The following is a 57671-nucleotide window of genomic DNA, read 5'->3' on the forward strand; positions in this document are numbered from 1 at the left end:
GCCGGTATCCGGAACCGGCACTGGTGGGAGGAGATCGGCGACTGGGTCTCCGACAACTGGGACACCATCGTCGCCGTCTGCAAGGTCGTCGTCGCCGTCGTCGGTGTCATCGCGATGATCATCGGCGGGCCGATCCTCGCCGCGATCGTCATCATCGCGGGCGCTATCGTCCTTGCCGACACCTTGAGCAAATACGCAAAAGGCCAGGCCAGCCTCATGGATGTCGCCTTCGCCGCCATGGACTGCATCCCCGGCGGCAAGGGCTTCACCAGCGTCGCCAGAGCGGCCAAGGGCATGAAGGCCGCCGCCCGAGGACTGCGCTCCGGGGGACTCCGCAAGGCGCTCGCGGGCGGCATGAAGAAGGTGGCGGGCAAGGCCAAGTCGGCCAAGGGGCGCTGCAAGAACGGCGATCCCATCGACATGATCTCCGGCGAGATGCTCATGGAGGGGACCGACATCGCCCTGCCGGGCCTGCTCCCGCTCGTCCTGCGGCGCACGCATCTGTCCACGTACCGCTGGGGCCACTGGTACGGCCACTCATGGGCCTCGACGCTGGACGAGCGGGTCGAGATCGACGACAAGGGCCTGGTCTACGTCACCGAGGACGGCCAGCTGCTGTCCTACCCCCACCCCGAACCCGGCGGTGCGCACGTGCTGCCCGCCCACGGCCCCCGCTGGCCGCTGTACACCGACGACACGGGCGCGGTCACGGTCACCGACCCGCACACCGGCCACGTCCGCCACTTCCCGGAGCCCGTGGCACGGGAGCACCCGTGTGCCGGGGAACGGCACGAAACCCTGGCACTGCGAGCCATCACCGACCGCAACGGCAACCGAGTCGACATCGACCGCGACCCCACCGGCGCGCCCACGGCGATACGCCACACCGGCGGCTACCACCTGAAGGTGGACACGGACGACCACCGCGTCACCGCGCTGCGGCTGCTCGGCACCGACGACGCCCCCGGCGGCACGCTGGTGGTCGCGTACGGCTATGACGAGGTCGGCAATCTGGCCGAGGTCCACAGCTCGGCCGGAGTCCGGCTGCGGCTGGACTACGACGACGACGCCCGCATCACGTCCTGGACCGACAGCAACCACACCTGGTACCGCTTCACCTACGACGGCGAGGACCGCTGCGTCCGCGGCGAGAGCACCGCGGGCCACCTGGCCTGCACCGTCGAGTACCGTCCCGACGCGCGGGAGACCCGCTACACCGACGCCCTTGGCCACACCACCGTCTACCGCTACAACGACCTCAGCCAGCTCCTGTCCGAGACGGACCCGCTGGGCGGCACCGTCCACACCGAGTGGGACGGCTGGAACAACCTGCTCGTCCGCACCGACGCGCTGGGGCGCCGCACCGAGAACACCTGGGACGAGCGCGGCAATCTGATCGCGACACGCGCTCCGGACGGCACGTGCGCCAGTGCGGAGTACAACGACCTCGACCTGCTGGTGGAGCTCGTCGGGCCGGACGGCGCCGTCCTGCGCCAGACCTGGGACGAGCGCGGCAACCTCACCGGCGTGACCGCACCCGACGGCATGACGCACACCTTCACCCACGACGCCACCGGAGCCGTCTCCACCATCACGGACCCCCTCGGCCACACCACCGAGCGGCGGTGCAACGCGGCGGGCCTGCCGCTGGAGGTCACCGACCCGCTGGGCGCGGTGACCCGCTACGGCCTCGACGCCTTCGGCCGCGTGCGCACGATCACGGACCCGACGGGCGCGACCACGCGGTTCGAGTGGACGGTGGAGGGCAAGCCGGCGCGGCGCACGGAGGCCGACGGCTCGTCGGAGTCGTGGACGTACGACGGCGAGGGCAACTGCGTTTCGCACACGGACGCGATGGGCGCGACCACGACGCACGAATACACGCACTTCGACCTGATCGCGGCCCGCACGGGCCCCGACGGCGTCCGCCACGAGTTCGAGCACGACACCCAGCTCCAGCTTCGCAGGGTCATCAACCCGCAGGGTCTGTCCTGGAGTTACGAGTACGACCCGGCGGGCCGTCTGGTGGCGGAGACGGACTTCGACGACCGCAAGCTGACGTACACCCACGACGCGACGGGCCAGTTGCTGACCCGTACGACGGCCGCGGGCGACGAGATCACCTTCGAGCGGGACGCTCTGGGCCGGACGGTCACGAAGAACGTGGCGGGTACCGCCGTCACGCGCTACGCGTACCACCCGACAGGCGGCCTCGCCGAGGCGGTGGGCCCCGACGCGACCCTGGTCCTGGAGCGGGACAGCGCGGGCCGCCTGCTCTCGGAGACGGTCAACGGCCGCACTCTGACCTGCACCTACGACGAACTGGGCCGCCGCACCGGCCGCACCACACCGTCCGGCGCGACGAGCACCTGGACGTACGACGCGGCAGGCAATCGCACGGGGCTGACCACGTCGGGCAGGAGGCTGGCGTTCACGTACGACGGGGCGGGCCGAGAACTCACGCGCACGGTCGGCGAGGCCCTGACGCTGACGAACGTGTACGACGTCGTGGGCCGCCTGTCGAAGCAGGAGCTGATGGGCCCGGCCCGCACACCTGTCCAGCAGCGTGTGTACGCCTACCGTGCGGACGACCATCTGATTCGCGTCGAGGACCAGCTGGGCGGCGCGCGGCGGTTCGACCTCGACGCGGCGGGCCGGGTCACGGCGGTCCACGCGGCGGGCTGGACGGAGACCTACGCCTACGACGACGCGGGCAATCAGACCGACGCCTCCTGGCCCGCGCCCATGCCGGGCCAAGAGGCGACGGGCCCCCGCGTGTACACCGGCACCCGTATCACCGCGGCGGGCAATGTCCGCTACGCGTACGACACGGCGGGCCGCACCATCCTGCGCCAGAAGACCCGCCTGTCCCGCAAGCCCGACACCTGGCACTACGAGTGGGACGCGGAGGACCGCCTCACGTCGGTGGTGACCCCCGACGGCACACGGTGGCGCTACCTCTACGACCCCCTGGGCCGCCGCATCGCCAAACAGCGCGTGACCGAACAGGGCGTGGCGGAGCAGACCGACTTCACCTGGGACGGCGTGACTCTCTGCGAACAGACGAGCCGCACCCCCGGCGCACCCGGATCAACGACCCTCACCTGGGACCACGACGGCCTGCTCCCCCTGGCCCAGACAGAGCGCAAACACCTCACCGACGAGGAAGTGGACGCCCGCTTCTACGCCATCGTCACCGATGTCGTCGGCACCCCGACCGAACTCCTCGACGAACAGGGCGAGATCGCCTGGCGCACCAGAACCACCCTCTGGGGCACCACAGTCTGGAACCGGAGCGCCACCGCCTACACGCCGCTGCGCTTCCCCGGCCAGTACTACGACCCCGAGACGGGGCTGCACTACAACTACTTCCGGCACTACGACCCCGAGACCGCCCGCTACCTCACACCGGACCCGATCGGTCTGGCCGGTGGCTTCGCGCCGCACGGTTATGCTCCCAACCCGTTCATGTGGGTCGACCCCTTCGGACTGTCCCTCCTCGATGTCAGCAAGAACGGCGTGCACATCGTCGTGCACGAGTACGACGTCGACAAGCCCGCGCACGCCCACGTAACGGGTGGCGGGGGCCGCGAGGTGAGGATCGGTCCGAACGGCAAGCCCCTCCACAATCAGCCGGAACTCTCGCGCAAGCAGCAGCAAGCGGTGGAGCACTTCAAGCCGCAGATCAGGACCGCCGTCAGGAAGCTCGGCAAGCGGAGTCAGGCGGAGGAGCGGGCCGCGAAGGAGCAGCGTGAGGCCGCCGAGGCCGCCAAGAAGATCTGCAAGTAGGGATGAGACGATGACATTGCGAGCCGATCTGGCCGAGTTGCTGGCGCAGGCCGGCATCGTCGACGTGGACGTCGACGATGCCGTCGCGGACGAGCACGCCCGGACCTCCGCGTACCTGCGCGTCGTCTCGGCGACCGCTTCCTCGCCGAGCCGCGACCGGGACCGGGACCGCGCGATCGTGGCCACGATCCTGCGCGACCCCAACGACATGGGGGCCAGGACGGCGGTCGTCGCCTTCGTGGACGAGATCGCGGAGAAGGCGACAGGGGCTGCCGAGTTCCGGCGGTGGTCGGACGAACTGCTGCCGGAGATCGACCGGTTCGAGGCGGAGGGCTCCCGCGAGTTCATCCGCCGCCGCATCCACGACTGGCTGCTCTACCTGTCCGTCAGGGACGGCCACGTGCCGACGCCGGACGAGCTGGCGGGGGTCACCGACTGGATGCAGCGCCACCTCGCCGAGTGGTCGAGGTCGCCGGAGGCGCTCGCGGTCGTCGCCGAGTCGGCCCGCACCAAGAAGACCCGCAACATCGCGAAGAACCGTGCCAACAGCCGTGAGCGCAAGGCGGAGTGAACGAGCTCAAGGCGGAGTGAACGGAAAAGCGGCACCCGGGGGAGGAAGGAACCCCCCGGGTGCCGCCGGTCGCGCGTCCCTACTTGACCGCGACGCCCGTCCAGGCCGCGCCCACGGCCTTGACCTCGGCCGAGTCCGCGCCGTACAGGTCCGTCGCCGCCTTCAGCGTGCCCTCACGGGCCGCCTTGTAGTCGGTCGTCGACGTGAAGTACGCCGTCAGGGCCTTGAACCAGATCTTCTCGGCCTTGTCGCGGCCGATGCCCTCGACCTTGGAGCCGTCGGCGGTCGGGGAGTCGTACTTGACGCCGTTGATCTCCTTCGCGCCGCTGCCCTCGGAGAGCAGGTAGAAGAAGTGGTTGGCGATGCCCGAGGAGTAGTGGACGTCGACGTTGCCTGCGTCGGCGCTCCAGCTGTCCAGGGAGCTGCCGTCCTTGCTCGGCTTGTCCATGTAGCGCAGCGGGGTGCCGTCGCCGTTGATGTCGATCTCTTCGCCGATGAGGTAGTCGCCGATGTCCTCGGGGCTCTTGGCGTTGAACTCGACGGAGGAGCCGAAGATGTCCGAGGTGGCCTCGTTGAGGCCGCCGGACTCGCCGCTGTACTCCATGTTGCCGGTCGCCGAGGTGACGCCGTGCGACATCTCGTGGGCGGCGACGTCGATCGAGGTGAGGGGGGCCTTGTTGCCCTCGCCGTCGCCGTACGTCATGCAGAAGCAGCTGTCGTCCCAGAAGGCGTTGACGTAGTTGTTGCCGTAGTGGACGCGGGAGGTCGCGCCCTTGCCGTCGCCCTTGATGCCCTCGCGGCCGTGCACGTCCTTGTAGTAGTCCCAGGTGACCTGGGCGCCGTACGCGGCGTCGACGGCGGCGGTCTGCGGGTCGTCGGCCTTGCCGGTGCCCCACGTGTCGTCGTCGTCCGTGAAGAGCTTGCCCTCGCCCTCGCCGTTCGCCAGGTTGACCGTGGAGTGGCCGCCGCGGGTGTCGTCGGTCAGCTCGAAGCCGCCCGTGCCCTTCTTGGAGCCGACCTCGACCTTGCCGCTGTACTGGCTGTTGCCGGTGCCGTTCTCGATGGCCTGGTGCTGGAAGAGCTTCTTGCCCGTCGCGGCGTCCGTGACGACGTGGAGTCTGCTGGGCGTGCCGTCCTTCTGCGTGCCGGTGACGACGGTCTCGTAGGCGAGGACCGGCTTGCCGGTGGCGGCCCAGATCACCTTGCGGGGCGACTGCGCGTCGGCCTTGGCGGTCCTGGCCTTGGCGGCTGCCGACTCGGCGGACTTGGCGACCGATGCCTTGCCGAGCTTCGCGTCGGTGGACGCGACCCGCACGCTCGCCTTGGTGGCCTTCGTGACGCTCTTCACCTTGCCGCTCTTCGCGGTGTGCACGACGAGGTCGCCGCCGAGGACGGGCAGACCGTCATAGGTGCGCTCGTAGCGGGTGTGCACCGTACCGTCGCGGTCCTTGACCACGTCGCGGACGACCAGCTTCTCCTTGGCGCCCAGGCCGATCTTCTCGGCGGTGGCGGCCTTGCCCGCGTCGGCGTCTTTGAGGAGGCCCGCCTTGGCGGAGGTGGAGAGGGCGGCGGGCGCGCCGGAGGGCGCGGCCGGCTCGGCCGAGGCACCGGTGGCCAGACCGGCGGTGAGCAGCGCGCCGGCCGCGACGGCGGTGGCTATGGCCAGGGTCGAACGCTTAATGGATATGTGGGGGGTCACGCAGGCTCCTTCTGTGGGGGGCCCGGGAGGCATGGGGGACTGCCCGGGCATGAAAGATGCGGTGCGGATGGTGCTTGTGTGGTGCGAGGGAAGAGTGTCATTCGAGCCAGGTACATGTCAGCCCTTGGCTGGATGTTGGCCGGAAATCGTCCGTTGAGCGATGGTCAACATACGTAATGCGAACACGGTGTGAACGGCGTGACGCCGTGAACGAGCGCGCCGCCCCGGGGAGTTGATCGACCCGGGGCGGCGGCGTTCGTTCTGCTCGGAGCTGCGTGAAGGGGGACCGTCGGGCGCGCGATGGCGTCCTCGGGCGTCTTCAGGCGGGTTTACGGGAAGGTGACCTTCCAGCTGTTGATGTAGCCGGTGTCCTGCGCGGCCTTGTCCTGAACCCGCAGCTTCCAGGCGCCGTTGGCCACCTCGGACGAGGCGTTGACCGTGTAGGTCTCCTTGACGTTGTCCGCGGAGTCCGAGGCGCTGGTCGGCTTCAGCGGGTAGACCGACCCGTCGGGTGCCACCAGGTCGACCTGGAGGTCACCGCGCCACGTGTGCACGATGTCGACGCCGACCTTCAGGGCGCTCGGCGCGTTGCCGGTGCGTCCGGTGACGTTGACCGTCGAGGTGACCGCGGGGCCGTTGTCCGGAATGCTGACGTCCGTGGTGTTCTCGAAGGACGTGCCGCCGCCGGGGTCGCCGCCGGGACGGCCGCCGACGTTCACGCCGGCCCAGGCGTTCGCCACGGCGTTGTACTCCGGGCTGGTGGTGCCGTACAGCTCACCGGCCGCCGCGAGCGTCCCGGTGCGGGCCGAGGCGTAGTTGGTGGTCGAGGTGAACTTCGTGGTGAGCGCCTTGAACCAGATCAGCGACGCCTTGTCACGGCCGATGCCGGTCACCGGCAGGCCGTCGGAGGTCGGCGAGTCGTACTGGACGCCGTTGATCTCCTTCTTGCCGCTGCCCTCGCTCAGCAGGTAGTAGAAGTGGTTGGCGACACCGGACGAGTAGTGCACGTCGACGTTGCCGATGCCCGAGTACCACGAGTCCTTGGACGCGCCGTCCTTGCTCGGCTTGTCCATGTAGCGCAGCGGGGTGCCGTCACCGTTGATGTCGATCTTCTCGCCGACGAGGTAGTCGCCCTTGTCCTGCGGGTTGTTGGCGTTGAACTCCACGGCCGCCGCGAAGATGTCAGACGTACCCTCGTTCAGGCCGCCGGACTCGCCGCTGTAGGTCATGTTGCCGGTCGCCGACGTGACGCCGTGCGTCATCTCGTGCGCGGCCACGTCGATGGACGTGAGCGGCTTGGAGTTGCCCGAGCCGTCGCCGTACGTCATGCAGAAGCAGCTGTCGTCCCAGAAGGCGTTGACGTAGTTGTTGCCGTAGTGCACCCGGGAGTACGCGCCGACGCCGTCACCGCGGATACCGCTGCGGCCGTGCACGTTCTTGTAGTAGTCCCAGGTGAGCTGGGCGCCGTAGGCGGCGTCCGCGCCCGCGGTCTCGGCGTTCGACGGGGAGCCGTTGCCCCAGACGTCGTCCGGGCCCGAGAAGAGGGTGCCGGTGCCGGACGTGCCGTGGTTCAGGTTGTACGTCTTGTGGTTGCCGCGCCCGGAGTCGGTGAGCGTGTAGTTCGACCCCGACTGGACGCTGCCCACGGTGACCTGGCCGCTGTACTGCGTGTTGCCGGTGCCGTTCTCGATGCCCTGCCACTGGAACAGCTTCTTGCCGGTGGTGGCGTCCGTGACGACGTGCAGCTGGTTCGGCGTGCCGTCGTGCTGGAGGCCGCCGACCACGGTCTCGTACGCGAGCACCGGCTTGCCGTTGGCCACCCACACGACCTTGCGGGGCGCCCGGTCGGCGTCGGTCTTCTTCGAGCCCTCGGCCTTCGCGGCGCCGAGCGCCTGCTTCTCGGCGGCCGACGCCTTGACGGCGGCGCTGGTGTCGACGCCCTTGAGCTGCGCCTTCGAGGCCTTGGTGACGCCCTCGGTCTTCCCGGACTTCGCCGTGTCGACCACCAGGTCGCCGCCGAGGACCGGCAGGCCCGCGTAGGTGCGCTCGTAGCGGGTGTGGACCGTGCCGTCGCGGTCCTTGGTGACGTCGCGGACGACGAGCTTCTCCTTGGCACCCAGCTTCAGGTGCTCGGCGGTGTCCGCCTTGGTGGCGTTGGCGTCGCGTATGAGCTCCGCGCGCTGGGCGGGGGAGAGCTTGACGGCCAGGGCGCCGGGGTCGACCTTCCCGAGCTTCTGGGCGGCGGGCGCGGCCTTGGCCGCGGGGTCGTCGGCCGAGGCGGGGCCCGCCTGAACGGCGACGGCGAGGAGTGCGGCGACTGCGGAGAGGGCGCCGACGGCGGTCGCACGGGTGCGGACCGAACGGCTGTGGGAGGTGGGTCTGTGGGAGGTGTTTCTCAACACGGACTCCTTCTGCGCGGCCGCGTGGGTGCGCGGCCAGAACTACCGGATGGCTGGGTCGCCCTCCGGGCAGAGCAAGGCGGAACGCAGAACTGGGCGGTGCACAAGCAGTACTGGCGTTGCGCGGAAAGAACCGGGCGATGCGCAACGGGTACTGCGTGAAAAGAAACCGTCGGCTTGTTGAAAGCCGTGCGACGGTCGAGGGGAAGAGTGGCACCAGAGGACCCCAGTTGTCAGGTGCGCATCAGTAGTTGGCCGGAATCAGTCCGTTGGCCGGTGGGGCACGTTCGGTATCCGGAGTTCGGTCGGGGAGCCTGAAGGGAGGGGGCGGGGGCGCTCGCGGGAGACGGGAGCGGGCCTCCGGCGGGGCCCTCCGGCGTGCTGGGCCGAGGCCCGCGTAGGCACTGAACGCCCGGTGGGCCGGATGCCGGGTGGGCCGGATGTCCGGCGAGGTCGCGCGCGGGTGGGGCCTGGGCTCCCCGGGCCGTGCCCTGCCCGGCTCAGCTGCTGGGCGTCGCCCGCGGCCCTCCCCCGTTGTCCCACGGCCCCGGCCGGGCGGCCGGGCCCCGCCCCGCTCGCCGGCGGCTCCGGCGCCTCTCCACGCGCGTACCCGCCACGCCACCTCAACGACACCGTGCGGCACACTGTTCGAAAGCGGAGCGCTGCCAGTGATCGGTGGCGCGTGGCTGTATTTCGCCGGTGGTCCATGCCTGTGACGCGATGGGTGAGGAGTCCCGGTCCGCCCCGCGTGTAGCGTCCGCGACTTCGTGCGCACCGGTTCCTGCGGAAACGCCGGAATCCGGGCTCGGTGCGCAGCGTGTGTGGCGGCTGTCGATGCGCAATTCCGAGGCAGTAGCTGCTTCTTCTGGTCACTGTGAGTTGATGTGGAGAAGGTTTGGACTGTGCGTCCGTGACACCTCCGTCCGGCCGCTTCACCCTCCAGGGGACGTGGCGCACCTCATGCAAGGATGGAGACCCTTCGCCCCGCATCGTTTGCCTACGGGCGCCCCGGGTGGTCAGTCCGCTCCAGTTCGTTGCAGGCGTCCAGTAGTGCGGTCAGCCGGGGGGACGGGGGACCTGGGCGTACGGCCAGGCAGGTCCGGACGGCCGGGGCGGGTTCGGCGAAGGGCCGGAAGGTGACGCGGGGAGCCGGCTGGATCCGGGCTTGGGCCTCGTAGTAGACCGTCCAGCTCGGCCTGCCGGAGGCGATGGCGGCCAGGGTGTCCTGGTCGGTGGTGAAGGCGGGGCCCATGATGGGTTCGAAACCGGCTGTCCGGCAGGCGCCGACGACGATATCGGCCAGGTGCGGGTTGGCTTCCCGGGGTGCGAGGCGCAGGGCCAGGTCGGCCAGGTCGGCGAGAGCGACTTTCTGTTGTGCTGCCAGGGGGTGCCGCGCGGGCAGGGCCGCCACCAGGACGTCGCGCCACAGGGGGAGGAACTCCAGGTCTGGGCTGTGCTCGACGCCCCGGATGAAGGCGGCGTCCAGTTCTCCTTCGCGGACCTGCTGGAGCCGGGTCGCCGGGGGCGCGCTGACCAGTTCGACCATGAGCTGGGGAGCCCGTTCGGCCAGTGCCGTCAACAAGGCGTCCAGGCGGGTGCCCAGCCCCACGTTGGTGCCGAGGCGCAGGATCGCTTCCTGGTCGGTGCGCAGAGCGGCCATCGTCTCGGTCGCCGCGCGCTCGGCCTGCAGGATGGCGCGGGCATGCGGCAGGAAGGCCCGGCCCGCCGCGGTCAGGGTCACAGTGCGGGTGGTGCGGTCGAACAGGTCCAGCCCGAACTCGCGCTCCAGCCGGCGGACCTGCTGGCTGACGGTCGGCTGCACGATGTGCAGCCGCTCGGCGGCGCGTCCGAAATGCAGTTCCTCGGCCACGCCCACGAAGTAACGCACCTGACGCAGTTCCACGGGCACCTCGCATTCATCACGGTTCTTGATCAGTCTAGGAGCGGATCTCTCCTTGGTCGTCACCGGCCGCTCCGCTGGAATTGCCTACGTCAGCGCAGCTCGGCGAGAGCGGCCCCGCAAGGCGGGACCGCTGGAGGAAGGACGAGAAGATGACCTACGCGACCGTCAACAGCACCCGGCTCTACTACGAGGACCACGGCGCCGGCCGCCCCCTGGTGTTCCTGCACGGCTGGGGCACCAGCGGCCGGGTGTGGGACGCCCAGGCCGCCGACCTGATGGCCGACCACCGCGTGATCACCGTCGACTGGCGGGGCTGCGGCCGCTCCGACCGGCCCGTCACCGGCTACACCATCGCCGAGGTCACCCACGACGTCCTGGAGTTCCTCGACGCTCTGGCACTGGACAAGCCAGTGCTGATCGGGTCGTCGATCGCGGGGGCGTTCACCATCGAGGCCGCCCTGGCCGCTCCGGACAAGATCGGTGCCATCGTTCCCGTCGACGCCGGCATCCACCATTTCTCGGGGATGCAGAACGCGATGGACAAGCTGCTGGCTGACCTGCGCGCCGACCGAGCGGGCACACTCGCCGACTTCGTCCCGCAGTGGTACCGCCCCGGCGTCAGTACCGCGATGATCGACTGGACGGTGCGGCAGCTCCTGGATTCGGCCTTCCTCATCGACCAACTCGTCGTCGACCAGGCCAACTACGATCCGCGCGGCCGCCTGGGCCGGGTGCGCGTGCCCACCACGTTCCTGCACGGCGAACTGGACACCGAGGTCCCGCTCGGCATTCCCCGTGAGTGCGCGAGCCTGATCCCCGACGCCCGGCTCACGGTCATCAAAGGCGCCGGCCACATGTCGCAGCAGGACCAAGCCGAGCGTTTCAACCAGGCGCTTCGCGAGGCCCTGCGCTAGACAGCCCGGCACGCCGCCCTCGACCGCTTCCACCTCGTGGGGCACGCGCTCGGCGCCGTCGTCGCCACAGCTGCCGCTGGTCTCCACCCCGACCTGGTCCACTCCTTGACGGCCCATGCCGGATGGGTCGAGCCCGACCCGCAGATGGTGTTCCAGTTCGAACTGTGGCAACAGCTGGTGCTCACCGACTCCGCCGCCATGACATGGGTGCTCCTGCCTACCGCCAGGGGCAAAGACACATTGCGCGCCTGGGACCGGACCGGTTTCACGCAGGCGGCAGTCGCCTTCACCGACCTGAGAACCCGGCTTTCCCGACCGCCAAAGTCACCGAACACCTCGACCACGTCGGATGGCCTCGCACCCGCAACAGCACACCACCACCCCCCAGACCACGACAGCGCCATCAGCGCCGACCTCACCTCGTGGACGGGACGGTCGCCGGCCAACCGCCGCTCTGCGACGCCCATCGGATCGCCGTCGCAGCCAGCCGACACGGCTGAGCGAAGATCTCGCGTAATGCCGGATCGAAGTCCGACAGCAGCAAACGGGCCGGCTCCACACGGCTCTCCCGTACCACGTGCTCGCCCGTCGTCGCCGAGACATAGCTGCCCGAGTAGCGCCTTCCCGTGCACCGACCGGACCCGCCGCCACGGCGGCCGACGCCAAAGAGTCCGCCACCCGCAGCCAATCAAAGGAGACTTGCCGTAGGGACTCATTCGAGAGATCAACATCAACAGCTACGGACCGCGACCATTGCGCACCGAACCCCGGATTTGCGCATCCAGTGCGCATCGGGCACCGACATTGCGCATCAGATCGCGGACCCTGCACCGCGCCAGGCCCGCCGCGGGGCGTCACCGCGCCCTCAGCTCACCACGCTCTCCCGCCACGCCCTGTGCAGGCCGGCGAACTCTCCCGTACCGGCGATCAGTTCGTCGGGGGCGCCGTCCTCCACGACTCGGCCGTGTGCCATCACCAGGACCCGGTCGGCGATCTCCACCGTGGAGAGCCGGTGGGCGATGACCACGGCCGTGCGGCCGCGCAGCACCGTGTGCATGGCGCGCTGTACGGCCCGTTCGCCCGGGATGTCCAGGGAGCTGGTCGCCTCGTCGAGGATCAGTACCGCCGGATCGGCGAGCAGCGCGCGGGCGAAGGCCACCAGTTGCCGCTGGCCCGCGGAGATCCGGCCGCCCCGCTTGCGTACGTCGGTGTCGTACCCGTCGGGGAGCGACATGATGAAGTCGTGGGCGCCGATGGCCTGTGCGGCGCGCTCGATCTCGTCGCGGGTGGCGTCGGGCCGGCCGATCGCGATGTTCTCCGCGACCGTCCCGGAGAACAGGAATGCCTCCTGGGTCACCATCACGACGCCGCGCCGCAGCTCAGCGCCCGCAAGTTCGCGCAGGTCGACGCCGTCCAGGAGGACGCGGCCCTCCGTCGGGTCGTAGAAGCGGGCGAGCAGCTTGGCCAGCGTCGACTTGCCCGCGCCGGTGGAGCCGACCACGGCGACGGTCTGCCCGGCCGGCAGCGTCAGATCGAAGCGGGGCAGTACCTCGCCGCCCGTGCGGTAGGCGAACCGCACCCCTTCGAACCGCACCTCGCGGCCCGGCCGGCCGGATTCCGGTACGGGCAGCGGGCGCACGTCGGACGCCGCGGGCTCGGGCACGGTCGGCGTCTGGGCGAGCAGCCCCGCGACCTTCTCCAGGGACGCCGCCGCCGACTGGTAGGAGTTGAGGAACATGCCGAGCCGGTCGATCGGGTCGTACAGGCGCCGCAGGTACAGCACGGCGGCGGCCAGCACGCCGAGCGCGAGCCCGCCGTCCGCGACCCGCTGGGCGCCCCACAGCACGATGGCGGCGACGGCGGTGTTGGCCACGAGCCGCGAGCCGACCACGTAGCGGGCCATCTCCAGCATGGCGGCGCCGTTGGTCCGCTCGTGCCGGCGGTTGAGCTCGCCGAACTCCGCGTCGTTGGCCTGCTCCCTGCGGAAGGCCCGCACCGGCCTGATGCCGTTCATCGTCTCCGCGAACTTCACGATGACGGCGGCGATCGCGGTCGAGCGGTCGCGGAACATCGCCCCCGCGCGCCGCTGGTAGAGGCGGATGAGGAGGTAGAGCGGCACGAACGACGCGACCGCCACCGCGCCGAGCCCGAGGTCGAGCCAGAGCAGCATCGCCGAGATGTAGACGAAGGAGAGGATGACCGTGATGAGTTCTTGCAGGCCTTCGCTGAGGAGTTCGCGCAGCGACTCGACGTCGGTGGTCGAGCGGGAGATCAGCCGTCCGGACGTGTACCGCTCGTGGAAGTCGACGCTGAGCGCCTGCGCGTGCCGGAAGATGCGGCCGCGCAGATCGAGCAGCACGTCCTGGTTCACGCGCGCGGAGGCGACGATGAACGCGTACTGCAGCGCGCCCGATGCGCCCGCGCAGCAGAGGTAGCCGATGCCGACGGCGATCAGTGGACCGTAGTCGTCGGCGCGCACGGCGGGCACGCCGCGGTCGATGGCGTACGCCACGAGCAGTGGTCCCGCCTGCACGACGGCCTGCTGCACGAGGAGCAGTACGGCGGCGAGCGCGACGCGGCCGCGCAGCGGCGAGAGCAGTGAGCGCAGCAGGGCGCGGGTGGCGCCGGGCGGCGCGGGCAGCTCGTCCTTGTCGAAGGGGTCGTCCGGCGCGGGCGAGCCCGCGGGACTCCCGGGGGCGCGGTGCCCCGCGGGCTCCCCGCGTTCGCCGCTTCCCCCGTCCCTCCCGTGCTCCTCGGGCTCTTCCGGGTCTACGGGCTTCTCCCGTACGGATGTCGACGAGGTCATCGGGCGGGCTCCTCGGCGGGGCGGTGGGCGGCAGGGCGGTCGGAGGGGTGCTCGGCCCCGGCGTCGGGGTCGGGGCCGGCGTCGGGGCCGTCGGCGGCGTCCGCTCCCGACATCAGCCACGCGTACTCCGCGTTCTCCCGGAGCAGCTGCTGATGGGTGCCGACGGCGGCGACGCGGCCCCCGGAGAGCAGGGCGACACGATCGGCGAGCAGCACCGTGGAGGGGCGGTGGGCGACGATCAGCGCGGTCGTGTCCGCGAGGACCCGCCGCAGCGCCGCCTCCACCAGCGCCTCCGTGTGCACATCGAGGGCGGAGAGCGGGTCGTCCAGTACCAGGAAGCGGGGGCGGCCGACCACCGCGCGGGCCAGGGCGAGGCGCTGGCGCTGGCCGCCGGACAGGCTCAGGCCCTGCTCGCCGACCTGGGTTTCGGTGCCCTGCGGCAGGGCGTGGACGAAGTCGGCCTGGGCCACGTCGAGCGCCCGGCGCAGCTCGGCGTCGCCCGCGGACCGCGCCGCGCCCATCAGGACGTTCTCGCCGACCGTCGCGGAGAACAGGGTTGGTTCCTCGAAGGCGACGGCGACGAGCGTACGCAGGTGCTCGCGGTCCATCGCCGTGATGTCCTCGCCGTCCAGCGTGATGCGGCCGTCGGTCACCTCGTGCAGGCGGGGCACCAAAGCGGTGAGCGTCGTCTTGCCGCTGCCTGTCGCGCCGACGAGAGCCATGGTCTCGCCGTGGCGCACATGCAGGTCGACGCGGTCGAGGACGGCGGGGGCGTCGGGCGCGGCGTCCGGATACCTGAACACCACACGGTCGAAACGGATCCCACCGGTATCGGTGCCGGGACGGGTATCGGTGCCGGGACGGGTATCGGTGTCGGGATGGGGATGGGTGTCGGGATGGGGATGGGTATCTGCGTCCGGACGGGTATCGGTCTCGGGGCGAGCATCGGTGTCGGGACGGGTATCGGTACCCCCCACCCCGTCCTCCGGCTCCGCGTCCATCACCTCGAAGTACCGCTCCGTGGCCGTCGCCGACTCCTGGCTCATCGCGAGCAGGAAGCCGATGGACTCCACCGGCCAGCGCAGCGCGAGCGCCGTCGAAAGGAAGGCGACCAGCGTGCCCGCCGACAGGTCGCCGTCCGCGACCCGCACCGTGCCGAGCACCAGCGCCGCCCCGATCGCCGCCTCCGGCAGCGTCATGATCACGGCGTAGATCGCGGCGAGGATCCGCGCCTTGGCCAGTTCGGTGCCGCGCAGCGTGTGCGAAAGGTCGCGGAAGGCCCGCGCCTGGCTGCGGTGGCGGCCGAAGCCCTTGATGATGCGGATGCCGAGCACGCTCTCCTCGACGACCGTCGTCAGATCGCCGACCTGGTCCTGCGCGCGCCGCGCCACGGCGGTGTAGCGCCCCTCGTAGTACGCGAGCGCGATCACCATCGGCGCCACGGGCGCGAGCAGCACCAGGCCGAGCGTGAAGTCCTGCCCGAGCAGGATGATCACGCCGACCAGGATGGTCGCGCCGTTGACCAGCAGGAACGTCAGCGGGAAGGCCAGGAACATCCGCAGCAGCATCAGATCCGTCGTACCGCGCGAGAGCAGCTGTCCGGACGCCCACCGGTCGTGGAAGGCCACCGGGAGCCGCTGCAGATGGCGGTAGAGGTCGGCGCGCATCGCGGCCTCCACGCCCGCCAGGGGTCGCGCGATCAGCCACCGCCGCAACCCGAAGAGCAGCGCCTCCGCGACACCGAGCAGAAGCAGCAGGAGAGCCCCCAGCCACACCCCGGCCGCATCCCGGTCGGCCACGGGACCGTCGACCATCCACTTGAGCACGAGGGGGAAGACGAGGCCCGTACAGGAGGCGACGACCGCGATGACCGCCGCTGTGACGAGGCGGGCGCGGATCGGCCGTACGTACGGCCACAGGCGCAGCAACGTCCGTACGGTGGACCGTTCTTCGGCGGGGGCAGCTGATTTCGGCATCAGGAGCGAGCCTACGTATCGCCACTGACAGAGCCCACCGAGTTTTCCACCGGAGGGCGGCGCGCGGCCGGGTCGTACGTCATGGGCGGAGGGGCCGCCGGTGGGGGAGTCGTACCCCGCCGTCAACCGATCGGCTGATGCGTCTTCGAGCGTGATGGGCGATGCCCGTGCCCGGGCCGGCCGGGGAACCTCGACGTATGCCCCTCATCGAAGCGCATGGACTCAAGAAGGCCTACGGCGGCCGTACCGTCGTCGACGGCGTCTCCTTCGCCGTGGAGGAGGGTGAGATCTTCGGCATCCTCGGACCCAACGGCGCGGGCAAGACCACCACCGTCGAGTGCGTCGAGGGGCTGCGCGTCCCCGACTCCGGCACCGTCCGCGTCGCGGGACTCGACCCGGTCGCCGACCACGAACGCCTCACCCGCATCCTCGGCGCCCAGCTCCAGGAGAGCGAGCTCCAGCCGAAGCTGACCGTGCGCGAGGCCCTCGAACTGTACGCGGCGTTCTACCCCGCCCCAGCCGACTGGCGGCCCCTCGCCGAACGCCTGCGCCTGACCGACAAGCTCGACAGCCGCTTCGGCAAGCTCTCGGGCGGTCAGAAGCAGCGCCTGTTCATCGCGCTCGCGCTCATCGGCGATCCGAAGGTCGTCGTCCTCGACGAGCTCACCACCGGCCTGGACCCGCGCGCCCGCCGCGACACCTGGGAGCTGATCGAGGACGTCCGCGACCGCGGCGTCACCGTCCTCCTGGTCACCCACTTCATGGAGGAGGCGCAGCGCCTCTGCGACCGCGTCGCCGTCATCGACAAGGGGCGGGTCGCCGCCCTGGACACCCCGGCGGGCCTGATCAGCCGCTCCGCGAACTCCACGGTGATGTCGTTCACGCCGTCCGCGCCGCTGGACGAGCGCGCGCTCGCGGGGCTGCCCGCCGTCACCTCCGTCGAACACCGCGACGGCCGCTACACCCTGCACGGCACCGACGAGAGCGTCGACGCCGCGATCACCCTGCTCGCCAGGCACCAGATCACCGCCCACCAACTCCGGGTCGCCGACGCCACGTTGGACGACGCCTTCCTCGACCTGACGGGAGCATCGGCATGACCACGGCCACCGCCGCACCGCGCAACCCAGACAACACTGGCAACGCTGGTAACACGGGCAACACAGACACCGCCCGCAACAAGGCCGCCAGGGCCGTCCTCAAGGCCGAGATCCGGCTCTTCCGCCGCGAACCGGGCGCCGTCTTCTGGATCCTGGCGTTCCCCACCCTGCTCCTGGTGATCCTCGGCTCCATCCCGTCCTTCCGGGAGACCGACGCCTCGCTGGACGGCCTGCGCCTGGTCGACGCGTACGTTCCCGTCACGGTGCTGCTCTCCCTGATCATGGCCGGGGTGCAGGCCATGCCGCCGCTGCTCACCGGCTACCGCGAACGCGGCATCCTGCGCCGCATGTCCGCGACCCCGGTACGCCCCTTTGCCGTGCTCGGCGCGCAGATGGGCATCCTCGGCGCCGCCGCGCTCGGCTCGGCACTGCTCTCCCTGACCGTGGGCCGCCTGGCGTTCGACGTGCCGCTGCCGCGCCAGCCCTTCGGGTACGCCCTCGCGCTGCTCCTCGCCGTCGCGTGCGGACTCGCCCTCGGCGCCCTGGTCGCGGCGCTCGCCCGCACCACGAAGGCGGCGACCGCGATCGGCTCCGCCGTCTTCTTCCCGATGATGTTCAGCGCGGGCGTCTGGCTGCCGGTGCAGGCGATGCCCGACGCGCTCGCCCGCGCCGTCGAGGTCACCCCGCTCGGCGCCGCCTCCCAGGCCCTGGGCGACGCCGCATCCGGCGACTGGCCCGGCTGGGTCCACCTGGGCGTCCTCGCGCTGTGGGCCGTGGCCCTGTCGGCGGGAGCCGCGCGCTGGTTCCGGTGGGAGTGAGGCCGCGGTGGGCAGGCCCGTGACCGACACTTGGTCCATGGACGCGACCTCGGCAAACGCCGTGACGACGGTCGAGCAGCGCTGGGGCCTGTTCAACCGGTGGGGCCCCTACGGCCTGCTCTGCTTCGGCACCCTGATGGCCCTCGCCACCGGCGGCGTGGTCGGGATGGGACCGGCCGACTGGTACGCGGCCGGGGCCCTGGTCGCCGCGGCGTTCGTGCTCCAGCTGTGCTGGGGCCGGGCCGCCCACACGCGGCCCGGCCCCTCGGCCGCGGGCGTCTGCTACTACGCCGTGCGGTGGGCGATCGCCTTCGCCCTCACCTGGATCAACCCGTTCTTCGCGTTCTACGCCGTCGTCGGCTACTTCGGCGCCGAACGGCTGCTGCCGCCCCGCCTCGTCAAACCCGGCCTCTTCGCCACCGCCGTCATCATGGCGGGCTCCCAGTCCGGCGGCCTGCCACCGGCGAACGGCGCGGCCTGGGGCGTGTTCGGCGCGCTCCTCGCCGTCAACGTCGCCCTGCTCACCGTCTTCGCCCACCTCGCCGCCCAGGAGGACGAGCGGGCCCGCGTCCAGGCCGTCACCATCAAGCAACTGGAGTCCACCAACCGCGCCCTGAAGCAGGCCATGGACGAGAACGCCGCCCTTCACTCCCAGCTACTCGTCCAGGCACGGGAGGCCGGTGTCGCCGACGAGCGGCGCAGGCTCGCCGCCGAGATCCACGACACCATCGCGCAGGGCCTGACCGGCATCATCGCCCAGCTCCAGGTCGTCGCGAACGCCTCCGACGAGACCCTGGCCCGCGAACACCTGGGCCGCGCCGCCGACCTCGCCCGGCACAGCCTCGGCGAGGCCCGCCGCTCCGTGCACAACCTCTCGCCCGCGCCGCTTGAGCACGACCGGCTCCCCGAGGCGCTCAAGAAGACCGTCGCCGAGTGGGCGGAGCGCACCGGCGTACGCGCCGACTTCACCGTCACCGGCACCGCCGAGCACCTCCACGACGAGATCGAGGCGACCCTCCTGCGCATCGTCCAGGAGGCCCTGTCCAACGCCGCACGGCACGCCGACGCGGCCCGCCTCGGCGTCACCCTGTCCTTCATGGGCGACGAGGTCAGCCTGGACGTGCGCGACGACGGCCGGGGCTTCGACCCGCTCGCCACGGCCGCGCGCACCGGCTCGGGCGGGTTCGGCCTCGACGGCATGCGGGCACGGGCGGAACGCATCGCGGGATCGCTCACCGTGGAGTCCGAGCCGGGCGGCGGCACCGCGGTGTCGGCTCGCGTACCGTTGGTGCGTCATGACCACTGAAGTGATCACTCTCCTCCTCGTCGACGACCACCCCGTCGTCCGCGACGGGCTGCGCGGCATGTTCCTGTCGGCCCCCGGTTTCGAGGTGCTCGGCGAGGCGTCGAACGGCGTGGAGGCCGTCGCCCTGAGCGCCGAACTCGACCCGGACGTCGTCCTGATGGACCTCCGCATGCCGGGCGGCAACGGCGTCGACGCGATCGCCGAGCTCAACCGGCGCGGCTCCCGCGCCCGGGTCCTCGTCCTCACCACGTACGACACGGACTCCGACACGCTGCCCGCGATCGAGGCGGGCGCCACGGGCTACCTCCTCAAGGACGCCCCGCGCGACGAGCTGTTCACCGCCGTCCGCGCCGCCGCCCAGGGCCGCACGGTCCTCTCGCCCGCCGTCGCGTCCCGGCTCGTCTCACGCGTACGCGCCCCCGGCAACGAACCGCTGAGCACCCGCGAGAAGGAGGTGCTCGCACTCGTCGCCAAGGGCACGTCGAACCGCGCCATCGCCGCCGAACTCTTCATCAGCGAGGCCACCGTCAAGACGCACCTCACCCACATCTACGGCAAGCTGGACGCCAAGGACCGGGCGGCGGCGGTGGCGACGGCGTACAGCCGCGGAATCCTCGGCTGACGCCCTACGCCCGCTCCCACAACGCGGGAACATTCGGCGGCTCCCAGCCGGTCTGCGCCTGGTGCCCCTGAAGGCAGCGATAGCTGGACCCGCCGTAGGTGACCGTGTCACCCGCCGCGTACACCTTGCCCGCGGCCCACGTGCCGCCCGGCTCGGGGTCGCCCCCGCCCGTCGTCCTCAGCGTCAGGCCGAACTGCTGGAGCAGCGGATTGATGGGCTGGTAGAACGTCGTGCCGCCGCCGGAGCAGTCGCCGGAGCCGCCGGACGTGACGCCCTGCGCCTGGCTCCCGGATATGAAGGAGCCGCCCGAGTCGCCCGGCTCGGCGCAGACCGTCGTCCGCGTCACGCCGTTGATCGTGCCCTCGGGGTAGGTGACGCTGGTGTTGTGCTGCTGGATCGTGCCGCAGTGCCACCCCGTAGTGGAGCCCGAGCGGCAGATCGACGCACCCACCGGGGACTGTGTGGAGCCCCCGACGCCGACCTGCTGCCCGCCCGGGCCCTCCACGTACGGGGTGGCGGTCCATTGGGAGTTGGCGGCGACCCAGGCCATGTCCAGGCCGGGGAAGATCGACGCCTGGAACGTGCCCTGGGCCACCTGGTTGTAGCCGCTGGTCGCGGTGCCCGCGCGCCCGCAGTGGCCCGCCGTGGCGAAGCCCTGCTGCGTGCCCTTGGTGACCGGGAAGCCGATCGAGCAGCGACCGCCGCCCATGTAGTACGCGTCGCCGCCCACCAGGTCGTACACCGGCCGCGGCCGCTGTACGGTCCTCTCGACGCGTACGAGAGAGGCGTCGAGGCCCGCCGCGGCGACGAGGGACGCCGCCGCCGAGGCGCGCACGGCCCGCACCACGACCGCGTTGGAGCGTACGTCGACGTACCGGACCGGCGCGTCGAGCGTCGCCCTCTTCGTCGCCACCCGGTCCAGCCTGGCTTTGGCCGCGTCCAGTTGGGCGGCCGAGTGCGCGACCACCGCGGCCCGCGCGCCCCGCGCCTCGATCACCGGGACGTCGGCGGCGTCCGTGGTCGCCACCGTGAGCCGCGCGGAGGTGGCGCCGTGCACCCAGGCGCCCGCGAAGTCGCGGCCGAGGGCGTTGCGCAGCGCCCCCGCGACGGCGCCGGCCTCGGCCTCGTTGACCAGCCGGGCCCTGGCCTGTGCCGCGGTGAGGCCGAGGTCGCGCCGCATGGCCCGCAGCACTTCGGGGGAGGTCTGGCCGACGGCGGCGCTCCGGGCGGGGGAGAGGGGCCGGGAGGGGGCGGGGTCACTCTGCGCGGAGGCGGTCGCGGGCAGGCCCGCGAGGACCAGCGCGCCGGTCGCGACCGCCGCGGCACACGCCGCCGCGACACGTCGGGGAGGGGTGGGGAGCATGCGGGATCTCCTCGATCTACCAGGGAGAAGGAGTTGCCGGGGAAGCGGGGATCGCCCACACCGTAGAAGCCTCAACTGCCCGCAAGTAGCTGTCAGTCGACCCCCGGCACCGGCGTTATGGAACACGGGTGCGGCCGTGCGCCGGGGTGACGGTCACATCGACGGAGGCGACGGCGCGGAGAGCCACGCCGTGTAGCTCTCGCTGCGCGCCGCGGCCTCGGCGTGCGCGGCCCGCGTCTGCGCGAAGACGGCGGCCGCCGTGTCGTGGGCCGGCGCCGCGGGGTGCCAGCCGAGCAGATGCCGCCAGTACAGCGGCGCCCCCGCCAGTGGCCTGGTGACCAGACCCGGCGTCGGCGGGAACGTCGCGCGGCAGAGCCCCACCGCCCGCCCCACCTGCACCAGATGGACGCACGACGCGACATCCGTCTCGTACACGCGCGTCGGCGTGAACCCCGCACGCGCGCACGCCGCGGAGAAGCAGTCCGCGAAACAGCCGTCGCCCGGCACGTCCGTCCACGCCTCGTCCGCGAGCAGCGCGAGATCGATCTCCGGGCGGTCGGCCAGCGGATGGCCGGTCGCCAGCATGACGAAGACCGGATCGCGGGCCACTTCGCGCCAGACGAGGAGCTCGTCCTTGGGCGGCGCGCTCGCCCCGCACGTGCCCACCAGCGCGAAGTCGAGACGGCCCGCCGCCGTACGGGACGCGATCTCCCGCTCGGACCACGAGGTGTGGGTCGTCACCGGCGCCCCCGGATACGCGGCGGCGAGCCGGTCCACCAGGGCGCCGAGCAGCGGCCCGTGGGTGCCGCCGAGCCGGAACCCCGCGCCGCCCTCCCAGCTCTGCGCGAACCGCTGCGCCTCCTCCCGCAGCCCGCTGACCGCGGGCAGTACGACCCTGGCCCGGGCCAGCACGAACTCGCCGAGCGCGGTGGCCCGCACCCCGTGCCTGCCGCGCTCGAACAGCTCACCGCCGAGGGCGCGCTCGATCCGCTTCAGCTGCGCGCTCAGCGCGGGCTGCGCGAGCCCGAGCGCGGTGGCGGCCTTGGTCAGGCTGCCCGCGTCGGCGATCGCCCGGATCGTCCGAAGGTGCCGCAACTCCAGGTCCATAAGGCGAGCTTGGGGTCCTCCCCGGGCCGGGGCAAGACTTTGGTCCGGACCAAAGGGCACCTTCTTCAGCCACCGGTCACCCGCAACAGCACCACCGACCTCCCCGCCACCGTCATCGTGTCCCCCGCCCGGTGCACGGCCCCGGGCGCCGCGTCCTGCTTCTCGGCGGACGTGTCCACGACGACCTCGTACGCGTCGGCCCACGGCGGCCCCGGCAGCACGAACGCCGACGGCTCCTGCGCCGCGTGCAGGACCGCGAGGAAACTGTCGTCGACGACTGGGACGCCCCGGGCGTCGCGGCCCGGTATGTCGCGCCCCGACAGATACATGCCGAGCGTCGCCGTCGGCGCGTACCAGTCGGCCTCCGTCATCTCCCTGCCCGCCGCCGTGAACCACGCGAGGTCCCGCAGGCCGTCCGCCGAATGGGCGCGGCCGGAGAAGAACGCCCGCCTGCGGAGCACCGGGTGACGGTGCCTCAGCTCGATGAGGCGGGCGGTGAGCGCGCACAGCTCGCGCCACCCCGGCTCCTCCCTGAGCCCCCAGTCGACCCAGCTGATCTCGTTGTCCTGGCAGTACGCGTTGTTGGAGCCGCGCTGCGTCCGGCCCATCTCGTCGCCCGCCACCAGCATCGGCACACCGGTGGAGAGCAGCAGCGTCGTCATGAGGTTGCGCAGCTGCCTGCGCCGCAGCGCCGTGATGCCCTCGTCGTCCGTCTCGCCCTCGGCGCCGCAGTTCCAGGACCGGTTGTCGTCCGAGCCGTCCCTGTTGCCCTCGCCGTTGGCCTCGTTGTGCTTGCGCTCGTAGCTGACGAGGTCCCGCAGCGTGAAACCGTCGTGCGCCGTCACGAAGTTCACCGACGCGTACGGCCTGCGCCCGCCCCACGCGTACAGGTCGCTCGACCCCGAGAGCCGGTAGCCCAGATCCCGCACATCGGGCAGCGCGCCCCGCCAGAAGTCCCGCACCGCGCCCCGGTAGCGGTCGTTCCACTCCGTCCACAGCGGCGGGAACGCCCCCACCTGGTAGCCGCCCGAGCCCACGTCCCACGGCTCGGCGATCAGCTTCACGCGCCGCAGGACCGGATCCTGCGCGATCACCGCGAGGAACGGCGAGAGCATGTCGACGTCGTGGAAGGAGCGCGCGAGCGCCGCCGCGAGATCGAAGCGGAACCCGTCCACGCCCATCTCCGTCACCCAGTACCGCAGGGAGTCCGTGATGAGCCGCAGGACGTGCGGCTGGACGACCTGCAAGGTGTTGCCGCAGCCCGTGTAGTCCGCGTACCGGCGGGCGTCCGGCTGCAGCCGGTAGTAGCCGCGGTTGTCGATGCCCTTGAGCGACAGCATCGGGCCCAGCTCACCGGCCTCCGCCGTGTGGTTGTAGACCACGTCGAGGATGACCTCGATGCCGGCCTCGTGCAGCGCCCGCACCATCCGCCGGAACTCGCCGACCTGCTCGCCCCTGGTGCCGGTCGCCGCGTACGCCGCGTGCGGGGCGAAGTAGCCGATGGAGTTGTAGCCCCAGTAGTTGCGCAGGTTCCGGCGCAGCAGGTGGTCCTCGTGCGCGAACTGGTGCACCGGAAGCAGCTCGACCGCCGTCACCCCGAGGCGTACGAGATGGTCGAGCGCGGCCGGATGCGCCAGCCCCGCGTACGTGCCGCGCAGCTCCCGCGGAACGTCCGGGTGCAGCTTGGTGAAGCCGCGCACGTGCAGTTCGTAGATGACCGAGTCCGCCCACGGCGTCTTGGGCCGCCGGTCGTCCGTCCACTCGTCGTCCGGCGCGTCGTCGTGCACGACCACGCCCTTGGGCACGTACGGCGCCGAGTCCCGCTCGTCGCGGACCGTGTCCGCCACATGCTGCTGGGGCCAGTCGCGCACGTGCCCGTACACCTCGGCGGGCAGCCGGCCGTAGTCGTTGCCCGGGCCGCCGTCCACCGCGCGCGCGTACGGATCGAGGAGCAGCTTCGCCGGGTTCCAGCGGGCGCCGGTCCAGGGGTCCCAGCGGCCGTGCACGCGGTAGCCGTACCGCTGTCCGGGGCGTACGCCCGGCACGAAGCCGTGCCAGATCTCGTGCGTCAGCTCCGTCAGCCGGCAGCGCGTCTCGATGGACCTGCCCCCCTCCGTGTCGAACAGGCACAGCTCGACCGCCTCCGCCCCGCCCGCCCACAATGCGAAGTTGGTGCCCGCCACCCCGTCGGGCCCCACCCGGAACCGGGCGCCCAGCGGCGTCGGCGCACCCGGCCACACCGGACGCGTCGGCGCGGCGCGCGGCGCGGCCCGCCTGCTCCTGCTCCCGTTCACCGTCGGAGCGGGCCGCTCGGTCGTGCCGTGCCCCATCGCCCGCGCCTCGTGCACTGCCCCTTGATCGGGTGCGCTCGACACCTGCTCGCCTCCCGCGGCTCCGTCGGCCGACGCGCGAAGAAGGGCGTGCGGCGTCCCGGCCGCGGCTCCCCCCTACGTCGTCCTCCCCCATGTTCTGCCCACCGTGCGCGTCGCACTCACGTTTCCCGGGCAGGGGGAACGTCGTTGGGTCCCACGTGAGACAGGTTGCGAGGCGCGCACGGCGCGCAGGGGCCGTGCTGGCCGCGGTGGTGACATGGGCGGGCCTGCTGGCCGGGGCGTCCGGCTGCTCCGCAGGGAAGATCGACACGATCATGGGGAAACCGCGCTCGCCCGCGGACGCGATCCGGGTGTCGCCCGGTGACGACAGCAAGGGGATCAAGCCGGACGAACGCATCGAGGTCACCGTCCCCACCGGCCGCCTGGAGTCGGTGAAGGTCGTCCGGACGCAGGACGCGCAGCGCTCCGACGTGCCGGGCCGTATCGACGAGGACGGCATGACCTGGCGGCCCCTCGGCGAGAGACCGCTCGCGCTCGCCGCCACGTACAAGATCGACGCCGTCGCCCTTGACGGCCACGGCCGCCGCTCGGCCCGCCACACCACCTTCCGTACGTACGTCCCCGACGAGCGCTTCACCGCGTACGTCACGCCGGAGAACCGCGCCACGGTCGGCACCGGCATGATCGTCTCCCTGGAGTTCAACCGGGAGGTCGAGAACCGCGACGCCGTCCAGCGCGCCATCCGCGTCACCGCGCACCCGGCCGTCGACATCCGCCCGCACTGGTTCGGCAGGACCCGCGTCGACTTCCGCCCCGAGAAGTACTGGAAGCCCGGCACGAAGGTCACCGTCGGGCTGCGGCTGCGCGACGTCCAGGCCGCCCCCGGGGTCTACGGCCTCCAGGACAAGAGCTTCTCGTTCACCGTGGGCCGCAGCCAGCAGTCCCTGGTCGACGCCGCCGAGCACACCATGGAGGTACGCCGCGACGGCGAGCTGCTCTCCACCGTGCCGATCACCGCGGGCGCCCCCAAGTCCACCACGTACAACGGGAAGATGGTGGTGACGGAGATGCTGGAGGTGACCCGCATGAACAGCCGCACCGTCGGCTTCGGCGGCGAGTACGACATCCCCGACGTGCCGCACGCCATGCGCCTGACGACCTCGGGCACCTTCCTGCACGGCAACTACTGGTCGCCGGACGCCCCGGGCAACACCAATGTCAGCCACGGTTGCGTGGGCCTGCGCGACGTGAAGGGCGGCAGCTCACGGACGCCCGCGGGCTGGTTCTTCGACCGGAGCCTCATCGGGGACATCGTCGAGGTGGTCAACAGCAATGACAAGACAGTCGCTCCGGACAACGGCCTCGGCGGCTGGAACATGGAGTGGAAGGACTGGGTGAAGAACGGCTGAACTCGCGGGTACTCGCACGGTGATCCCCGGGTGTCCGGCCGGGGACCGCCAGGTGACCCTGGTCCGCCCGCACCCCTGGGCAGTTGGAACGGAACGGTGACATTGGCGGGGAGTCATCGCCGGGGACCGTGTGGTTACCTATCGCTGGCGCGTGTCCGAAACGGGCAGGTGCAACGGGGTGCGGGCCTGGATCAGGCCGTGCGAGGGGAGACGACATCTTGAACGGGCGACCGATATCGGGGACGTCGGTTGGCGCGCGATCGCGCGCGCGGCGGCGGGGCGCCAGAGGTCTGACGGCGGTGGCATCGGGGGCGACGCTGCTGTTCGTCGCGGCATGCGGGGGCGGCTCGGATTCCGGCGACGGTGACGGCAAGGGCGACGCGGGCAAGAACGCCCCCTCGGCGGCCGTCGTGACGATAGCCCCCAAGGACGGCGCGGACTCCGTGGCCACCAGCGGCGCGCTGAGGATAGGCGCGACGAAGGGCAAGCTGTCCGAGGTCGCGGTCGAGGACAGCAAGGGCAATCCGGTCCCCGGCAGGATCACCGGGGGCGGCACCGCCTGGAAGCCCGCGCACCACCTCGCGGCCGCCACGAAGTACAAGGTGCACGCGGTGGCCAAGGACTCCGAGGGCCGCGCGTCCGCCAAGGACACCGCCTTCACGACGCTGACCCCGAAGAACACCTTCGTCGGCCAGTTCAACCCGGAGGACGGCTCCACGGTCGGCGTCGGAATGCCGTTCTCGGTGCACTTCACCCGGGGCATCACCGACCCCGGGGCCGTCGAGAAGGCCATCGAGATCAAGACCGATCCTGCCGTGCCGGTCGAGGGCCACTGGTTCGGCAACGACCGCCTGGACTTCCGCCCTGAGCACTACTGGAAGGCCGGCACGAAGGTCACCGTCAAGCTCAACCTCGACGGCGTCGAGGGCCGCCCCGGTGTCTACGGCAAGCAGGCCAAGACCCTGAAGTTCACGATCGGCCGCAGCCAGGTCTCCACCGTCGACGCCAAGACGCACCAGATGAAGGTCGTCCGCGACGGCAAGCAGATCAAGAAGATCCCGATCACCGCGGGCGCCCCCGGCACCACCACGTACAACGGCGAGATGGTCATCAGCGAGAAGCTCCAGGTGACCCGGATGAACGGCGAGACCGTCGGCTTCGGCGGCGAGTACGACATCAAGGACGTCCCGCACGCCATGCGCCTGTCGACCTCCGGCACGTTCATCCACGGCAACTACTGGTCGGGCGGCGCCTTCGGCAACACCAACGCCAGCCATGGCTGCATAGGCCTGAGCGACGTGCGGGGCGGCTACAGCAAGAAGACGCCCGCCGGCTGGTTCTTCGACAACTCGATGATCGGCGACCTTGTCGTCGTGAAGAACTCCGCCGACAAGAAGATCCAGCCGGACAACGGCTACAACGGCTGGAACATGTCGTGGGACAAGTGGAAGGCGTAGCCCTTACGACGATCCGCCGGTGATCCGCCGGTGATCCCGGCGAGAGGCCCGGCGCACTGTGACCAAGTGCACCGGGCCTTTCCCCGTTAACCCCCGCTAACGTGCCTGTCATGACTGCAACCCTCGAAGTCGCCGAAGGCGTCGGCACGATCCGACTCGACCGCCCCCCGATGAACGCCCTGGACATCGCCGTCCAGGACCGCCTCAAGGAGCTCGCCGAAGAGGCGACGCGCCGCGACGACGTACGCGCCGTGGTGCTCTACGGCGGCGAGAAGGTGTTCGCGGCGGGCGCCGACATCAAGGAGATGCAGGCCATGGACCACGCGGCCATGGTCGCGCGCTCCGGGGCCCTGCAGGAGTCCTTCACCGCGATCGCGCGCATCCCCAAGCCCGTCGTCGCCGCCGTCACCGGCTACGCGCTGGGCGGCGGCTGCGAGTTGGCGCTCTGCGCCGACTTCCGGATCGCCGCGGACAACGCCAAGCTCGGCCAGCCGGAGATCCTGCTCGGCCTCATCCCCGGTGCGGGCGGCACCCAGCGCCTGGCCCGGCTCGTCGGCCCGTCCCGGGCCAAGGACCTCATCTTCACCGGCCGCCAGGTGAAGGCCGACGAGGCGCTCGCCATCGGCCTGGTGGACCGCGTCGTGCCCGCCGCCGAGGTGTACGAGCAGGCGCACGCGTGGGCCGCGCGTCTTGCGCGGGGTCCGGCCATCGCGCTGCGCGCCGCCAAGGAGTCCATCGACGCGGGCCTGGAGACGAGCCTCGACACGGGTCTGGCCATCGAGCGCACGTGGTTCGCGGGCCTGTTCGCCACCGAGGACCGCGAGCGGGGCATGCGCAGCTTCGTCGAGGAGGGTCCGGGCAAGGCCAAGTTCGTCTGAACTGGCCATCGCGGGAGCGCAGTTGGACGCCCGCCAGAGAGCATGTCCCTCGAAGGGGCGGATTATGCGCGACTTGACACAAGCTTAAGTGCGGCCGTATCAAGGCACTGGGTGATCACCCGTAAGCGGGAAGTCATCGCAGGTCAGCGCCGTTTCTGAGCCTCTCGGCTGCCATTGGCATATGTCAGACGAGCCCCCCGGAATGGATGGTTCCGGGGGGCTCATTCCGCCAGAACGGCCCCGGAAAGCGCTCTGGGCGGCCATGATGGTTGCATGGCGGGGCTGGAGGGTCATGAACGGCCGCGGCGGCAGGGCAGTGCGACCGCGGCACGCTGGTCGCCGGCGGTAGAGGACGAACACGCGCTCAAGGCGCTCGAGTTGTTCGGCAATCCGACGGACGCGGAGGTTCCGCTGCCGTCGCGCCCGGAGTCCGCCGCCATCGCGCGCCGTCTCGCCCAGGTCGTCGTCCTGCGCCACTGGGGGCTCTCCCCGAAGCTCACCGAAGACGTCGTCCTCCTCGTCTCCGAACTCGTCGGGAACGCCGTGCGGCACACCGGCGCCCGCGTCTTCGGCCTGCGCATGCAGCGGCGGCGCGGCTGGATCCGCGTGGAGGTCCGCGACCCCTCGCGCGGGTTGCCCTGCCTGATGCCCGTCCGCGAGACGGATCTGAGCGGCCGCGGCCTGTTCCTGGTCGACAAGCTCGCCGACCGGTGGGGCGTGGACCTGCTGCCGCGCGGCAAGACGACGTGGTTCGAGATGCGGGTCGCCGACCGCTGAGGCGGGGGAGCGGATGGGGCCGGATACGCGAAAGCCCCCGGCGGCCGGTGTTCGGCGCGATGGGGGCCTTCGTGAAGCGCCGTGGATGTTTGGGGTGTGTCCACGGCGGCTGATGACGACCTGAGCCCGGGTCAATGGGGGTCGTGTCTCCGACTATGGCAGACGGGCGTCGACGCGCCAAAATCCCGTACCCCATCATAGAGGGACAAATGCGGACAGTTTAGAGGTGAATCCTTGGTGAGATGGGACACCTGCCTGGTAAACGCTGGTTAGGCGACAGCTGTGGCAGCTGATACCCAAGGCCCTAAGGTGCGGAATCGAGCCCGGGGAGCCCGACCCGTAACGCCCCCGACCGGGCAATCAGCATCTTTTGCATGTTTTTCCCATTAAATGGGTGGGTGAACGAGACCGATCGCCGCAGAGCCCTGCGCGCGGGCGTCGGCCTTCTCGCCGCGGGCGCGCTCACCACCGGGTGCGCCGCGGACGGCCCCGCCCCCGCACCCGACCGCCCACCCGCGTCCCCCGCAGGCCCCCCGGACAAGGGCCGCCACCCCGCCCCGGCCGCCGCCCCCGCCCCCCGCCGCTTCCCGGGCCTGCCCACCCAGATCGCCCACGGCCCCCGCACCCGCCCCCAGGTCGCCCTCACCTTCCACGGCCAGGGCGAGCCGGCCACCGCGAAGGCGCTGCTCGCCGAGGCGGAGAAGGCCGGCGCGAGGGTCACCGTGCTGGCCGTCGGCGGCTGGCTCGACGACCACCCCGAGCTGGCGCGCCGCATCCTCGACGGCGGCCACGACCTCGGCAACCACACCCACCACCACCTGGGCATCAACGACATGCCCGAGGCGCGGGCCTACGCCGAGATCACCGGCTGCGCGGAACGGCTGCGCCGCCTCACCGGCTCCATCGGCACCTGGTTCCGCCCCTCGCGCGCCCGGACGGCGACCCCTCTCGTCGAACGGCTCGCCCGCCGCGCGGGCTACCCGCACGTCCTCTCGTACGACGTCGACTCCCTCGACTTCACCTCGCCGGGCGCCCCGGCCGTCACCCGCAAGCTCGCCGGTGAGATCCGCGCGGGGTCCGTCGTGAGCCTGCACTTCGGGTACGCGGACACGGTCGCCGCGCTCCCCGCCGTCCTGGAAGAACTGGAACGCCGCGGCCTGCGCGCGGTCACGACCACGGAGCTGCTGACCTGATGTCCCAGAAACTCAACCTCACCAAGCGCACCGCGGCCGTGCTCGCCGCCGGCGCCGCGCTCGCCGTGCTCGCCGGCTGCGGCGCCGACAAGCAGGCCGACGAGGCCCTCGGCACCGAGGGCGTGCGCAAGCCCGCCGAGCCGAAGACGGCCCCCGGCCTGCCCGGCATGCCACCCGTCCTCGACCCGAAGGACGCGTACGCCGCCGACCGCCCGAACGCCCTGCAGCCCGTCGCCAAGAAGTTCCTGAACCGCGTCTACGTGCCCAACACCAACTCCAACACCGTGTCGGTCATCGACCCCGAGAAGTACGAGGTCATCAAGACCATCAAGGTCGGCAGGCAGCCCCAGCACGTCGTCCCGTCCTGGGACATGAAGACGCTCTGGGTCAACAACGACCTCGGCGACAGCCTCACCGCCATCGACCCGGTGACCGGCAGGACCGGCCGCACGGTCGAGGTCTCCGACCCGTACAACCTCTACTTCACGCCGAACGGCAGGTACGCCGTCGTGATGGCCTCCATGGACCGCGAGCTCGTCTTCCGAGACCCGAAGACCATGAACCGCGTCAAGACCGTCCCCGTCACCTGCGCGGGCGTCAACCACGCCGACTTCTCCATGGACGGCCGCTACTTCATCGTGTCCTGTGAGTTCTCCGGGGAACTCCTCAAGGTCGACACGGAGAAGATGGAGATCGTCGGCCAGCAGAAGCTGCCCTTCAAGGGCGCCATGCCGCAGGACGTGAAGATGTCCCCGGACGGCAAGACCTTCTACATCGCGGACATGATGGCGCACGGCATGTGGGTCCTGGACGGAAAGAAGTTCACGGAGCCGAAGCTGCTGCCCACCGGCAAGGGCTGCCACGGCCTGTACGTCAGCCGCGACTCCAAGGAGATGTACATCTCCAACCGCGGCGAGGGCACCATCTCAGTCTTCGACTTCCCCAAGAACAGGCTCACCAAGAAGTGGAAGCTCCCGCAGGGCGGCAGCCCCGACATGGGCGGCATCTCGGCGGACGGCAACACCCTCTGGCTCGCCGGGCGTTACGACTCCGAGGTGTACGCCATCGACACGCGTACCGGCGTCCAGCTCGCCCGCATCCCGGTCGGCGACGGCCCGCACGGCCTCGCGGTCTACCCGCAACCGGGCCGCTACTCACTCGGCCACACGGGGATCTTCCGCTGAACCCGCCGCACCTCTGACGCATGGGGGCCGAGTACCACGCTTGATGGTTGACGGTTGACCGAGGCCAACACCGGGCACCAAATGGGCAGTTCAGGAAGTACAGGGAGCCGACGCACCTGCCTTCCCCCCACCCCTGGAGGCGCCCGTGATCCGTGGCATCGACGTGAGCTCGCACCAATCGACCTTCAGCACGGACGGCCTCTCCTTCGTCATGATCAAGGCGACGGAGGGCCGTTCGTACGTCAATCCGAAAATGCCCGCCCAGGTGAAGTGCGCCCGCGACGCCGGCTGCGTGGTCGGGTTCTACCACTTCCTGTGGCCGGGGAACATCACCGCCCAGGCCGCGTACTTCGTGAGCAAGGCGCCGGAGAAGGCGGGGGATCTCCTGGCGGTGGACTGGGAGCGGACGGGGGACGGCACGGTCGCGTCCAACGCGGAGAAGGACCGGTTCATCCGCGAGGTGAAGCGGCTGCGGCCGTCGCACCGGGTCCTCCTGTACGCGAACCGCGACTTCTGGCTCAACCGCGACACCACGTCCTACGCCGGAGACGGACTGTGGATCGCCGACTACGTGACGGCGGGCAAGCCGCGCATCCAGGCGAAGTGGACGATCCACCAGTACGCGTCGTCACCGCTGGACAAGGACGTGGCCGCGTTCGCGAGCAAGGCCGCGTTGCGGGACTGGGCCACGCCCTGACGGCCCCGGCGCTCCTGGCGTTCCCGATGTCTCCGGTTGTCCGGGTTGTTCGGGGGTCTCAGGCGCGCCACTCCGCCGTGCGCTCCGGGGAGGCCGCCGCCAGGGCCTTACGGATCTCGTCCACGCCACCGGTGTTGCCGTAGACGGGAGTTCCGGGCTGCTGGCGCCAGGAGTCGTCCTGGCCGCCGTTGTCGACGGTGTCAAAACCGAGTTCGTCGATGAGGTCGCGTACGACCTTCTTCGCGGCCTCGTCGTCACCGGAGACCGGCAGGGCGACACGGTCCGGGGCGCCCTTGGGCCGCGGCTTGTCGAGGATGTCCTGCGCGTACGTGCCGTTGAAGGCCTTGATGACGGGGTGGCCGATCTGCCGCTCCGTCCAGCGGCTCTCGGTCAGGCCCTCCTCGATCTCGGCGATCCGCCCGTCGCGCTCCTTCGGGTAGTAGTTGCCTGTGTCGAGGACGGCGACGTCGTCGGCCGCGCCGTCGAGGAAGCCCGCGGGCAGGTCGGGGACGGCCTTGAGCGGGATCGTCACGACGACGACCTGCGCGCCGTTCGCGGCCTCCGCGACGGTGACGGGCTTGGCGCCGGTCTCCTCGGCGAGGGCGGTCAGGGTGTGCGGGCCGCGCGAGTTCGCGACGGAGACGTCGTGGCCGAGGGTGGTGAGTCGGCGGGTGAGGTTGCCGCCGATGTTGCCCGCGCCGATGATGCCGATCTTCATGACACTGCCCTTCCGGTGTTCCGCTGTTGTAGCGGAGGCAACCTCCGGAAAGGGTGGGGTATTCCCCGCCCTCGGCTCCTTGTCTCAAATGGTTCAGGTGGTAGCTTTTCGAGACTACTTCTGAAACTGCACTACCTACTTACCCGAGAGGGGAAGCCGTGCCCGAACGGACGGACCACGTCACCTTCCAGCATGGCCAGGAGTTCCTGAGTGCCATTTCGGAGCGCTGGAACTACCGGATCCTGAGGGAGGTGTTCTTCGGTGCGAGTCGATTCGGTGAACTCAAGCGAGCGCTCGGCATCTCGGCGAACATCCTCACCTCGCGACTGGCCGACCTGACGGAGCTGGGCCTGCTCTCCAAGCGCCCCTACCGGACGGACAAGCCGTGGTACGAGTACCAACTCACCGACAGCGCACGTGAGTTGGTCGTGCCTGCCATCGTCGTGATCACGCGCTGGGCCGAGGCCCATGCGGCCGGGGATGACGCCGCGCGGCACCCCCTGATGCACACGGTGTGCGGCGACCTGACCGATCCGTACCTCGCGTGCAGCAGCTGCCGCGAGCCGATGGAGGCCTCGACCCTGCGCCCCGTGCCTGCCGAGGAGGGCGGCGCCGACGTCAACGGGTAGCAATCCACAACTGGTAGCAATTCAGAACTAGTGGCAGTACGCTACTAGCTCCACCTGTGGAGAGGACTGCTCATGACGACGGAGAACTGGTTCGAAGGCGGCACCGAGGAACTGATCCCCACCGCACTGGGGCTGATCAACGTCCGCATCGGCGGCCGTCCCGACGGCCCGGCCATGGTGTTCTGGCCGAGCCTGATGATGGACGGCACCATGTGGCGGTACCAGTACGAGCACTTCGCCCCGACCCACCGCGTGCTGCTCATCGACAGCCCCGGACACGGCAAGTCCGACGCGCTGCGCGAGCTCATCGACCTGAAGCGGTGCGCGGACGCGGTCGTCGAGATCCTGGACGCGCTGGACATCGAGACGTGCGTCCTGACGGGCAACAGCTGGGGCGGCATGCTCGCCGGCGTCTTCCCCGCCTACTACCCGGAACGGACCGCGGCGGCCATCGGCATCAACTGCACCGCTTCGCTGCCCACGACCTTTGAGAGCATCTGGGCCACCGCGCTCTCCACCTTCCTGTCCCTGCACGCCAAGATGCCGCCCCTTGCCGCCAAGGCCGCGCGCGGCGCGTTCGCGGGGCCGACCGCCGAGGCGGCCAATCCGGAGTTCGTCGAGTTCACCAGGTCCGTGCTGGAGAACGACCCGAAGTCGGTCGCCTGGGCGCTGCGCGGCATCCTCATCGGCCGCAAGGACGAGCACCGCCGCCTCGGCACTATCAGGAACGTGTCCGTGCTGATCATCGCCGGGGAGGAGGACAGCCAGTTCCCCGTCCACGCGGTGCGCAGGATGGCCGACGCCATCGAGGGCAGCACCTTCCGGGTGCTCCAGCACACCGCCCACCTCGCCGCACGCGAGAATCCCGAAGGCGTCAACGCCGAGATCGACGCGTTCCTCGCCGCCCTGCCCGCCGCGGCTTGAACAGGAGGTGATCGCGATGACGAACACAGCCCGAGCGACGACCGCGACCGCGCCCGAGTGGGTCCTGAAGTTCATGGACGCCATCGACACGCTGGAGTTCGACGAAGGCTTCGCGCCGCTGACCGAGGACACCGACATGTACTTCGGCACCGCGCACGTCCACGGCGTCGAAGCCATCAAGGCGTTCTTCGTCAAGATCGACGAACCGCTGGTCATCACCCACGAGGTCCTGGAATTCTGGGCCGCGGGCGACGGCGTCCGACTGCTGCGCGGAGAGGCCACCATGGCCAGGAAGAGCGAACCCGACCGCGTAGTGCGCGCCCCGTTCATGCACATCTTCTACCTCGCCGACGAGGAGGAGATCCGCATCCGCGAACTGCGCATCACCGCGGGGCCGCTGCGGACCGACGCGGTGATGTGAGGCCGGCGCGGTGATGTGACCCCAGCGCGGTGATGTGACCCCGGCGCGCGCGGTGGATCAGGTGCGCGGTGTATCAGGCTGGCGGCGTCAACTTTCGGAGCGTCGCCTGAAGTTCGGCCTGCGCGACCCGTGCCGCCTCCTCCGAGTCCATGGCCTCGACCGCCCGCACCAGGTCCGCGTGGGCGGCGTCGCCGTGGTTCGCCTCCTCGGCGCGTACGCCGGTCAGTTCCAGAAGATCGACCAGGGCCTCCCGCAGGGCAGGCGCGAACTCCGCGAAGAGATCGGTCAGTACGGGGTTGCGCGCCGCCGCCACGACCGCCGCGTGCAGCGCGATGTCGGCGTCGACGAACGCCGCGTCACCCTTCGCAGCCGCGGCCCCGCGCCCCGCGAGCGCGGCCCGCATCGCCGAGATGTCCTCATCGGTACGGCGCAGGGCGGCGAGCCGCGCGGCCTGCACCTCGACGAGCATCCGCACCTCGTACACGTCGGCGACCGCCGCCCTGCGCAACCGGGTCGGCCAGTCCACGACGGCCTCGGTCGCGACGACGAAGACGCCGGCCCCCTGTCGAGGCCGCACCAGCCCGGCGCCCGCCAGCGCCCGCAGCGCCTCGCGGACCGTGGAACGCCCCACGCCGAGCTCTTTGGCGAGCGTCGTCTCACCGGGCAGCTTGGTGCCGACGGGCCAGGTGCCGCCGGTGATCTGTTCACGCAGACGGGCGGCGGCCTGTTCGACGAGGGGGCTGGGGCGTACGGAGCCGAGTGGCATCGGCGGGCCTTTCGGGGGTGACGGGCGAAGGGTGAGGGGTGGGGATGGGGGTGGGGGCTTGTCTGAGTTGTACGTGTCTGAGTTGTACGTGTCTGAGGAGCAAGTGTCTGAGGAGCAAGTGTCTGAGGAGTACTTGTCCGGCGAGTACTCGGATGCCCGACCCTCCGGACTTGTCTGAGGGGTACGCGTCTGAGGAGTACTTGTCCGATGAGTACTCGCCCCCGAACTTGTCTGAGGGGTACTTGTCTGAGGACCTGAGGTGTGGCTAGTGTAGCCGCATGATCTTCCGCGGGCTCCTCCTTCTCGGCTGCCGCGGCGGGGCCTGAAGCGACCGGCACCCCGCCGCGGGGTGCCGTGCTGCCGGTCCTGCCGACCGAGCTCAGGAGCAGTTCTCCCCATGACATCCGCGACCACACCCACGTACGGGCCCACGTGCGAACCCACGTACGACTGGAATCCGCAGCGTCCCAGCCGCATGCCCCACCACCGTTACCGCCCCTACCAGGACCGCGTCGAGGTCCCCGCCCCCGTACCGGAGCGGAGTTGGCCGGATGCCCGGATCGGGCGTGCCCCGCTGTGGGTGCCCGTGGATCTGCGGGACGGCAATCAGGCGCTCGCCGAGCCCATGGACACCGAGCGCAAGCGGCGCTTCTTCGACCTGCTGGTCTCGATGGGGTTCAAGGAGATCGAGGTCGGCTACCCGTCGGCCAGCAGGACGGACTTCGACTTCGTGCGGTATCTGGCCGGGCGGGCGGCGCGCGGCGGGCTGCCGGACGACGTGAACATCGTCGTGTTCACGCCCGCCAGGCGCGAGCCGATCGACCGCACCTTCGAGTCGATCGAGGGCTTGCCGCGCGCCGTCGTGCACCTCTACATCCCGACCTCGCCCGTCTGGCGCGACACCGTTCTCGGACGGTCGCGGGACGAGGTGTACGGCGTGGTCCAGGAGGCCGCCGCGCACATGGCGCGGCTCGCCGACAAGCGGCCGCAGGCCGACATCCGGTTCCAGTTCGCGCCGGAGACGTTCAACCTCACCGAGCCCGACTACGTCCTGGAGGTCTGCGACGGCCTCACCGAGCTGTGGGACGCGAGCCCCGACCGCCCGGTCACGCACAACCTGCCGGCGACCGTCGAGATCGCCACCCCGAACGTGTACGCCGACCAGATCGAGTACATGCACCGCAACCTCGCCCGCCGCGACTCCGTCATCCTCTCCGTCCACCCGCACAACGACCGGGGCACCGGCGTCGCCTGCGCCGAACTCGCCGTCCTGGCCGGCGCCCAGCGCGTCGAGGGCTGCCTGTTCGGCAACGGCGAGCGGACGGGGAACGTGGACCTGGTGACGCTCGCCCTGAACCTGTACGCCCAGGGCGTCGACCCCATGGTCGACCTCTCCGACATCGACGCCGTGCGCGAGGTCGTCGAGCACTGCAACCGGCTGCCCGTGCACCCCCGCCACCCCTACGCGGGCGACCTCGTGCACACCGCCTTCTCCGGCACCCACCAGGACGCCATCGGCAAGGGCTTCGCCCACCACGCCCGGCGCGCCGCCGACCTGGGCGTACCGGAACGCGAGGCCCCCTGGGACGTGCCGTACCTGCCGATCGACCCGGCGGACATCGGCCGCAGCTACGAGGCCGTCATCCGCGTCAACTCCCAGTCGGGCAAGGGCGGCATGGCGTACCTGCTGCGGACCCGGCACGGCCTCGACCTGCCGCGGGCGATGCGCCCCGACTTCTCCCGCGTGGTGCAGGAGACCACCGACGACAGCGGCGCGGAGGCGACGGCGAAGGAGCTGTACGAGCTGTTCCTGGCGACGTATGTCGCACCCGGAGAGGACGGTCGGGGCGGTCAGGACGGCCCGTACGGTCAAGGCGGCGTGGTGGCGCTGAGTTCCTGGACCACCGACCGGGTCCCGGACGGCGCGCACCGTTTCGTCTGCACTCTCCAGGTGGGGGAGAAGGCCGGCGACTACGAGGGCGTCGGCAACGGGCCGCTGTCCGCCTTCGTCGACGCCCTCGCCGCCGCCGGAATCGACGTCGGCATCCTCGACTACGCCGAGCACGCCGTGGCGGAGGGCGGCGGCAGCGAGGCCGTCGCGTACGTGCGGTGCCGGGTCGGCGACGTGGAGCGCTGGGGCGCGGGCCTGGACACCTCAGTGCTCACCGCGTCCGTGCGGGCCGTGCTCGCCGCGGTGAACCGGGCAGGGGCCGTCCGATGAGCCCCACACCACCCGGAGGGGGCCCGCCCGCCCCCGTCGTGCACGCCGACCGCGTCACCGTCGTCCGCGAAGGGCGTCCCATCCTCGACGACGTCACCTGCACCGTCCGCCCCGGCGAGCACTGGGCGCTGCTCGGCCCGAACGGCGCGGGCAAGTCGACCCTGCTCGGCCTCTGCGGCGCCGTCACCCACCCCACGCACGGCACCGTCGAAGTGCTCGGCCGCCGTCTCGGCACCGTCGACCTGCGCGAGCTGCGAAGCTACGTGGGCCATGTGAACCCGCGCCATCCGCTGCGTTCGCCGCTGTCCGTGCGCGAAGTCGTCCTCACCGGGCTCACCAACAGCATCGAGCCGGTGCCGCGTCGGCGCCCCACGCCCGGGCAGGAGGAGCGGGCCCGCCATCTCATCGCCCTCCTGGGCCTCACGCACCGCGCGGACGCCCGCTGGCCCACGCTCTCCCAGGGCGAGCGCGGCCGCACGCTGATCGCCCGGTCCCTGATGCCGAGCCCGCGCCTCGTCCTCCTGGACGAGCCCGCCACCGGGCTCGACCTCGCCGGGCGCGAGCGCCTCCTCGACAGCCTCGACACCCTGCGCGAGGCCCACCCGGAACTCGCCACCGTCCTGGTCACGCACCACCTGGAGGAGCTGCCCGCGGGCACCACGCACGCGCTGCTCCTGCGCGAAGGCCGCGCGCTCGCCTCCGGCGCCGTCGCCGACGTGCTGACGAGCGACCAGGTCAGCAAGTGTTTCGACCACCCTGTGCGCCTTGAGCGCAGGGACGGCAGGTGGAGCGTCCGCACGCACCGCTGAGCCACGGAACGGGCGGGCACGAGGACACAAGGACCCGAGGAACACACAAGGAACACGAGGAGGGGCCCGGAACGTGATGCGTTCCGGGCCCCTCCTCGACCGCCGACTACTTGTTCAGGCTCGCCCAGAACTCGTCGAAGGACAGCCGCTTGTCCGCGTTGGTGTCCTTCGAGCCGATCACGGCTTCGGCCACCGCCTCGGTCTGGTAGAAGTCGCCCATCCTGGCCATGGCGCTCTTCCACTCGGCCGCCGTGATGAAGCCGTCGCCGTCCGCGTCGAACTGCTCGAACGTCTTGCGCGCTTCCTCGATGTCCGCCACCGGATCCACCCCTTCTTGGTGCACTACTGACGGGCTCAGGGTAGCGGCCGTTCCGGCACGCGGTGACAGGAGTGCGCACCCGTGGCCAGCGCTTTGGCATCACGGATGGCGTGCGGGGTGAGCTGCGCCACCATGGGATTTCGCCGGGTGGCGGAGCGGGTCGGGCGCAGCGCACGTCTCCCAGTGCGAGGCGAGGTCCGCCGCCTCGGTACGACCCGGGCACGTCGGCCCGGACCGACCCTGGGAGCGCCCCGTTGAAACCCACAGAGCCGCACCGACGCGCCCACCCCCACCCTCGCCCCCGCCTTCGCCCCCGCACCCGTCCCCTCGTCCTCGCCCTGGCCGCCCTCACCGCCGTCTCCCTCACCGGCTGCACCGCGCCGGGCGGCTCCTCCCCGGACGCCGCCGAGCGCCCGGAACTCCAGCGGTTCTACGGGCAGAAGCTGGCCTGGAAGAAGTGCGGCGACCTGCGCTGCGCGCGCCTCACCGTTCCCATGGACTACGCCCACCCGGACAACGGCAAGACCTTCGTGCTGCCCGTGGTGAAGGCGGTGACCGCCGATCCGGAGGACCGCGTCGGTTCGCTCGTCTACAACCCCGGCGGTCCGGGCGCCTCCGGAGTGAGCGATCTGAAGTCGGACGGCGGCGAGGTGTTCAGCAGGGCCGTGCGCGCCCGCTTCGACATCGTCTCCTTCGACCCCAGGGGCGTGGGCGGCAGCGTCCCCGCCGTCAGGTGCGCGGAGCCCGACGACGATGAGGACGAAGACGACGGCCCCGAGCCGGTGGCGCCCCGCACCGCCGCCGAACGGGCCGCCGCCCTGGCCGACGCCGACGAGCAGGCCGCCGCGTGCGCGCGGGGCAGCCGCGGCGTCCTGCCCCACGTCGGTACCGAGGACGCGGCCCGCGACCTGGACGTCCTGCGGGCCGCCCTCGCCGACCGCAGACTCAGCTACCTCGGCTGGTCCTACGGCACGAGCCTCGGCACGTCGTACGCCGAGCAGTTCCCGCACCGCGTCCGGGCCCTGGTCCTGGACGGCGCCGTGGACCCGTCCCTCGACTGGCGCCGACGCGCGCTGAGCCAGGGCACGGGGTTCAGCGCGGCGGTCGACGACTACGCCGAGTTCTGCGCCGACATCGCGGGCGACAGCTGCCCCGGCTCGTCCCCGGAGGAGATATCGGCGCTGATCGACGACTTGTACGAGCGGGCGGCGCGCGAGCCGCTGCCGGTCACCGACGAGGACTTGTACGACGTCGACGCCCGCACGCTCCTCGACGTCGTCACCGGCGCGATGTACAGCCCCGAGGACGACTGGGAGGAGCTGTCGACGGCGCTGGGCGCGGCGTACGACGGCGACGCGACGGAGCTTTCCCGCATGGCGGAGTCCGGGGAGCAGGACACGGAGTCCCGCCGAGGCCGACGCGCCCGCGCCGCCACCGAGAACGACGACGACGCGATCATCGCCGTCAGCTGCCTGGACGTGCCGCACCCGCGCACGGCCGCCCCGTACTGGAAGGCCCTCGGCCCCGCAGAGAAGGCCGCGGGCGTCTACGGCACGTCAAGCGTCGTCGACGAACTGACCTGCAGGAACTGGCCCGCGAAAGCCGGCGGCCGGGGCCCGCACCCCGTCAGTGCCAAGGGCGTGCCCCCGGTCCTGGTGGTCGGGACCACCGGCGACCCCGCCACCCCGTACGAGGAGGCGGAGAGCCTGGCCGAGCAGTTCCCCGGCGGCATGCTCCTGACGTACGACGGCGTCGGCCACACCGCCTACGGCCGCGGCGACACGTGCGTCACGACCGCCGTCGACGACTACCTCATCGACCTGAAGCGGGTCCGCCCGGGCAAGGAGTGCTAGACCACCAGGGCCTGTCCTCAGCACTCGATGATGTTCACCGCGAGCCCGCCCCGCGCCGTCTCCTTGTACTTGACGCTCATGTCGGCGCCCGTCTCCTTCATGGTCTTGATGACCTTGTCGAGGGAGACCTTGTGGGAGCCGTCGCCGCGCATCGCCATCTTCGCGGCGGTGACGGCCTTGACCGCCGCCATGCCGTTGCGCTCGATGCACGGGATCTGGACGAGGCCGCCGACCGGGTCGCAGGTCAGGCCCAGGTTGTGCTCCATGCCGATCTCGGCGGCGTTCTCGACCTTGGAGGGGGAGCCGCCCATCACCTCGGCGAGCGCGCCCGCCGCCATCGAGCAGGCGGAGCCGACCTCGCCCTGGCAGCCGACCTCGGCGCCGGAGATCGAGGCGTTCTCCTTGAAGAGCATGCCGATCGCGCCGGCCGCGAGGAGGAAGCGGACCACGCCGTCCTCGTCGGCGCCGGGCACGAAGTTCATGTAGTAGTGCAGGACGGCGGGGATGATGCCCGCCGCGCCGTTGGTGGGGGCGGTGACCACGCGGCCGCCCGCGGCGTTCTCCTCGTTCACCGCCATCGCGTAGAGCGTGATCCACTCCATGGCGCGGGCCTGCGGGTCGCCCTCGGCACGCAGCTGGCGTGCGGAGTTGGCGGCGCGGCGGCGGACCTTGAGGCCGCCGGGCAGGATGCCCTCGCGGGACATGCCGCGGGAGACGCAGGCCTGCATGACGCGCCAGATGTCGAGCAGACCCTCGCGGATCTCGTCCTCCGTGCGCCAGGCCTTCTCGTTCTCCAGCATCAGCGCGGAGATGGACAGACCGGTCTCCTCGGTGAGGCGGAGCAGCTCGTCACCGGTGCGGAAGGGGTGCTTGAGGACGGTGGCGTCCGGCACGATCGGGTTGTCGCCCGCCTCGCCCTCCTGCTTCAGCACGGTCTCGTCGATCACGAAGCCGCCGCCCACGGAGTAGTACGTCTTCTCCAGGACGAGGCCGCCGTCCCGGTCGTACGCGAAGATCGTCATGCCGTTGGCGTGGTACGGCAGGGCCTTGCGGCGGTGCAGGACCAGGTCCTCGTCGAAGTCGAAGTCGATCTCGTGCGTGCCGAGGAGGTTGATGCGGCCGCTGCTCTTGATCTCCTCGACGCGGCCGTCGGCGCTCTCCACGTCCACCGTGCGGGGCGACTCGCCCTCCAGGCCGAGCAGGACGGCCTTCGGGGTGCCGTGGCCGTGGCCGGTCGCGCCGAGCGATCCGTACAGCTCGGCGCGTATCGCGGTGGTGTGGGCCATCAGGCCCTCGTTCTTGAGGCGGCCCGCGAACATGCGGGCGGCGCGCATCGGACCGACCGTGTGGGAGCTGGACGGGCCGATGCCGATCGAGAACAGGTCGAAGACCGAGATGGCCACGGGAAACTCCAAGGGTGGTTGGTAGACGCCGTTGTCTGCCTGGGTGGTGCAGAAGTACAAGGCGGTGCGGGAACTACGAACACGCGGGCTACGTGGTGCGGGGCACCCCGCTCACTCTCCAGTGTGCGGGGTGCCCCGATGTTTCGTACGTATGAACAACGGCATACGAACGAAAGCGTACAAACGGAGGGTACGGAACTATTTCAGGCCGGGGTACAAGGGGTGCTTCTCGGCCAGAGCGGTCACGCGGGCCTTCAGGCCCTCCGCGTCGAAGCCCGGCTTGAGGGCCTCGGCGATGATGTCGGCGACCTCGCGGAAGTCGTCTTCCTGGAAGCCGCGCGTGGCGAGCGCCGGGGTGCCGATCCGCAGGCCCGAGGTGACCATCGGGGGGCGCGGGTCGTTCGGGACGGCGTTGCGGTTGACCGTGATGCCGACCTCGTGGAGGCGGTCCTCGGCCTGCTGGCCGTCAAGATCGGAGTTGCGCAGGTCCACCAGGACCAGGTGCACGTCGGTGCCGCCGGACAGGACGTCGACGCCGACGGCCTTCGCGTCGTCCTGCACCAGGCGCTCGGCCAGGATGCGGGCGCCGTCCAGGGTGCGCTGCTGGCGCTCCTTGAACTCCTCGGAGGCCGCGACCTTGAAGGAGACGGCCTTGGCCGCGATCACGTGCTCCAGGGGGCCGCCCTGGAAGCCGGGGAAGACCGCCGAGTTCAGCTTCTTCGCGAACTCCTTGCTGCGGGCCAGGATGACGCCGCCGCGCGGGCCGCCGAGCGTCTTGTGCGTGGTGGAGGTGACCACGTCCGCGTACGGCACCGGGTTGGGGTGCAGCCCGGCGGCGACGAGACCGGCGAAGTGCGCCATGTCGACCCACAGGTACGCGCCGACCTCGTCGGCGATGCGGCGGAACTCGGCGAAGTCCAGCTGACGCGGGTAGGCCGACCAGCCCGCGATGATCACCTTCGGGCTGTTCTCCTTGGCCAGGCGCTCGACCTCGGCCATGTCGACCAGGCCGGCCTCGTCCACGTGGTAGGGCACCACGTTGAACTGCTTGCCGGAGAAGTTCAGGCGCATGCCGTGGGTGAGGTGGCCGCCGTGCGCCAGGTCGAGGCCGAGGATCGTGTCGCCGGGCTTGGCGATCGCGAAGAGGGCGGCCTGGTTGGCGGAGGCGCCCGAGTGCGGCTGGACGTTGGCGTACTCGGCGCCGAACAGATCCTTGATGCGGTCGATCGCGATCTGCTCCGCGACGTCGACGTGCTCGCAGCCGCCGTAGTAGCGGCGGCCGGGGTAGCCCTCGGCGTACTTGTTGGTGAGGACCGTCCCCTGGGCCTCCATGACGGCGACCGGAGCGAAGTTCTCCGAGGCGATCATTTCCAGGGTGGACTGCTGGCGGTGGAGCTCGGCGTCGACGGCGGCGGCGACGTCCGGGTCCAGCTCGTGGAGAGGGGTGTTGAGAAGCGACATCACACGATCCCTATCGGTATGGGTCAGCCGGCGGCGAAGGCGGTGTACTCATCGGCGGAGAGCAGCTCGTCCTGCTCACCCGTGATGCGCACCTTGAACAGCCAACCGCCCTCGAACGGGGCGGAGTTGACCAGCGAGGGGTCGTCGACGACGTCCTGGTTCGCGGCGACGATCTCGCCGTTCACGGGGGAGTAGAGGTCGCTGACCGACTTGGTCGACTCCAGCTCGCCGCAGGTCTCGCCCGCGGTGACCGTGTCGCCGACCTCCGGAAGCTGCACGAAGACGACGTCACCGAGCGCGTTGGCCGCGTGCTCGGTGATGCCGACCGTCGCCACGCCGTCGGCGTCGGTGGCCGACAGCCACTCGTGCTCCTTGCTGTAACGCAGCTGCTGGGGGTTGCTCATGTCCTGAATTCTCCTGTACGCGGGTGGGTGCTGCGGAACGGGGACGGTGTGCGTGGGGTCACTTCTGTGGCGCCGGACGCCGTGCCCACGCGGGGCGCGTCGCTACGAGCGTCACTTCTGGCGCTTGTAGAACGGCAGGGCCACGACCTCGTACGGCTCGTGGCTGCCGCGGATGTCCACGCCGACGCCCGGCGTGCCCGGGGCCGCGTGCTCCGCGTCGACGTACGCCATCGCGATCGGCTTGCCGAGCGTCGGGGACGGGGCGCCGGAGGTGACCTCGCCGATGACCTTGCCGTCCGCGACCACCGGGAAGCCGGCGCGCGGGACGCGGCGGCCCTCGGCGATCAGGCCGACCAGCTTGCGCGGCGGGGCGGTCTCGGCGCGCTCGGCCGCGGCGGCGAGAGCGGCGCGGCCCACGAAATCCTCCGACCGCGACGTCTTCTCGAACTTCACGACCCGGCCGAGGCCCGCGTCGAACGGCGTGAGACCGGCGGTCAGCTCGTGCCCGTACAGCGGCATGCCCGCCTCAAGGCGCAGCGTGTCGCGGCAGGAGAGGCCGGCCGGGACCATGCCGACCGGCGTACCGGCCTCCATCAACGCGCCCCACAGCTTCTCCGCGTCGGCGGGGGAGACGAAGAGCTCGAAGCCGTCCTCGCCGGTGTAACCGGTGCGGGCGATGAGGGCGGGGACGCCCGCGACGGTGCCCGGCAGACCGGCGTAGTACTTCAGGCCGTCGAGGTCAGCGTCGGTGAGGGACTTCAGGATGCCGGGGGACTCCGGGCCCTGGACGGCGAGCAGCGCGTACGCCTCGCGGTCGTCGCGGACCTCGGCGTCGAACGCCTCGACGCGGGCGCTCAGCTCGTCAAGGACGGTCTGCGCGTTGGAGGCGTTGGCGACCACCATGTACTCGGGGGCCTCGGGTTCGCCGAGGCGGTAGACGATCAGGTCGTCCAGGATGCCGCCGTCCTCGGCGACGATCATCGTGTAGCGGGCGCGGCCGACACCGATGGAGCCGATGTTGCCGACCAGCGAGAAGTTCAGGAAGTCGACGGCCTCGGGTCCGGTGACCGTGATCTCGCCCATGTGCGAGAGATCGAAGAGACCGGCCTTGGTGCGCACGGCGTTGTGCTCGTCGCGCTCGCTGCCGTACCGCAGCGGCATGTCCCAGCCCGCGAAATCGGTCATCGTCGCGCCCAGCGACCGATGTACGGCGTCGAGGGCGGTCAGGCGGGCAGTGCTCATGAAGGAACTCCCAGGGCAGGACGGGCGAGGTCGATCCTCCCCATCTGTCATCGGAACCTGAGAGGTTCGCCGAGAGCGTCTCGACCTACGAGATGTCCCGGCTTGCACCTTGGGTGGGACCGCCGAAGGCGGCCCGCTTTTCAGATGTGCCTCGCCCGCGCGGTACGGGGCCTGAGAGATTCAAGGGAGGGACTTGCTCCTTCGGCGCCCCGGACACCCAGCGCATGCTGGCTCCGGAGACTCTCCCGCGCGGATTCAAACGGCCGGTATGGAGTTGGCGCGCACATCATTGCACGCGACTCTGTCCGGGGGGACCCGTGACCGGGCACGGATCACGCCGCCCCGAATGACCTTGTGCCGCATTACCTTCTCTTTACACTTGCCGGAGAAAGCAGTACGTGACCGCTATGGGGAGGCCGATCACGGTGCGCAGCAGGACCAGTGTGTATGCCACGACCACCGGAGTGGCGCTGCCCGCGCAGGCCACCGCCCCGGCCACGGAGGGCTGCGGCCCGCTCCCCGTCGCCGTCGTCCGCGACCTGCGCCGCCGGGCGGGACACGGCCCGCACCGCCTCACCTTCGACGAGGGCGACCTGGTCGTCGTCTCCGGGCTGCCCGGCAGCGGAAAGTCGACACTGATGCGCCAGGCCGTCACCGGCCCCCGCATCGACTCCCAGGACACCCGGGACCGCTGGGCCGGCCGCCTGCCGCGCCTGCTGCCGTACGCCCTCTACCGCCCCCTGGTCCGCCTCGTGCACTACGCGGGCCTTCGCCGCACCCTGCGCTCCGGGGCGAGCGTCGTCGTGCACGACTGCGGCACCCAGGCGTGGGTGCGCCGCTGGCTCGCCCGCGAGGCCGTCCGGCGCGGCGCCGCCCTGCACCTCGTCCTGCTCGACGTGCCCGTGGACACGGCGCTGCGGGGCCAGCGCGAACGCGGCCGCGGCGTCTCCCGGTACGCCTTCGCGCGCCACCGCAGGACCTTCGGGCGCCTCGTCGGCGCCGCCGAGCGCGGCGACCTGCCGCGCGGCTGCGGCTCGGCGGTGCTCCTCGACCGGGACGCGGCGCGGGTGCTGCGGGGGATCGCCTTCGACCGCGGGGGCGCCCGGCGCTAGGGTTCGAGCCGCAGGCAGAGCGGTCGCGAGCAGGGGTTGGACGGACAGATGGACTTTCCGGCGCAGGCACACGCCCATCCGCACGGCGGATGGCCGGGCAACGAACTGGAGGAGGTCCTCGCGGCCTCCCTCGGCGCCGACGCGTCGGCGGGCGCCCGCATCGTCGAGGTCCTCGGCCGCAGCCACATATGGATCCCGCTGCCGAACGGCGGCGGCCCCGACAGCGGCACCCTGGACCTGCCGACCCTGGAGATCGAGGGCCAGGCGTACGTCCCCGTCTTCAGCTCCGAGCAGCAGTTCCGCCAGGCGCTCGGCGACGCCGCCGACCGGATGGGCCGCACCGTCGCGCCCGCCGTCGAGTTCGCCCGCGGCCTCCCCCCGCAGCTGGGCGTCGCGCTGAACCCTGACGGCACCGTCGGCGTCCCGCTCCCGCCCGCCGCCGTCGCCGAGCTCGCCAGGGCCGGCCGCACCGAGCTCGACGGGCCCGCCACCGGAGGCCGGGTGCGCCTGTTCGAGCCGGACTGGCAGCACGATCCGGTGGACTTCCTGGCCGCCGCGGGCCAGGAGTTCGAGGCCGCCGGGGTCGTGCTCACCGCGCGCCGCTGCCTGGCGAGCGTCGAGACGGACGAGCCGACGCTCTTCGTCGGCGTCGAGCTGTCCAGCTGGGAGGGGAACGCCCGCGACCTGCCCATGGAGGCCCTCGGCCGCGCGCTCGGCCGGGTCCCGGTCCCGTGGCCGGTCAACCTCGTCCTGCTCGACGTGGCGCAGGACCCGGTGGGCGACTGGCTGCGCGCCCGGGTGCGGCCGTTCTACCAGCGCCCGGCCTGAGCGCCTGTCCTTGAGCGCCTGTGCCATCACCCCGGCGGCCCCCGGACACGGGGCGCGGTACGCATGGCCCTTCAGGGGTCGTACGTCAAGTCCGTGTCAGGATCGCCGCTTAAGCTGGTTCCATGACCGGGTCGGGGCACATCCGTGCCCGGCGACGGGATTCTCGGGTAGTTCGGGTGCGAAGCGAAGGGGCGGTTACGGGTGAGTGCGTCGGGCACGGCCGCGGGCGATGGGGTCTCCCCTGCACGAGCTGGTTCGAGCGCCCGGGGACAGGTCGAGCAGCTGCTGCGCCAGGTGACCCCGGGGCGCTACGACGCGTACGAGGCACTGCTGCGCGCCCTCGCCGCCGACCGCGTGTGGATGCTGCTCTGGCACGGCCAGGCCGGGTCCCCCGACGCCCAGTACGGGAACATGGAGGTCGAGGGCCTCGGCTACGCCCCCTGTGTGACCTCCGCCCAGGAGCTCTCCGCCAGTGGCTGGAACCGCAGCTATGAAGTGGTGCGCGGCATCGACGCCGCCCGCACCCTCTACCCCGACCACTACGGCCTCTGGCTCAACCCGCACGCGCCGGGCGGCGGCGTCGGTGTGCCCTGGCTCGATCTGCGCCGCATCGCCTCCGGCCTGGACCTGCTGCCCGCGGGGCCGCTGCGGCTCACCGAACCGGGCATCGAGATCCCGCAGTTCTACGCCCTCCTCACGCAGAACGCGCACCGTACCCCCGTCGTGCGCTCGCTGCGCCGCGCCTGGGTGCAGCCCGCGCTCGGGGCGCCATATCTGGCCATCGGCCTCGACGTGTACGACACGTCACCGCCGTCCGTCGACACGGTCCGCACGATGATGCAGCAGTCGATCCCCGCCGTCCCCGAGGGCCTGCCCGTCTCGACGGTCGCGATGTCCGACGAGGACGACCCGGTCGCGATGTGGCTGCGGGCCAACGCCCGCCCGTTCTACGACCGCGAGGCCCAGCCCGCTCCGGCGCCGGCCGGCGGTTACGGCTACCCGGCGCAGTACTGAGCAGCACGAAGCAGCCGGGGCAGCCGGGGCAGCGCTGAGCGGCACTGAGCAGCACCGACGGATGTGATGTCCGTTGTGATGCGGGTGGGGCCCTATGGGCTCCAGTGGCGCATTGCACCCCAACTGCCCCGTGTTCGACCCTCGTTCACTGGCGTCCGGATAACGGAACACCTCGATCAGCATCACGGTTGCGCATCCTTTCCCCGTCAAGTCTGGTAACAGATCGCGACGTGGATGAAGACTCCCGCTCCAAGGGGCCTTCGCCCCCTGTGTACGACGGACTGATCACGTCGCTACAGCGGCAAGTGCGGGCCGGTCACCACCGGTTGAGAGGGGTCCCTGCCACGATGACGGCACCATTGCATGACACACCTGCGGACGCGGACCCGACCGAGGACGTCGCTCCCGCAGTTGATGCAGGGGTGAAGAAGGTCGAGGGCCGGTCCCTCAAGCAGATCGCCTGGAACCGCCTGAAGCGGGACAAGGTCGCCCTCGCCGGCGGCATCACGGTGCTGGTGCTGGTGCTGGTCGCCGTCTTCGCGCCGCTGCTCGTGAGCCTCTTCGGCCACCCGCCCAACGACTTCCACCAGGAGAAGCTCGACGAGCTGACCGGCCTGCCCACCGGCTCCCTTGGCGGCGTGAGCGGCGACTTCCTCTTCGGGGTCGAGCCCAACAAGGGCCGCGACGTCTTCAGCCGGATCGTCTTCGGCGCGCGGATCTCGCTCCTTGTCGCCTTCCTCGCGGCCATCGTGGCCGTGGCGCTCGGCACCCTCTTCGGGATCATCGCCGGCTACTTCGGCGGCTGGATCGACGCGCTGATCAGCCGCGTGATGGACGTGCTGCTCTCGTTCCCGCAGCTGCTCTTCATCATCTCGCTGGTCTCCGTGCTCCCCGACGACCTGCTCGGCCTCGAAGGCACCAGCGTGCGCGTCGCGATCCTCGTGATGGTCATCGGCTTCTTCGGCTGGCCGTACGTCGGACGGATCGTCAGGGGGCAGACGCTTTCGCTCCGTGAGCGCGAGTACGTGGAGGCGGCCCGCAGCCTCGGCGGCGGCAAGCGCCACATCCTGTTCCGTGAACTGCTGCCCAACCTGGTCGCCCCCATCACCGTCTACGCGACGCTGATGATCCCGACCAACATCCTCACGGAGGCGGCCCTCAGCTTCCTCGGCGCCGGCGTCAAGCCGCCGACGGCCTCCTGGGGCGGCATGCTGCGCGACGCGCTCAAGACGTACGAGCACGACCCGATGTTCATGGTCTTCCCGGGCGTCACGATCTTCATCACCGTCCTGGCCTTCAACCTCTTCGGCGACGGGCTGCGCGATGCGCTCGACCCGAAGGGGACGCGCTAGAAGGTCCCAACTGGCTTGCCCCTGCCGCATGTCAGGTGGCTATAACCATGGTTCTCCGGCAGCACAAGGCCAGGGACCGCGATCTCGGAGGTTACGAGAAAATGCCCACAGGTTCCACGAAACGACGGCTCACCAGCGGTGCGGCCCTCGTCGTCGCGGCGCTGGTGACCACCACGGCGTGCGGCGGCGGTGACGGTGGCGACAGCGACTCCAAGGGTGCCGGCTACAACGCGGCACTGAACAAGATCGCCAACCCTTCGAAGAAGAAGGGAGGCACGCTGAAGATGGTCGGCAAGCAGGACCTCGACTCCGCCGACCCGCAGCGCGCCTACTACGGCATGACGTGGGACTTCATGCGCTTCTACACCCGGCAGCTGGTGACGTACGACACCAAGCCGGGCAAGGCGGGCACGAAGCTGGTCCCCGACCTCGCCACCTCCACGGCGAAGATCTCGGACGACGGCAAGACCTACACGTACAAGCTGCGTTCCGGTCTCACCTGGGAGGACGGCTCCAAGCTGACCTCCAAGGACATCAAGTACGGCATCGAGCGCGCCTGGGCGACGGACACCATCACCGGTGGTCCCGGCTACATCCGCCAGACGCTCGACCCGAAGAAGAAGTACAAGGGTCCCTACAAGGACAAGGGCGGCCTCGACGCGATCGAGACCCCCGACGACCAGACCATCATCTTCAAACTGCCCAAGCCCAACGGTGACTTCGAGCAGTTCCTGGCCATGCCCACCGGCTCGCCGGTGAAGGAGGCCAAGGACACCAAGGCCAAGTACACCCAGCGGCCGTTCTCCGCGGGCCCGTACAAGTTCCAGGAGTACAAGGCCGGCAAGAAGATCGTGCTGGTCCGCAACGACAAGTGGAAGAAGTCCTCGGACCCGATCCGCGCGGCGCTGCCCGACAAGATCGACGTGACGTTCTCCGCCAACCAGGAGGAGAACGACAAGAAGTTGATGGAAGGTGACTTCGACGTCGACATCAACGGCACGGGCATGACCCAGTCCGGCCGCGTCAGCGCCGTCACGGACCACCGCGGCAACGTCGACAACATGCACACGTCCTTCGTGCGCTACGTCGCGCTCATCCACAACGCGAAGCCGTTCGACAACGTGCACTGCCGCAAGGCCGTGTTCTACGCGACCGACTTCGCGAGCCTCCAGCAGACCCGCGGCGGCAAGGTCGCGGCCGGCGACATCGCCAACAGCACCTTCCCCGTGGCGATCCCGGGCTACAGCAAGTACGACCCGTACGGCGTGCTTGCGCGCAAGGGCAAGCCGGATGTCGCCAAGGCCAAGGACGAGCTGAAGCAGTGCGACAAGCCCGGCGGCTTCTCCACCAAGCTCACCGCCCGCAGCAACAACCCGGGTGAGGTCGACGCCGCCGAATCGCTGCAGCAGTCGCTCCAGAAGGTCGGCATCAAGGTCCAGGTCGACTCCCTCGACGGCGCCGACACCTCCAGCATCACCGGCTCGCCGTCCGTCGTGAAGAAGCGCGGCTACGGCATGACGATGAGCGGCTGGGGCCCGGACTTCCCGTCCGGCCAGGGCTACGCGCAGCCGCTGTTCGACAGCCGCTTCCTGATGCCGACCGGCAACTACAACGAGTCGCAGATCAAGGACAAGGGCATCGACGCGCTCTTCGACGAGGCGATCGCGAAGACCGACCCGGCCGAGGCGGGCGAGGTCTACAAGAAGCTCGACAAGAAGATCCTCGACCAGGCCGACTGGATGCCCTTCCTGTACGAGAAGAACATCACCTGGCGCGGGTCGCGGCTGACCAACGCCTACATGTCGGACGGCTACAACGGCCGTTACGACTACGCCTCGCTCGGCGTCGTCAAGTAACACCCGGCACCACCGGGCAACTCCCGCAAGGGATGCAGTAGTTGATTGTCCCACCGCCGCCGAATCCCGCCAGTCCGAAGGGCAGGTGATGGCCCCGGGCGATGGCCGGGACCCCTCACAAGGGGGCCCCGGCCACCGCCGGGCCGCGCACAGTGCTTGCTTATCTCATCCGGCGCCTGATCGCCGTAATCATCATGGTGCTGGTCGTACTGCTCGCGACCTTCACCGTCTTCTTCATGCTGCCCAAGTGGGCGGGACAGGACATCGCCGTCCTCTTCGCCGGCAAGGCCACCGGAGCCGAGCAGATCGAAGGCATCCGGACCAAACTGGGACTCGACGACCCGCTGCTCGTCCAGTTCTGGGAGTTCATCAAGGGCATCCCGATGGGGCGCGACTACGTCAACGGCAGTGACGTCACGCACTGCCCCGCGCCCTGCTTCGGCTACAGCTTCCGTACCGAGGCGCCCGTCTGGGAGACCCTGAAGGACGCCCTGCCCGTCACCGCCGCGCTCGCCGCCGGTGCCTGTGTCCTCTGGCTCGCCGCCGGTGTCGCCACCGGTGTCGTCTCCGCGCTCAAGCGGGGGTCCATCTGGGACCGCTCCGCGATGACCATCGCCCTCGGCGGTGTCTCGCTGCCCGTCTTCTTCACCGGCATGATCGCGATGGGCATCTTCGTCCACCAGCTCGGGTGGGTGAAGATCGCGGACAGCCTCAGTACCGAGGACTCGGCCGGGGTCTGGCTCCAGACCCTGATCCTTCCGTGGATCGTCCTCGCCTTCCTCAACGCCGCGATGTATGCCCGCCTCACCAGAGCCACCATGCTCGAAGTGCTCGGCGAGGACTACATCCGCACCGCGCGCGCCAAGGGACTCGGCGAGGCCGCCGTCATCCGCAAGCACGCGCTGCGCTCCGCGATGACGCCGATCCTCACCGTCTTCGGACTCGACCTCGGCGTCCTGATGGGCGGCGCCGTGCTCACCGAGTCCACGTTCAACCTGCCGGGGCTCGGCCTCGAAGCGGTCAGGGCCATCAGCAGCAAGGACCTGCCCGTCATTCTCGGCGTGACCCTGTGCGCGGCGCTCGCGATCGCCGTGGCCAACCTCGTCGTCGACCTTCTGTACGCCGTCATCGACCCGCGAGTGAGGCTGGGATGACCGAACTGTCCAAGAGCGGAGCAGCGGTGGGCGAGCCCGTCGCCGACTCGCCCGCTCCCTCCGCCTTCCTCGAGGTGCGCGACCTCAAGGTGCACTTCCCGACCGACGACGGCGTGGTCAAGTCCGTCGACGGGCTCAGCTTCCAGCTGGAGAAGGGCAAGACCCTCGGCATCGTGGGCGAGTCCGGATCCGGCAAGTCGGTCACCTCGCTCGGCATCCTCGGCCTGCACACCGCGGGCCAGTACGGCGCCCGCAGGGCACGGATCTCCGGTGAGATCTGGCTCGACGGCAAGGAGCTGCTGAGCGCGGACCCGAACGACGTGCGCAAGCTGCGCGGCCGTGAGATGGCGATGATCTTCCAGGACCCGCTCTCCGCGCTGCACCCGTACTACTCCATCGGCAAGCAGATCACCGAGGCGTACCGGGTCCACAACGACGTCGACAAGAAGACAGCCCGCAAGCGCGCCATCGAGATGCTCGACCGCGTCGGCATCCCGCAGCCCGACAAGCGCGTCGACTCCTACCCGCACGAGTTCTCCGGCGGTATGCGCCAGCGCGCGATGATCGCGATGGCGCTGGTCAACAACCCCGAGCTGCTCATCGCGGACGAGCCGACGACCGCCCTCGACGTGACCGTCCAGGCGCAGATCCTCGACCTCATCCGGGACCTGCAGAAGGAGTTCGGCTCCGCCGTCATCATGATCACGCACGACCTGGGCGTGGTCGCCGAGATGGCGGACGAGCTCCTGGTCATGTACGGCGGCCGGTGCGTCGAGCGCGGGACCGCGGAGAAGGTCTTCTACGAACCCCAGCACCCCTACACCTGGGGCCTGCTCGGCTCGATGCCGCGCATCGACCGCGAGGAGACCGAGCGGCTCATCCCGGTCAAGGGCTCCCCGCCCAGCCTGATCAACCTGCCGAACGGCTGCGCCTTCAACCCGCGCTGCCCCTACGCGGACATCCCCAAGGACCAGATCACCCGCCGCGAACGCCCCGAACTGCGCCTGGTCGCCGACGGGCACTACTCCGCCTGCCACATGTCGCAGGACGAGCGCACCCGGATCTGGACCGAAGAGATTGCGCCGAAGCTGTGAACGATGCCGCGAAGGACCGGAAAGACGCCAAAGACACCGCGAAGGGCCAGGAGATGACGATCCCGGCGCAGACGAAGGGCTCGCCCGAGCCGCTGCTCAAGGTCGACGGCCTGGTGAAGCACTTCCCCATCAAGAAGGGGCTGCTCCAGCGCCAGGTCGCGGCGGTGCAGGCGGTCGACGGGCTCTCCTTCGACGTACGCCCCGGTGAGACGCTCGGCGTGGTCGGCGAGTCCGGCTGCGGCAAGTCGACGATGGGCCGGCTGATCACGCGGCTGCTGGAACCGACGGGGGGCCGTGTCGAGTTCGAGGGCACGGACATCACGCACCTCAACACCGCCAAGATGCGTCCGCTCCGCCGCGACGTACAGATGATCTTCCAGGATCCGTATTCGTCGCTGAACCCCCGGCACACCATCGGCACGATCGTCGGCGCGCCCTTCAAGCTCCAGGGCGTCAAGCCCGAGGGTGGCGTGAAGAAGACCGTGCAGGAGATGCTGGAGCGCGTCGGGCTCAGCCCCGAGCACTACAACCGCTACCCGCACGAGTTCTCCGGCGGCCAGCGCCAGCGCATCGGCATCGCGCGGGCGCTGGCACTCAGGCCGAAGCTGGTCGTGGCCGACGAGCCGGTCTCCGCGCTCGACGTGTCCATCCAGGCGCAGGTGGTCAACCTGCTCGACGACCTCCAGGACGAGCTCGGCCTCACGTACGTGATCATCGCGCACGACCTCTCGGTCATCCGGCACGTCTCCGACCGCATCGCGGTGATGTACCTCGGCAAGATCGTGGAGCTGGCGGACCGCAAGGACCTCTACTCCACGCCGATGCACCCTTACACCAAGGCGCTGCTCTCCGCGGTGCCCGTGCCCGACCCCAAGCGGCGCGGCGTCAAGAGCGAGCGGATCCTGCTGCGCGGCGACGTCCCTTCGCCGATCGACCCGCCCGCCGGCTGCCGCTTCCACACGCGGTGCTGGAAGGCGACGGCGATCTGCGCGACGAAGGAGCCGCCGCTGACGGCGCTCGCCACCGGTCACCAGGTGGCGTGCCACCACCCGGAGAACGCCGAGGACCAGGCGCCGCAGGACACCGAGCTGCTTTCGGTGGCCAAGGAGGCGATCGAGGTGGTGACGGTGGTGCCGAAGGCGGCCGAGCCGGTCGCGGAGCCGGGGACCGCCGACGAGCCGGAGCCCGGCGCGAATCCGGAGCCCGTCGCGAAGGCCGACGCCGCGAAGACCGCCGCCGCGAAGGTCGAGGTCGCGAAGGCCGCCGTCGCGGAGGCCGAAGCGGCGAAGGGTGAGACCGCGAAGAGCGACACCGCCAAGGGTGACGCCGCGAAGGGCAAGGGCCAGAAGTCGACTGAGTCGTAAGGCAAGTTGACCCGGGCGAAGTACGCGTACCGGGTCATGTACATGCCCTGGCGGGAGAGTGCAGAGTCTGCGTGTCCGTTTCATCGGAACACGCGCGAAGGGATGACTCATGGCACTCTCCCGTTCGGCACGTCTGGGGGCACTGGCCACCGCCGCCGCCTCCTTCTGCCTGATAGCCGCCGCACCCGCGCCGCACCCCGGCTCCGACGGCATCGGTGACCCGTACTTCCCCAAGCTCGGCAACGGCGGCTTCGACGTCCGCCACTACGGCCTCGACGTGGCGTACAACCCCGACACCGACCGCCTCGACGGCCGCACCACGATCACCGCGCGCGCCACCCAGAACCTCTCGTCCTTCGACCTCGACCTCCAGAAGCTGGAGGTGACCGCGGTCGAAGTGAACGGCAGACGCGCCGATTCCACCCGCGAAGGCGACGAGCTCCGCATTAGCCCGCGCAGCCACCTGGGCAAGAACAAGACGTTCACCGCGACCGTCACCTACGGCGGCGTGCCCGAGGCGCTCAGCGGCCCCATCGTCTTCGGCTCCGACTACGGCTGGATGAAGACCACCGACGGCGTCTTCGTCGCCTGCGAGCCCAACGCCGCCTCGACCTGGTTCCCGTCCAGCGACCACCCCTCCGACAAGGCGGCCTTCGACATCCGCATCAAGGCACCCAAGGGCCTGACCGGGGTCTCCAACGGCCGCCTCGTCGGCACGTCCACCAAGGGCGGGCAGACCGTCGCCCACTGGCGCGAGACCAAACCCATGGCGACCTACCTGGCGACGGCCACCATCGGCAAGTTCGACGTGAAGCAGGGCAGGACCCCGGGCGGCATCCCGGTCTACGTCGCCATCGACCCCGTCCTCCAGAACAGCAACAACGTCGACGTGTACGGCGTCACGGCCGCGGTCACCGACTACTGGTCGAAGATCTTCGGGCCCTACCCCTTCGAGGAGACCGGCGCGATCGTCGACGACATGCCGCAGGCGGGCTTCTCCCTGGAGACCCAGACCAAGCCGGTCTACTCCGCGATCCGCAGCGAGTCGACCATCGCCCACGAACTCGCCCACCAGTGGTTCGGCGACTCCCTGTCGACCAGGACGTGGAACCACATCTGGCTCAACGAGGGCTTCGCGACCTACTCGCAGTGGCTGTGGAGCGAGCACAAGGGCACCCAGTCCGCCCACGACGCCTTCCTCGCGGGCTACAACTCGCGCCCCGCCGACTCCGCGTTCTGGCAGACCGTCGTCGGCGACCCGCAGCGCGACACGATGTTCGCCTCCGCCGTCTACCAGCGCGGCGCGATGACCCTCCAGGTCCTGCGCGAGCGCATCGGCGACAAGGCGTTCTTCGAGCTGCTCCCGGCCTGGACCGCGCAGCACCGGTACGGCAACGTCACGACCGACCAGTTCATCCGCCTCGCCGAGAAGATCTCGGGCAAGCAGCTCGACGGGCTCTTCCGGACCTGGCTCTTCACGAAGGGGAAGCCGGCGCTTCCTTCGAGCTGATCCGCCTCCTTTCCGTCCGTTCGTCCGTACTCCTCCAACGCTCCTTCAACTCTGTCATTGAAGTCCTTCTTGGGACTTTGCGGACATGGGCTCATGCAATGGGCTGGTCGCAGGGGTGCCGGAGGTCTCAAGTAGGGGTGAGGGCGGCACGGGAGGCGGGACGCGCGCGGGTAAGAATGGCGCGTGCTCCAGGATCTCTTCACCCCCTCCGTCCAGCACTCGCTCGACATCGTGGGGATCTTCGTCTTCGCGATCTCCGGCGCGCTGCTCGCCGTGCGCAAGAACTTCGACGTCTTCGGCATCGCCGTCCTCGCCGAGGTCACCGCGCTGGGCGGAGGGCTCTTCCGCGACCTGGTCATCGGGGCGGTGCCGCCGGCCGCGTTCACCGACCTCGGCTACTTCATCACCCCCCTCTTCGCGGCCGCGCTGGTCTTCTTCCTCCACCCGGAGGTGGAGCGCACCCAGCTCGCGGTGAACGTCTTCGACGCGGCGGGGCTCGGGCTCTTCTGCGTCTCGGGCACGACCAAGGCGTACGACTACGGCCTCGGCCTCACCGCGTCGGCAGCCCTCGGCCTGATGACCGCGGTGGGCGGCGGCGTGCTGCGCGACGTCGTCGCCAACGAAGTGCCCTCCCTGGTCCGCTGGGACCGCGACCTGTACGCCGTACCGGCCATCGTGGGCGCCACGATGGTCGCCCTGGCCATCCGGTTCGAGGAGCTGACGGCCGTCACCGGCGGTCTCGCCGCCGTGACGACGTTCGTGCTGCGGCTGCTCGCGCTGCACTACCACTGGCGGGCACCGCGCGCCTGGCACCGCCGCTCCACGGCGGTGGAGGCCGACGTGAAGGAGACACCCTAGGGCGGACAGGGGGGAGCGGGGGCACGAGAAAAGCTACCGCTCAGTAGTTTCCTGTTGT

Annotated in this window: 45 protein-coding genes, 1 pseudogene and 2 riboswitches; of the genes and pseudogenes, 31 read left to right on the forward strand and 15 right to left on the reverse strand. The window is 70.6% G+C overall.

The window, feature by feature from the left end; translation table 11 throughout:
- Together AC07DI_RS29195 and AC07DI_RS29200 are read left to right on the forward strand one after the other, a co-directional pair.
- Positions 1-3789, forward strand: a 3789-nt coding sequence (locus tag AC07DI_RS29195) for an RHS repeat-associated core domain-containing protein (RefSeq protein WP_478907079.1), incomplete at its 5' end; no start/stop codon positions are given.
- 10 nt (positions 3790-3799) lie between these two features.
- Positions 3800-4360: a hypothetical protein gene (locus AC07DI_RS29200; protein ID WP_478907081.1), complete on the forward strand. Its 561-nt coding sequence runs from the start codon at positions 3800-3802 to the stop codon at positions 4358-4360.
- Positions 4361-4439: 79 nt separating this feature from the next.
- Here the strand turns inward: AC07DI_RS29200 and AC07DI_RS29205 are convergent, their stop codons facing one another.
- The 3 genes from AC07DI_RS29205 to AC07DI_RS29215 form a co-directional block, all read right to left on the reverse strand.
- A complete protein-coding gene (locus tag AC07DI_RS29205) occupies positions 4440-6059 on the reverse strand; it encodes a M4 family metallopeptidase (protein ID WP_478907083.1) in 1620 nt (539 codons plus the stop codon).
- A 329-nt stretch (positions 6060-6388) separates the two neighbouring features.
- On the reverse strand, positions 6389-8461 hold the full coding sequence (locus AC07DI_RS29210) for a M4 family metallopeptidase (protein ID WP_478907085.1): 2073 nt from the start codon (positions 8459-8461) through the stop codon (positions 6389-6391).
- A 994-nt stretch (positions 8462-9455) separates the two neighbouring features.
- Entirely contained in the window at positions 9456-10361 is a 906-nt protein-coding gene (locus tag AC07DI_RS29215; protein WP_478907087.1) for a LysR family transcriptional regulator, read from the reverse strand.
- A 149-nt stretch (positions 10362-10510) separates the two neighbouring features.
- Between AC07DI_RS29215 and AC07DI_RS29220 the strand changes: the two genes are divergently transcribed.
- On the forward strand, positions 10511-11275 hold the full coding sequence (locus AC07DI_RS29220; protein ID WP_384249628.1) for an alpha/beta fold hydrolase: 765 nt from the start codon (positions 10511-10513) through the stop codon (positions 11273-11275).
- A gap of 30 nt (positions 11276-11305) precedes the next feature.
- A pseudogene (locus AC07DI_RS29225) lies at positions 11306-11983 on the forward strand (hypothetical protein); the annotation flags it as partial.
- Positions 11984-12140: 157 nt separating this feature from the next.
- Here AC07DI_RS29225 and AC07DI_RS29230 read toward each other — a convergent pair.
- Positions 12141-14081: an ABC transporter ATP-binding protein gene (locus AC07DI_RS29230; protein ID WP_478907090.1), complete on the reverse strand. Its 1941-nt coding sequence runs from the start codon at positions 14079-14081 to the stop codon at positions 12141-12143.
- Entirely contained in the window at positions 14078-16057 is a 1980-nt protein-coding gene (locus AC07DI_RS29235) for an ABC transporter ATP-binding protein (protein ID WP_478907092.1), read from the reverse strand. The genes AC07DI_RS29230 and AC07DI_RS29235 overlap by 4 nt, the downstream gene beginning before the upstream one ends.
- Before the next feature lie 197 nt (positions 16058-16254).
- On the opposite strand from AC07DI_RS29235, the gene AC07DI_RS29240 reads away from it, so the two are divergent.
- From AC07DI_RS29240 to AC07DI_RS29255, 4 genes are read left to right on the forward strand one after another with little or no spacing between them, the layout of a single operon-like run.
- Positions 16255-17157 (forward strand): ABC transporter ATP-binding protein, encoded by a 903-nt coding sequence (locus AC07DI_RS29240; RefSeq protein ID WP_478907094.1) that lies wholly within the window; start codon positions 16255-16257, stop codon positions 17155-17157.
- On the forward strand, positions 17154-17975 hold the full coding sequence (locus AC07DI_RS29245; protein WP_478907096.1) for an ABC transporter permease: 822 nt from the start codon (positions 17154-17156) through the stop codon (positions 17973-17975). Before AC07DI_RS29240 ends, AC07DI_RS29245 begins: the two co-directional genes overlap by 4 nt.
- Positions 17976-18012: 37 nt before the next feature.
- Complete coding sequence (locus AC07DI_RS29250; protein ID WP_478907098.1) at positions 18013-19281, forward strand: sensor histidine kinase; 1269 nt, start codon at positions 18013-18015, stop codon at positions 19279-19281.
- Positions 19271-19903 carry a response regulator gene (locus AC07DI_RS29255; protein WP_478907100.1) on the forward strand — a complete coding sequence of 211 codons (633 nt, stop codon included), beginning with the start codon at positions 19271-19273 and terminating at the stop codon, positions 19901-19903. The genes AC07DI_RS29250 and AC07DI_RS29255 overlap by 11 nt, the downstream gene beginning before the upstream one ends.
- Positions 19904-19907: 4 nt before the next feature.
- On the opposite strand, the gene AC07DI_RS29260 is transcribed toward AC07DI_RS29255, so the two are convergent.
- The 3 genes from AC07DI_RS29260 to glgX form a co-directional block, all read right to left on the reverse strand.
- The gene (locus AC07DI_RS29260) at positions 19908-21266 is read right to left on the reverse strand and encodes a carbohydrate-binding protein (RefSeq protein ID WP_478907102.1); all 1359 of its coding nucleotides are present in this window, start codon (positions 21264-21266) and stop codon (positions 19908-19910) included.
- Positions 21267-21419: 153 nt separating this feature from the next.
- Positions 21420-22373 carry a LysR family transcriptional regulator gene (locus AC07DI_RS29265; protein ID WP_478907104.1) on the reverse strand — a complete coding sequence of 318 codons (954 nt, stop codon included), beginning with the start codon at positions 22371-22373 and terminating at the stop codon, positions 21420-21422.
- Between the two features lie 65 nt (positions 22374-22438).
- Positions 22439-24748, reverse strand: a complete 2310-nt coding sequence (gene glgX / locus AC07DI_RS29270; RefSeq protein ID WP_478907105.1) for a glycogen debranching protein GlgX — start codon at positions 24746-24748, stop codon at positions 22439-22441.
- A 197-nt stretch (positions 24749-24945) separates the two neighbouring features.
- On the opposite strand from glgX, the gene AC07DI_RS29275 reads away from it, so the two are divergent.
- The 7 genes from AC07DI_RS29275 (at position 24946) to AC07DI_RS29305 (ending at position 32301) form a co-directional block, all read left to right on the forward strand.
- A complete protein-coding gene (locus AC07DI_RS29275; protein WP_478907265.1) occupies positions 24946-26115 on the forward strand; it encodes a L,D-transpeptidase in 1170 nt (389 codons plus the stop codon).
- Between the two features lie 218 nt (positions 26116-26333).
- Positions 26334-27572 carry a L,D-transpeptidase gene (locus AC07DI_RS29280; protein WP_478907107.1) on the forward strand — a complete coding sequence of 413 codons (1239 nt, stop codon included), beginning with the start codon at positions 26334-26336 and terminating at the stop codon, positions 27570-27572.
- A gap of 110 nt (positions 27573-27682) precedes the next feature.
- Complete coding sequence (locus tag AC07DI_RS29285) at positions 27683-28450, forward strand: enoyl-CoA hydratase/isomerase family protein (protein ID WP_478907109.1); 768 nt, start codon at positions 27683-27685, stop codon at positions 28448-28450.
- Between the two features lie 273 nt (positions 28451-28723).
- Positions 28724-29227: an ATP-binding protein gene (locus AC07DI_RS29290; protein WP_478907111.1), complete on the forward strand. Its 504-nt coding sequence runs from the start codon at positions 28724-28726 to the stop codon at positions 29225-29227.
- A 374-nt stretch (positions 29228-29601) separates the two neighbouring features.
- A complete protein-coding gene (locus tag AC07DI_RS29295; protein ID WP_478907112.1) occupies positions 29602-30420 on the forward strand; it encodes a polysaccharide deacetylase family protein in 819 nt (272 codons plus the stop codon).
- A complete protein-coding gene (locus AC07DI_RS29300; RefSeq protein WP_478907114.1) occupies positions 30420-31604 on the forward strand; it encodes a YncE family protein in 1185 nt (394 codons plus the stop codon). The genes AC07DI_RS29295 and AC07DI_RS29300 overlap by 1 nt, the downstream gene beginning before the upstream one ends.
- Before the next feature lie 145 nt (positions 31605-31749).
- Complete coding sequence (locus tag AC07DI_RS29305; RefSeq protein WP_384249667.1) at positions 31750-32301, forward strand: glycoside hydrolase family 25 protein; 552 nt, start codon at positions 31750-31752, stop codon at positions 32299-32301.
- 58 nt (positions 32302-32359) lie between these two features.
- Here AC07DI_RS29305 and AC07DI_RS29310 read toward each other — a convergent pair whose 3' ends face one another.
- Positions 32360-33019, reverse strand: a complete 660-nt coding sequence (locus AC07DI_RS29310; RefSeq protein ID WP_478907117.1) for an NADPH-dependent F420 reductase — start codon at positions 33017-33019, stop codon at positions 32360-32362.
- A 158-nt stretch (positions 33020-33177) separates the two neighbouring features.
- On the opposite strand from AC07DI_RS29310, the gene AC07DI_RS29315 reads away from it, so the two are divergent.
- The 3 genes from AC07DI_RS29315 to AC07DI_RS29325 all read left to right on the forward strand — a co-directional run bounded on the left by AC07DI_RS29315 (position 33178) and on the right by AC07DI_RS29325 (position 34993).
- Positions 33178-33648, forward strand: a complete 471-nt coding sequence (locus tag AC07DI_RS29315) for a winged helix-turn-helix transcriptional regulator (protein ID WP_478907119.1) — start codon at positions 33178-33180, stop codon at positions 33646-33648.
- Positions 33649-33720: 72 nt separating this feature from the next.
- The gene (locus AC07DI_RS29320; RefSeq protein ID WP_478907121.1) at positions 33721-34572 is read left to right on the forward strand and encodes an alpha/beta fold hydrolase; all 852 of its coding nucleotides are present in this window, start codon (positions 33721-33723) and stop codon (positions 34570-34572) included.
- A gap of 16 nt (positions 34573-34588) precedes the next feature.
- On the forward strand, positions 34589-34993 hold the full coding sequence (locus AC07DI_RS29325; RefSeq protein ID WP_478907122.1) for a nuclear transport factor 2-like protein: 405 nt from the start codon (positions 34589-34591) through the stop codon (positions 34991-34993).
- A gap of 73 nt (positions 34994-35066) precedes the next feature.
- Here the strand turns inward: AC07DI_RS29325 and AC07DI_RS29330 are convergent, their stop codons facing one another.
- Positions 35067-35759, reverse strand: a complete 693-nt coding sequence (locus AC07DI_RS29330; RefSeq protein ID WP_478907124.1) for a FadR/GntR family transcriptional regulator — start codon at positions 35757-35759, stop codon at positions 35067-35069.
- Between the two features lie 397 nt (positions 35760-36156).
- Here AC07DI_RS29330 and leuA point away from each other — a divergent pair, with 397 nt between their 5' ends.
- Both leuA and AC07DI_RS29340 read left to right on the forward strand, forming a co-directional pair.
- Positions 36157-37980 (forward strand): 2-isopropylmalate synthase, encoded by a 1824-nt coding sequence (gene leuA / locus AC07DI_RS29335; RefSeq protein ID WP_478907126.1) that lies wholly within the window; start codon positions 36157-36159, stop codon positions 37978-37980.
- The gene (locus AC07DI_RS29340; RefSeq protein ID WP_478907128.1) at positions 37977-38789 is read left to right on the forward strand and encodes an ABC transporter ATP-binding protein; all 813 of its coding nucleotides are present in this window, start codon (positions 37977-37979) and stop codon (positions 38787-38789) included. Before leuA ends, AC07DI_RS29340 begins: the two co-directional genes overlap by 4 nt.
- Positions 38790-38895: 106 nt before the next feature.
- Here AC07DI_RS29340 and AC07DI_RS29345 read toward each other — a convergent pair whose 3' ends face one another.
- Positions 38896-39108 carry an EF-hand domain-containing protein gene (locus AC07DI_RS29345; RefSeq protein ID WP_358709394.1) on the reverse strand — a complete coding sequence of 71 codons (213 nt, stop codon included), beginning with the start codon at positions 39106-39108 and terminating at the stop codon, positions 38896-38898.
- Positions 39109-39362: 254 nt separating this feature from the next.
- Here AC07DI_RS29345 and AC07DI_RS29350 point away from each other — a divergent pair, with 254 nt between their 5' ends.
- Positions 39363-40961, forward strand: a complete 1599-nt coding sequence (locus tag AC07DI_RS29350; RefSeq protein ID WP_478907130.1) for an alpha/beta hydrolase — start codon at positions 39363-39365, stop codon at positions 40959-40961.
- Positions 40962-40978: 17 nt separating this feature from the next.
- Here AC07DI_RS29350 and AC07DI_RS29355 read toward each other — a convergent pair whose 3' ends face one another.
- The 4 genes from AC07DI_RS29355 to gcvT form a co-directional block, all read right to left on the reverse strand.
- Positions 40979-42364, reverse strand: coding sequence for an L-serine ammonia-lyase (locus tag AC07DI_RS29355; RefSeq protein ID WP_384250191.1), 1386 nt, complete (start codon positions 42362-42364; stop codon positions 40979-40981).
- Positions 42365-42562: 198 nt separating this feature from the next.
- On the reverse strand, positions 42563-43825 hold the full coding sequence (glyA, locus tag AC07DI_RS29360; RefSeq protein ID WP_384249684.1) for a serine hydroxymethyltransferase: 1263 nt from the start codon (positions 43823-43825) through the stop codon (positions 42563-42565).
- Between the two features lie 23 nt (positions 43826-43848).
- Positions 43849-44229 carry a glycine cleavage system protein GcvH gene (gene gcvH / locus AC07DI_RS29365; protein ID WP_384249686.1) on the reverse strand — a complete coding sequence of 127 codons (381 nt, stop codon included), beginning with the start codon at positions 44227-44229 and terminating at the stop codon, positions 43849-43851.
- 111 nt (positions 44230-44340) lie between these two features.
- The gene (gene gcvT, locus AC07DI_RS29370; protein ID WP_478907133.1) at positions 44341-45471 is read right to left on the reverse strand and encodes a glycine cleavage system aminomethyltransferase GcvT; all 1131 of its coding nucleotides are present in this window, start codon (positions 45469-45471) and stop codon (positions 44341-44343) included.
- A gap of 34 nt (positions 45472-45505) precedes the next feature.
- Positions 45506-45621: riboswitch (glycine riboswitch) on the reverse strand.
- A riboswitch (glycine riboswitch) is annotated at positions 45622-45729 on the reverse strand.
- Positions 45730-45878: 149 nt separating this feature from the next.
- On the opposite strand from gcvT, the gene AC07DI_RS29375 reads away from it, so the two are divergent.
- From AC07DI_RS29375 to AC07DI_RS29420, 10 genes are all read left to right on the forward strand, one after another.
- Entirely contained in the window at positions 45879-46583 is a 705-nt protein-coding gene (locus AC07DI_RS29375) for an AAA family ATPase (protein WP_478907267.1), read from the forward strand.
- 48 nt (positions 46584-46631) lie between these two features.
- The gene (locus AC07DI_RS29380; protein WP_384249691.1) at positions 46632-47411 is read left to right on the forward strand and encodes an enhanced serine sensitivity protein SseB; all 780 of its coding nucleotides are present in this window, start codon (positions 46632-46634) and stop codon (positions 47409-47411) included.
- Positions 47412-47693: 282 nt separating this feature from the next.
- Entirely contained in the window at positions 47694-48425 is a 732-nt protein-coding gene (locus AC07DI_RS29385) for an enhanced serine sensitivity protein SseB C-terminal domain-containing protein (RefSeq protein WP_384250196.1), read from the forward strand.
- Between the two features lie 347 nt (positions 48426-48772).
- Positions 48773-49777, forward strand: coding sequence for an ABC transporter permease (locus tag AC07DI_RS29390; RefSeq protein ID WP_478907135.1), 1005 nt, complete (start codon positions 48773-48775; stop codon positions 49775-49777).
- A 101-nt stretch (positions 49778-49878) separates the two neighbouring features.
- On the forward strand, positions 49879-51633 hold the full coding sequence (locus AC07DI_RS29395) for an ABC transporter substrate-binding protein (protein ID WP_478907137.1): 1755 nt from the start codon (positions 49879-49881) through the stop codon (positions 51631-51633).
- Positions 51634-51785: 152 nt separating this feature from the next.
- The gene (locus AC07DI_RS29400; RefSeq protein ID WP_384249698.1) at positions 51786-52787 is read left to right on the forward strand and encodes an ABC transporter permease; all 1002 of its coding nucleotides are present in this window, start codon (positions 51786-51788) and stop codon (positions 52785-52787) included.
- Positions 52784-53881: an ABC transporter ATP-binding protein gene (locus AC07DI_RS29405; protein WP_384249701.1), complete on the forward strand. Its 1098-nt coding sequence runs from the start codon at positions 52784-52786 to the stop codon at positions 53879-53881. The genes AC07DI_RS29400 and AC07DI_RS29405 overlap by 4 nt, the downstream gene beginning before the upstream one ends.
- A 53-nt stretch (positions 53882-53934) precedes the next feature.
- Complete coding sequence (locus AC07DI_RS29410) at positions 53935-55245, forward strand: ABC transporter ATP-binding protein (RefSeq protein ID WP_478907269.1); 1311 nt, start codon at positions 53935-53937, stop codon at positions 55243-55245.
- Between the two features lie 109 nt (positions 55246-55354).
- Positions 55355-56755 (forward strand): M1 family metallopeptidase, encoded by a 1401-nt coding sequence (locus tag AC07DI_RS29415; protein WP_478907140.1) that lies wholly within the window; start codon positions 55355-55357, stop codon positions 56753-56755.
- 183 nt (positions 56756-56938) lie between these two features.
- Positions 56939-57613: a trimeric intracellular cation channel family protein gene (locus tag AC07DI_RS29420; protein ID WP_478907142.1), complete on the forward strand. Its 675-nt coding sequence runs from the start codon at positions 56939-56941 to the stop codon at positions 57611-57613.
- Positions 57614-57671 lie beyond the last annotated feature (58 nt).

This window comes from Streptomyces sp. NPDC044106 (assembly GCF_056433985.1).

What these genes read in the sequence shown, in the direction of transcription:
- AC07DI_RS29255 (WP_478907100.1), top strand. Translation starts at nt 19,271, where the DNA reads ATGACCACTGAAGTGATCACTCTCCTCCTCGTCGACGACCACCCCGTC.
- AC07DI_RS29240 (WP_478907094.1), top strand. Translation starts at nt 16,255, where the DNA reads ATGCCCCTCATCGAAGCGCATGGACTCAAGAAGGCCTACGGCGGCCGT.
- AC07DI_RS29375 (WP_478907267.1), top strand. Translation starts at nt 45,879, where the DNA reads ATGGGGAGGCCGATCACGGTGCGCAGCAGGACCAGTGTGTATGCCACG.
- AC07DI_RS29245 (WP_478907096.1), top strand. Translation starts at nt 17,154, where the DNA reads ATGACCACGGCCACCGCCGCACCGCGCAACCCAGACAACACTGGCAAC.
- AC07DI_RS29410 (WP_478907269.1), top strand. Translation starts at nt 53,935, where the DNA reads ATGACGATCCCGGCGCAGACGAAGGGCTCGCCCGAGCCGCTGCTCAAG.
- AC07DI_RS29310 (WP_478907117.1), bottom strand. Translation starts at nt 33,019, where the DNA reads ATGAAGATCGGCATCATCGGCGCGGGCAACATCGGCGGCAACCTCACC.
- AC07DI_RS29295 (WP_478907112.1), top strand. Translation starts at nt 29,602, where the DNA reads ATGTTTTTCCCATTAAATGGGTGGGTGAACGAGACCGATCGCCGCAGA.
- AC07DI_RS29380 (WP_384249691.1), top strand. Translation starts at nt 46,632, where the DNA reads ATGGACTTTCCGGCGCAGGCACACGCCCATCCGCACGGCGGATGGCCG.
- AC07DI_RS29220 (WP_384249628.1), top strand. Translation starts at nt 10,511, where the DNA reads ATGACCTACGCGACCGTCAACAGCACCCGGCTCTACTACGAGGACCAC.
- AC07DI_RS29235 (WP_478907092.1), bottom strand. Translation starts at nt 16,057, where the DNA reads ATGCCGAAATCAGCTGCCCCCGCCGAAGAACGGTCCACCGTACGGACG.
- AC07DI_RS29325 (WP_478907122.1), top strand. Translation starts at nt 34,589, where the DNA reads ATGACGAACACAGCCCGAGCGACGACCGCGACCGCGCCCGAGTGGGTC.
- AC07DI_RS29265 (WP_478907104.1), bottom strand. Translation starts at nt 22,373, where the DNA reads ATGGACCTGGAGTTGCGGCACCTTCGGACGATCCGGGCGATCGCCGAC.
- AC07DI_RS29405 (WP_384249701.1), top strand. Translation starts at nt 52,784, where the DNA reads ATGACCGAACTGTCCAAGAGCGGAGCAGCGGTGGGCGAGCCCGTCGCC.
- AC07DI_RS29285 (WP_478907109.1), top strand. Translation starts at nt 27,683, where the DNA reads ATGACTGCAACCCTCGAAGTCGCCGAAGGCGTCGGCACGATCCGACTC.
- leuA (WP_478907126.1), top strand. Translation starts at nt 36,157, where the DNA reads ATGACATCCGCGACCACACCCACGTACGGGCCCACGTGCGAACCCACG.
- AC07DI_RS29300 (WP_478907114.1), top strand. Translation starts at nt 30,420, where the DNA reads ATGTCCCAGAAACTCAACCTCACCAAGCGCACCGCGGCCGTGCTCGCC.
- gcvH (WP_384249686.1), bottom strand. Translation starts at nt 44,229, where the DNA reads ATGAGCAACCCCCAGCAGCTGCGTTACAGCAAGGAGCACGAGTGGCTG.
- glyA (WP_384249684.1), bottom strand. Translation starts at nt 43,825, where the DNA reads ATGTCGCTTCTCAACACCCCTCTCCACGAGCTGGACCCGGACGTCGCC.
- gcvT (WP_478907133.1), bottom strand. Translation starts at nt 45,471, where the DNA reads ATGAGCACTGCCCGCCTGACCGCCCTCGACGCCGTACATCGGTCGCTG.
- AC07DI_RS29415 (WP_478907140.1), top strand. Translation starts at nt 55,355, where the DNA reads ATGGCACTCTCCCGTTCGGCACGTCTGGGGGCACTGGCCACCGCCGCC.
- AC07DI_RS29230 (WP_478907090.1), bottom strand. Translation starts at nt 14,081, where the DNA reads ATGACCTCGTCGACATCCGTACGGGAGAAGCCCGTAGACCCGGAAGAG.
- AC07DI_RS29395 (WP_478907137.1), top strand. Translation starts at nt 49,879, where the DNA reads ATGCCCACAGGTTCCACGAAACGACGGCTCACCAGCGGTGCGGCCCTC.
- AC07DI_RS29330 (WP_478907124.1), bottom strand. Translation starts at nt 35,759, where the DNA reads ATGCCACTCGGCTCCGTACGCCCCAGCCCCCTCGTCGAACAGGCCGCC.
- AC07DI_RS29250 (WP_478907098.1), top strand. Translation starts at nt 18,013, where the DNA reads ATGGACGCGACCTCGGCAAACGCCGTGACGACGGTCGAGCAGCGCTGG.
- AC07DI_RS29290 (WP_478907111.1), top strand. Translation starts at nt 28,724, where the DNA reads ATGGCGGGGCTGGAGGGTCATGAACGGCCGCGGCGGCAGGGCAGTGCG.
- AC07DI_RS29340 (WP_478907128.1), top strand. Translation starts at nt 37,977, where the DNA reads ATGAGCCCCACACCACCCGGAGGGGGCCCGCCCGCCCCCGTCGTGCAC.
- AC07DI_RS29320 (WP_478907121.1), top strand. Translation starts at nt 33,721, where the DNA reads ATGACGACGGAGAACTGGTTCGAAGGCGGCACCGAGGAACTGATCCCC.
- AC07DI_RS29200 (WP_478907081.1), top strand. Translation starts at nt 3,800, where the DNA reads ATGACATTGCGAGCCGATCTGGCCGAGTTGCTGGCGCAGGCCGGCATC.
- AC07DI_RS29260 (WP_478907102.1), bottom strand. Translation starts at nt 21,266, where the DNA reads ATGCTCCCCACCCCTCCCCGACGTGTCGCGGCGGCGTGTGCCGCGGCG.
- AC07DI_RS29390 (WP_478907135.1), top strand. Translation starts at nt 48,773, where the DNA reads ATGACGGCACCATTGCATGACACACCTGCGGACGCGGACCCGACCGAG.